Origin of the sequence: Neoroseomonas rubea (assembly GCF_016106015.1) — a bacterium.
Lineage (GTDB): Bacteria > Pseudomonadota > Alphaproteobacteria > Acetobacterales > Acetobacteraceae > Neoroseomonas > Neoroseomonas rubea.
Genome location: NZ_JACADQ010000006.1, coordinates 1 through 53,414, shown reverse-complemented (window position 1 = coordinate 53,414; position 53,414 = coordinate 1). Strand labels below are relative to the sequence as shown.

The window sequence follows — 53,414 nt, the reverse complement described above, 5'->3', positions numbered from 1 at the left end:
CGCCGCCGCATCCCGGGCTGGCGGGGCCGGAGGAAGCGCCTGCGCCCAGGGCGCCGCGCGCGCTGGTGCGGCTCGGCACGCTCGGATGGGCCGAGACGCCCGAGGGGTCGCGTGCCGCCTTCGAGGCCGCGGTCGCGCGCCTGGACCGCGCCGGCGTGCGCATCCTGGACGCGGCGACCGATCCGGAGGTCGCTGCCTTGGAGGCGCTGCTGGCCGGCATCGCCGATTGGGCGACCGACCTGCTCGCCTGGGAGGCACGCTGGCCGCTCGCCACCTATCGCGCGCATGGCGCGGAGATGGTCGGGGAGCGGATCCAGGACCTGTTGGCACGCGCGGCGACGATGGATGCCGCGCGCTACCGAGCGGCGCTTGCGGCGCGGGAGAGGCTGCGCGCGGCGGTCGCCGCACTCGCGCCGCGCGCGGATGGGTTCATCCTGCTCTGCTCGAGCGGACCGGCGATCGCCGACCATGCCTTCACCGGGTCGCGCAACTTCGCGATGCCCTGGACGCTGGTGGGCGGCCCGGCCTTCGCACTGCCCCTGCTGGCGGTCGACGAACTGCCGCTTGGCCTGCAACTTGCTGGCTTCATGGACCAGGACGCGGATGCCTGCGCCGTCGCGGGCTGGCTGCGCGACACGCTGCTGCCGGAGAAAGAAGAGAGATGACGAACCGCCGCCATATCATCGCAGCCCTTCCCGCCTTGCTGGCCGCGCCTGCGCTGCGTGCGCAGCCCGCCTTTCCGACGCGCACCATCCGCCTGCTGGTCGGCTTCGCGCCGGGCGGGACGACGGATGTGGCGGCACGACTGCTCGCGCCGCGTCTGCAGGCCGCGCTCGGCCAGTCGGTCGTGGTCGAGAACCGGCCGGGCGCGGGCGGCAACATCGCGACCGAGGCGGCCGTGCGTTCGCCGGCGGACGGGCACACGCTGCTGCTCGGCACGATCGGCGGCCTCGCCGTGAACCCGACGCTGTATGGCAACCTGCCCTTCGATCCGCAGAACGACCTGACCGCCATCACGCGCGTCGCGATGATCGTCAACGTGCTCGCCGTCCCGTCGGATCGGCCGTGGCGCAGCGTGGCGGAGGTGGTCACGGCATCGCGCGCCAATTCGCTGACCTTCGGCACCTCGGGCGTCGGCGGCGCGGGGCATCTGGCCGGAGAACAGTTCAACGCCATCGCTGGCGTGCGCAATACGCATGTGCCCTATCGGGGCGGCGGGCCGCTGATCGCGGACCTGATCACCGGCAAGATGGACATCGCCTTCACGCCCTTTTCCGGCGCGCGGCCGCATGCCGAATCCGGGCGCGTGCGCCTGCTGGCGGTGACGACGGCGGCGCGCAGCCCGCTCGCGCCCGAGCTGCCGCCCATGGCCGAGACGCCGGGCCTCACGGGCTTCGACATGGCGGACTGGTCGACGCTGATGGCACCGCGCGGACTGCCTGCGCCGATCGTCGCGACGCTGAACCGGGCGGCGACGGCCGCGCTGGCCGAGCCGGAGGTGGTCCAGGCGCTCGCCCAGCGCGGCATCCAGGCGACGCCGTCCTCGCCCGAGGACTGCGCCGCCTTCATCCGGAGCGAGGCGGCGAAGTGGGCGCCGGTGGTGCGCGCTTCCGGCGCGACACCGGATTGAGAGGGCCTATTCCTCGAAGATCGCGACCGCCCGCGTCCAGCCTGCCGAGCCCCGGTGCACCTTCACCGGGAAGCAGGAGATCATGAATCCGTCGGGCGGCAGGGCCTCGAGGTTGTTCAGCTTCTCCATGTGGCAATAGGCGGTTTCGCGCCCGGCGCGATGGCCTTCCCAGATCAGGCCGACATCGCCGGTCTCGGCGACCTTCTTCTTCGTCAGGGAGAAGGGCGCGTCCCATGACCAGCCATCGGTGCCGGTGACGCGCACGCCCTGGTCGATCAGCCAGAGCGTCGCCGCCTTTCCCATGCCGCAGCCGGTGTGGATGTAGTCATCCTGCCCGTAGCGGCTGCCCGCGCGCGTGTTCACCACCACGATCTCGAGCGGCTTCAGAACATGGCCGATGCGCTCGAGTTCCTTCTGCACGTCCTCGGGCGTCGCGACGTATCCATCGGGGAGGTGGCGGAAGTCGAGCTTCACGCCTGGCTGGAAGCACCAGTCGAGCGGCACCTCGTCGATCCGCCACGATGGTTCCCCGCCCGGCACGCTGCGCTCATTCATGCGGGAGAAGAAGTGGTAGGGCGCATCGAGATGCGTGCCGTTGTGGGTGCTGATCGTCACGCGCTCCACCGCGGCGTATTCGCCTTCCGGAAGCTGCGAGACGTCGATGCCGAACTCCTTGGCCATGCCCGGCGCGGTCATGTGGTGATCGAGATACTCGATCTGCGGCAGCATGTGCGGCGGGTCGCTCGCGATGCCTGCCATGAGGGGGGAGGAGATGTCGACGATGCGGCGCGGCATGGGGTTCACTCCGTGGGCCAGGCTGGTGCGGGGGCGATTACGGCGCGGCATTCGCCGAAGCCGATCGGGACGGCGCCCGGCGCTTCGGCGCGGGCGGTGAAGATGATCTCGTCGCCATCCTGGATCCAACGGCGCGTCTCGCCGTTGTGCAGGGCGACCGGGCCGGTCAGGCCGATCTCGGCGAGGCAGGCGCGCGCCGTGTCCTCGGGGCCGGAGACGGTGCCGCTGCCGAGCAGATCACCCGGCAGCAGGTTGCAGCCGTTGGAGGCGTGATGCGCGACCATCTGCGCCGCGGTCCAGTACATGCCCGCGAATTGCGCGTCGGTCAGGGTGACGGGGGCCGCACCCTCGGCGCGCATGCGCGGCGTGAGGATCGCGGCCTTCATGCGGACGGCGAGCGCGCCGCTGCTGCGGTTCCAGGCATTGTCGAGATAGGGCAGCGCCGGCGGCTCCTGCACCGGCGGCGGCACCTCGAAGGGTGCCAGCGCCTCGGCCGTCACGATCCAGGGGGAGACGGAGGTGGAGAGACTCTTCGCCAGGAAGGGGCCGAGCGGCGGCATCTCCCAGCGCTGGATGTCGCGCGCCGACCAGTCGTTGAGCAGCCCATAGCCGAAGATGCGGTCGGGGGCGCGCGCCATCGGCACCGGCGTGCCGAGCGCATTCTCGCCCGCGATCCAGATGGCGAGCTCGAGCTCGTAGTCGAGCGCCTCGGTCGGGCCGAAATGCATCGTGCCGTCCTGGCGCGGCCACTGTCCGTTCGGGCGCGCGACCGCCTCGCCCGAGACCCGGACCGAGGAGGCGCGCGAATGGTAGGCGACCGGCAGGTGCCGGAAGGCCTGCGGCAGGGGGTTCTTCGGGTCCCGCCGCACGCCGAGCCGTGCGCAATGGTCGTAGGAGGCCATGAAGTCGGAGAAATTCGCGACCGCGGCGGGCAGGCGCATGCGCGCCTGGTCCATCGGCACCAGGATGCGCTCGGCGACCGACTGCGCCGAGGCGCCGGCGGCGAGCAGCGCGGAGACCTGCCGCCGCAGCGCCGCGGATGCCGGCCGCCCGATCGCCATCAGCCGGTTCAGCGTCGGGGCACAGGCCGCCTCTGCGGCTTCCCCGGCGATAAGCCCGGCCTCGCGCGCCGCGCGCAGGTCCAGCACGGTATCGCCGATGGCGATGCCGCCCCGCGGCGTCTCCCCCGGGCGGTCGAAGATGCCGAAGGGCAGGTTCTGTATGGGAAAGTTGGTCCCTGGAGCATTGGCCGAGGCCACCCAACTGCGCAGCGCGGGATCATGTGTCGCGTCGCGACCGGCCATCGGCACTTCCTCCTGACATTGCGGCGATCATGCCCGCGCATCTGCCCGGCGCAAGGCCATGAGGCTGACACGCGCCCCCGCCGCGCCTATCTTCCGGCGAATCAAGAGGAGGGACCGCCATGCTCGACGCCGTCGCGAAAATGCCGCTGAAGGACCCCGACCTGTTCCGCCAGGCCAATTGCATCGGCGGCGCCTGGGTGCAGGCCGACAGCGGCAAGATCATCGCCGTGCGCAATCCCGCGACCGGCGAGGTGATTGGCAATGTCCCCGCCATGGGCCAGGCCGAGACGCGCCGCGCCATCGAGGCTGCGAACGCCGCATACCCCGCCTGGCGCGCGATGCTGGCGAAGGACCGTGCCGCGATCCTGCATCGCCTGGCGCGACTGATGCATGAGAATGCCGACGACCTCGCCGCCATCATGACGGCCGAGCAGGGCAAGCCGCTTGCGGAAGCGAAGGGGGAGGTCGTCTATTCGGCGAGCTTCATCGAATGGTTCGCCGATGAAGGCCGCCGCGTCTATGGCGAGACCATCCCGCAGAACGCAAAGGGACGGCGCATTCTGGTGACGAAGGAGCCGATTGGCGTCTTCGCCGCCATCACGCCCTGGAATTTTCCAAGTGCGATGATCACCCGCAAGGCGGGCCCCGGTTGGGCCGCGGGCTGCACGGGCGTGATTCGCCCCGCGTCGCAGACGCCCTTCAGCGCGATCGCCATCGCCGTTCTTGCCGAGCGTGCCGGCATGCCGGCCGGCGTCTGCAACGTCATCACCGGGCCGAGCGGGGAGACGGGCAAGGAACTGACGGCCAATCCGATCATCCGCAAGCTGTCCTTCACCGGTTCGACAGAGGTCGGGCGCGTGCTGCTCGCGCAATGCGCGGCGACCATCAAGAAAACCTCGATGGAACTGGGCGGCAACGCGCCCTTCATCGTCTTCGACGATGCCGATCTCGACGCCGCGGTGCAGGGCGCGATGGCGTCGAAGTACCGCAACACCGGCCAGACCTGCGTCTGCGCCAACCGCATCCTGGTGCAGGAGGGCGTCTACGACGCCTTCGCGCAGAAGCTGAAGGCGGCGGTCGAGGAACTGAAGGTCGGCCCGGGCATGGAGCCCGGCATGACACAGGGGCCGCTCATCAACGCCGATGCGGTGGCGAAGGTGGAGGAACACATCGCCGACGCGCTGGCGCATGGGGCGAGCATCGTCACCGGCGGCAAGCGCCACGCCCGCGGCGGCAATTTCTTCGAGCCGACGATCCTCGCCAACGTGCCGCGCGCCGCGAAGATCTTCGGGGAGGAGACCTTCGGGCCGGTCGCGCCGCTGTTCCGCTTCAAGACCGAGGAGGAGGCCATCCGCCTCGCGAACGATACGGAATTCGGCCTCGCCGCATACTTCTACGCGCGCGATGTCGGCCGCATCTTCCGCGTCGCGGAGGCGCTGGAATACGGCATCATCGGCATCAACGAGGGCATCATCTCGACCGCGGAGGCGCCGTTTGGCGGCTTCAAGCAGTCCGGCCTCGGCCGCGAAGGGTCGAGCCACGGCATCGAGGAATATCTCGAGATGAAGTATCTCGCCCTTGGTGGCATCGGTACCTGAGTCGAACCCGGGGGGCCGCGAGGCCCCCCGAAGCTTTGCGGAGCGTTCCATGGCCTACGACTTCGATCTTTTCGTCATTGGCGGCGGCTCGGGCGGCGTTCGCTGCGGGCGGATCGCCGCGGGGCATGGCGCGCGCGTGGCCGTCGCCGAGGAACGCTTCTGGGGCGGCACCTGCGTCAATGTCGGCTGCGTGCCGAAGAAGATCATGGTGAACGCCGCCGAATACGGCGCTTGGGCTTCGGAGGCCGCCGCCTTCGGCTGGGATATCGCGGCGCATGGCCATGACTGGGCGAAGCTGGCCGCGGCGCGGGATGCAGAGGTCGCGCGGCTGTCAGGCATCTATGGAAGGCTGCTCGCCGGCGCGGGCGTCACCTCCTTCGACGCGCGCGCGATCTTCGTGGATGCGCACACGCTCGATGTCGGCGGGAAGCGCGTCACGGCCGATCGGATCGTCATCGCGACGGGCGGCACGGCGATGCGCCTGCCGATCCCCGGGGCGGAACTCGGCCTCGTCTCCGACGATTTATTCACGCTGAAGGCGCTGCCGAAGCGCGCCATCGTCATTGGCGCAGGCTACATCGCCGTCGAATTCGCGACGATCCTGAATGGCCTCGGCGCGGAGGTGGACCTGCTCTACCGCGCCGCCCTGCCGCTGCGCGGCTTCGACGAGGATGTGCGCGCCGCGGCGGCGGAAGCGCTGGCGGCGAACGGCATCCGCCTCAACCCGGATGTGACGCCGACGCGTATCGCCAAGGTGGGTGAGGGGCTGATGGTCTCCCTCTCCAACGGCTTCATGAAGGAGGCGGACGCGGTCTTCTTCTGCACCGGGCGCGCGCCGAAAACCGCCGGCCTCGGGCTGGAGAAGGCCGGCGTCGCCATCACCGCCACGGGCGCGATCCCGGTGGACGAGGAACACCGCACCAGCCAGCCCCACATCCACGCCATCGGTGACGTGATCGACCAGGTGAATCTGACGCCGATGGCGACCGCGGTCGGGCATGCGCTGGCGGACACGCTGTACGGCAACAATCCCCGCCGCGCGTCGTATGAGAACGTGCCCACCGCAGTCTTCATGTCGCCGCCGATCGGCACGGTCGGGCTGACAGAGGCCGAGGCCGCGGCGCGCGGCCCGGTGGACATCTACGTCACGCGCTTCACGCCGATGCGCCACACGATCAGCCGTCGCGATGGCCGCAAGACGCTGATGAAGCTGGTGGTCTGCCAGCGCACGCAGAAGGTCCTCGGCGCGCATATGCTGGGCGAGGATGCGGCGGAGATCATGCAGGGCATCGGCATCGCCGTGGTGATGGGCGCGACCAAGCAGGATTTCGACCGCACCATCGGCATCCATCCGACGGCGGCGGAGGAGTTCGTGACGCTGCGCACGCGCACGCGCGTCGCCGGCGTCCAGGCCGCGGCGCAGTAGATGGCCCCGGCCGCGCGGCTGATCGTCCTGTTCGCCGCGGCGGGCCACTTCGCGCACCACGTGCTCACCGGGATTTTTCTCACGCTCGCCATCGTGCTCGAGCGGGTGTGGGAGAAGCCCTATGCCGAGATCATCACGCTCTGGACCCTGGGTGCGATGCTGATAGGCCTCGGCGCGCCGGCGGCGGGTTGGCTGGCGGACCGGTTCGGCCATGCGCGCATGATGGCGGTCTTCTACGTCGGCATCGGCGCGTCCTCGGTCGTGGCGGGGCTGGTCGCCGGCCCGTCCGGCATGGCTGCGGCACTGGCCGCCATCGGCCTGTTCGGCGCGCTCTATCATCCGGTCGGCATGGCCTGGGTCTCGATGGCCGCGCCGGTGGAGATCCGCGGGCGGGTGATGGGCTGGCTCGGCATCGCTGGATCCTTCGGCGTCGCCCTGGCGGCTGCGATTGCGGGCGGCCTCGTCTCCCTCGCCGGCTGGCGCGCAGCGCTGATCGTGCCCGGCGTGCTCACCGTCGCGGGCGGTGTGATGCTGGTCATGGCGATCCTGACCGGCCGCGTCGCGAGCGCCGCCCCCGCGCGCGCCGCCCAAGCGATGGGCGCGGAGCCCGACCGTCGCGCGCCACTCGGCGTGCTGGTCGTGCTCGCCGTGACCTTCACCCTGGGCTCCATCGTCTACCAGGCCTTCCAGACAGCATTGCCGAAATGGCTGAGCGACACGCTGGCGCTCGACGCGGGGGAGGCAGCGCAACTCGGCCTGGTTGTCGGCGCGACGCTGCTGCTCGGCAGTGTCGGGCAACTGGTCGGTGGCAGGCTGGCGGACCGGCTGCCGTTCAAGTGGCTCTATGTCGCGACCTTCGTGCTGAAGCTGGTGCCGCTCGCGCTCGCCGGGATGATCGGTGGGCCGGGCGCGGTGCTGGCCGCCGCGCTCATCGGCTTCACCTTCGACATGTCGGCGCCGGTCGAGAACCTGCTTCTTGCGCGCTATTCCTCAGGACGGCGGCGGGGCCTGGCCTTCGGGATGAAGTTCGCCATGGGCTTCGCTGCGGCGCCGATCGGGGTGAACCTGGTCGCCTGGACCTACGCGGAAGGGGCTTCGGGCGCGCCGACGCTGTTCGCGATCCTCGCCGCCCTGACGGCGGCGATGCTCGCCGCGGCGCTGCTGTTGCCGCGGGAGGAGGCGGCGCGGCCACGGGCATTCGCGCCGGCGGAGTGAGACCTAGGCCAGCCCGTTTGCCCGCGCCTCGAAGCCGCGGAACAGCGCGACCGCCTCGGCGTCGAAAAAGGGCATGATCTGACTGACGAAGACGCCCGCCGTGCCGCGCCCGAAATCGATCCAGCAATAGGTATTCGCGAGCCCCGCCCAGGCGAGCGAGCCCTTCGACCGCCCCTGCGGCGTCGTCGCGCGGTTGACGAGATGCGTCAGGCTCCAGCCGCAGGGCAGGCCGGGGAAGAAATCCACATCGTTCGTCGCCGCCGGAGCCGCCGAGACCATGGGCGTGACGGACAGCGGCGCGATCTGGTCCCGCGCCATCTCGGCGAGCGTCTCCGCCTTCAGGAAGCGGTCGCGGCCAAACCGCCCCCCGTTCAGCAGCATGCGCGCGAAGCGCAGATAGTCGCGCACCGTCGAATAGAGCCCGCCGCCACCCATCTCGAATTCCGGCGCCTGCACCACCTCGAAATCCGTCGGGGCGAGCGCGCCGTCCGGTGCGCGGCTGTGGACGGAGGCCAGCCGTGCACGCATCTCGTCACTCAACCGGAACGCCGTATCCGCCATGCCGAGCGGCGCGAACAGCGTGCGCTCCAGATGCGCGCCGAGCCGCTCGCCGCTCGCCGCCTCAACCATCTTCCCCGCCCAGTCGATGCCGATGCCGTAGGTCCAGGCCTCACCTGGGTCGAACAGCAGGGGCAGGGCCAGCGCGGCATTCCGGCACGTGGTGACGGAGGGCGTGCCAGTCACTTTTCGGAAGCGCCCGATGGCCGGGCTCCACATGTCGTAGGCGAAGCCGGAGGTGTGGGTCAGCAGGTGGCGCAGCGTGACCGGGCGCCTGGGCGGGCGGGTGCGCGGCGTCCCGTCCTCGGCGAAGCCTTCCAGGACCTGCACCTTCGCGAGGTCGGTCGCCACATCCGATGCCGGCGCATCGAGCGACAGGCGCCCCTGCTCGACCAGGCGCATCGCCGCCGTCGCGGTGACCGCCTTGGTCATGGAGGCGATCCAGGCGACGCTGTCCGCGGCCATCGGTTCCGGCGCGCCGAGGCGGCGCAGGCCGTAGCCGGCGGCGAAGCCCTCCTCCTCCCGCCCGCCGAGCGCGACCGCGACGCCGGGCACTTTCCCCGCCTGCACGGCCCCCTGCATCAGGATCCCGATCGCATCCGCCATGCCCATGCCGCGCCTCCCAGGCCCATTTGCCCCGCCAGCATCGCATGGCCCCGGCGCTTCCCCCATCCCCGGCGGGGCGGCTATGCTGGGGGATCTTCTTGGAGGAGAGTGCCAGACAATGATCGCGCGAGGCTGGAGCCCGGAGTCCTGGCGGGCGATGCCGATCCGGCAAGTGCCGGACTATCCCGACCAGGCGGCGCTTGCCGCGATGGAAGGGAAGATCGCGCGATTTCCCCCGCTGGTGTTTGCAGGCGAGGCCCGGCGCCTCCGGGCGGCGCTCGCGCGTGCCGGCGATGGCGAAGCCTTCGTGCTGCAGGGCGGGGATTGCGCGGAAAGCTTCTCCGACTTCACCGCCAACGTTATCCGCGACACCTTCCGGGTGCTTCTGCAGATGGCGGTGGTCCTGACCTTCGGCGGGCAGGTGCCCGTGGTGAAGCTTGGTCGCATGGCCGGGCAGTTTGCCAAGCCGAGGTCGTCCGACACCGAGACGCGCGACGGCGTCTCGCTCCCGTCGTATCGCGGGGACATCGTCAACGGGCCCGACTTCACCGCCGAGGCCCGTATCCCCGATCCGGCGCGCATGGAATTCGCCTACATGCAGTCCGCCGGCACGATGAACCTGCTGCGTGCCTTCGCGACCGGCGGCTACGCCGACCTGCACCATGTCCATCGGTGGAACCTCGGCTTCGTCGCCCGCAGCCCGCTGGCCGAGCGCTACGCGGACCTCGCGACGCGCATCGACCAGACGCTGAACTTCATGCAGGCCTGCGGAATGTCGGACCTGCCCCAGGTGCGCGAGACGGACTTCTACACGAGCCACGAAAGCCTGCTGCTGCCCTATGAGCAGGCGCTCACGCGCATCGATTCCACCACGGGCGACGCCTATGCCTGCTCGGCCCATTTCCTCTGGATCGGCGACCGCACGCGCCAGCCGGACGGGGCGCATGTGGAATTCCTCCGCGGCGTGAAGAACCCGATCGGCATGAAGGTCGGGCCGACGATGGAGGCGGGCGAACTGGTCCGCCTGACCGAGATCCTGAACCCGGCGAACGAGAAGGGGCGGCTGACGCTCATCTCCCGCATGGGGGCGGAAAAGGTGGAAGCGAAGCTGCCGGCGCTCGTCCGCGCCGTTCGCGACGCCGGGCGCAACGTCGTCTGGCTGTGCGACCCGATGCACGGCAACACCACCACCGTCGCCGGCTACAAGACGCGTGCCTTCGACGCGATCCTCGAGGAGGTGCGCCGCTTCTTCGACGTGCATGAGGCCGAGGGCACGGTCGCCGGTGGCGTCCATGTGGAGATGACGGGGCAGGAGGTGACGGAGTGCCTCGGCGGTGCGCACCGCCTGTCCGAGGCCGACCTCTCGGCCAACTACGCCACCACCTGCGACCCGCGGCTGAATGCCGAACAGTCGCTGGAACTGGCCTTCCTGATCGCCGAGGAACTGAAGGCGCGCAAGGCCGCCGCGCAGGCCGCGCCGGCCCAGGCTGCGCAGTGAACAAGCCACCCGCGCTCGGCGCCGGCTCGCTCGGCGCCGCGCTGACCATCGGCGTGCCGAAACGGGGCGGACCCGCTTCCGCTCCGTCTGATACGACGGATGCTGCCATCGCCGCGCGCACCGACAGCTACTTCAACCGCACCAAGGCGATCGTGGCCCGCTTCGGCGATACGCGCGTGACCTATGCGGTGTTTCTCCGGCGGCCGGTGGTCTCGGCGCCGCGCCTGATGCTCGACTGGCTGCGTGCCGTGGCCGCGGCGCGCGGCATGGAGATCAAGATCGAGGTGATGCACGAGGAAGGCCAATGGGTCGGTGCGGGCGATCCGCTGCTCTACCTCACCGGGTCCCTCGTCGCACTGTCGGACCTCGAGACGATCCTGCTGCAGAAGCTGGGCGCGGCCTGCGTTGCCGCGCACAATGCGTACCAGATGTGCCTGGAGCTTCCCCAGGTTGCGTTCCTCGCCATGGAAGCCCGGCACTGCGCCGGCGCCGAGATGCAGGAGATGATGGCCTACGCCGCCTCCGTCGGCAGCCGCGCAGCACAGCGGGAAGGGGCGAAGGGCTTCATCGGCAACGCGAATGACGCGACCGCGCACTGGTTCGGCCAGACATCCGGCTACGGCACGATGCCGCATGCCTTGATCGGCTACGCGGGCACTACGGTGCGCGCCGCGGAGATGTTCCACGAGACGTTCCCGGACCAAGCGCTGACCGTGCTGGTCGACTATTTCGGACGGGAGGTGACGGACGGGCTCGCGGTCGCGCGCCGCTTCCCTGACCTCGCCGCCGGGGGACAGCTCGCGATGCGGCTCGACACGCATGGCGGTCGCTTTCTCGAGGGGCTCGACCCCGCGGAATCCTACGCCGTGCTGGAACGTCACGCGCCCGGCGCGATCCGCCGCTATCGTAGCGAGACGGAGCTCCGCCATCTGGTCGGCACCGGCGTCTCCGCCGCCGCCGTCTGGAAAATGCGGGAGGCGCTCGACCAGGCTGGCTTCCCGAAGGTGCGCATCGTTGCCTCCTCCGGCTTCGGCGTCGGCAAATGCCGCGTCATGGCCGAGGCAAAGGCCCCGATCGACGTGGTCGGCACCGGATCCTTCATTCCGGACGCCTGGAACGAGACCTACGCCACTGCCGATATCGTCGAGTACGACGGCGTGCCGCGCGTGAAGGTGGGGCGGGAATTCCTGCTGCGGCACGGCGAGGCGCGGAAGAAGAACGGCGGCCACGGGTGAATGGCGCGGCTGCGGCGCGGGAACGCCGCATCGGCTGGGCCTGCGCCATGCTGCTGCTGGTCGTCTGGGCCAGCTTCCACCTTGTCTCCCGCCATGTGGCGCGCGATGCGCTGACGCCCTGGGACATCGCTGCGCTGCGCTATGGCGGGGCCTTCCTCTGCGTGCTGCCCTTCCTGGCGCTGCGCGGCCCGCCGCGGATCGCGCCGCGCCGCCTGCTGGCAGTGCTCGTCTTCGCGGGCTTCGGCTTCCCGGTGCTCGCCTATGCCGGCTTCGCCTTCGCGCCGGCGGCGCATGGCGCCACGATCATGGCCGCCGGCCTGCCGGCGGTGACGGCGCTGCTCGGTCTCGCGACCGGCGTTGCCCGGCTGGCGACGCGGCAGTGGCTCGGCATCCTCGGAATCGTGCTGGGTAGCCTCGCGCTCGCGTTGACGGGCGGCGGCGCCGCGCCCGGGGCGTGGCGCGGCGACCTGCTGTTCCTGGCCGCCGTCTCGTCCTGGGCGGTCTACACGCTGCTTGTGCAGCGCTGGGCTCTGCCGGCGCTCGACACGACGCTTGCGATCGGCCTGCTGGCGGCGCCGATCTACCTCCCGGTCTGGTGGCTCTTCCTGCCTTCGGGGCTCGCCGAGGCATCCTGGGGCGCGATCCTCGGCCAGGCGGCCTTTCAGGGCATCGGCGCGGCGGTGGTTGCGGGCATCCTCTACACCCGCTCGGTCGCCGCGCTGGGACCGACGATTACGACCATGATCGGCGCAGCCGTGCCTGGCATCGTCGCCGCGGCCGCCTGGCCCCTGCTGGGGGAGGCGCTGGCCCCGGCTGGGATCCTCGCCGTGCTCGCGGTTTCGGCCGGACTTGCGCTCGGCATGGGCGGCGCGCGTTGACCCCCACCCCCGGCATACCTAGGTTCCGCCCATCATGGCCGAAACGCTGAAGATCGCGCTTGCGCAGATCAACACCACCCATGTGGGTGCGCTGACCGCGAATGCGGACCGCATCCGCGCCGCGCGGGCGGAGGCGGCGCGCCTCGGCGCCGACCTGCTCGTCACGCCGGAGTTCTCGGTGGGCGGCTACCTGCCCGAGGATCTCGTCCGCAAGCCGGCCTATGTCCAAGCCTGCGCCGAGGTGATCGCCGCACTGGCCGCCGAGACGGCCGATGGCGGCCCCGGCATGATCGTGGGCGGTCCCTGGCAGGATGGGGAGAAACTGCACAACGCGGCGTTCCTGCTGGAAGGCGGGCGCATCGCCGCCCGTCGCGCCAAGCACGAGTTGCCGAATTACGGCGTGTTCGACGAGAAGCGCGTTTTCGATCCCGGTCCCGTGCCTGGCCCCATCGTCTTCCGCGGGTTTCGCATCGGCCTGATGGTCTGCGAAGATTGGTGGCTGCCGACCGTTGCCGAGACGCTCTGCGAGACCGGCGCCGAGATCCTGCTGTCGATCAACGGCTCGCCCTTCGAGGCCGACAAGCATGAACGGCAGCGCCTGCCGCTCGCGGTGACGCGCGTGGTCGAGACCGGCCTGCCCTTCGTTTTCCTGGGCCAGGTCGGCGGGCAGGACGAGATCGTCTTCGACGGCGCCTCCTTCGTGCTGAATCCGGATCGCTCCCTGACCCACCTGATGCCGAGCTTCGCCGAGGAAGTGCGGCTGACCGAATGGCACCGGGAAGGCGAAAGGCTGGTCTGCGCGCCGGGCGCGGTGGTGCCGCCGCCGGACAGGCTCGGGCAGGTCTACGCCGCGATGGTGCTGGGCCTTGCGGACTATGTCGGCAAGAACGGCTTCCCCGGCGTCGTGCTGGGGCTGTCGGGCGGGATCGATTCGGCACTGTCGGCCGCGGTCGCCGTCGATGCGCTGGGGTCGGACCGCGTCCGTGCCGTGATGATGCCATCGCCATACACCAGCGGCGAAAGCCTCGAGGATGCGGCGGAATGCGCCCGCCTTCTCGGCATCCGCTACGACACGATCGGGATCGGGCCCGCGATGGAGGCCTTCGGCGCCATGCTCGCGCCGGCCTTCGGCAACCGTCCGCCCGACATCACCGAGGAGAACATCCAGTCGCGCATCCGCGGCGTGACGCTGATGGCGCTGTCCAACAAGTTCGGCGAGATGCTGCTGACCACTGGCAACAAAAGCGAGATGTCGACCGGCTACGCGACCATTTATGGCGACATGGCCGGCGGCTATTCCGTGCTGAAGGATGTCTATAAGACGACCGTCTTCGCGCTTTGCCGCTGGCGCAACGTGAATGTGCCCGCCGGCGCGCGCGGACCCGCCGGAGCGGTTATGCCGGAGCGCGTCATCACCAAGCCGCCCTCGGCGGAACTGCGGCCGGACCAGAAGGACCAGGACAGCCTGCCGCCCTATGAAGTGCTGGACGCCATCCTGGAAGGGCTGGTGGAGGGCGAGAAGTCGGTCGATGCCCTGGTCGCCGAAGGCCATGACCGCGCGCTGGTGCTACGCGTGTGGCGATTGTTGGACCGTGCGGAGTACAAGCGGCGCCAGGCGCCACCAGGCGTGAAGATCACGGCCCGCGCCTTCGGCCGCGACCGCCGCTACCCGATCACCAACGGCTTCACGGCGCTGGTCCGATGAGCGAAGAATTCGAGGCCGAGGTCTTCCCGCGCGGGGAATACGGCGTGCAGATCATGGACCTGTCCGGCGCGAACGGCTCCGAGCCGGTCGAGACCGTCACCGGCTTTATCACCATCGAGCACGCCAACGCCTTCGCACGCCGCTATGTGCGCGATTCCGTCGAGCGTTGCCGCGCCCCGGGCATGGATGCGAAGGCCGTTCTCGATGCCTGGTTCGCATTCGGCGAGGATGCCGAGGTGCTCGGCGCCGGCAACGATGCCTGGGTCAGCCGCGCCGAGTTGAAGGACTTCGCAGACACGCCCGTGCGCGATGCCGAGGAACGGAACTGGCGCGTCCTCGATCCGCGCCGCGATGAGGATGATGACGACGACGAGGACGCGCCATGAGTACCTTCCAGGTGCTGTGCGGCGACTTCGCGCACTACCAGGATCCCGACGAGGAATGGAGTGTCGATGGTTTCCGCAGCGAGGAGGTCGCCGCCGAATACGCCCGCCGCTTCGTGCGCGACCAGGTGGAGCACCTGCGCGCGGAGTACGACGACCCCGAGGCGCTGCGCAGCGCCTTCATGATGTTCGGCGAATACGCGATCGCGCCCGGCTTCGAGTTGAAGTCCTGGCTCGACCACTGCATCGCCAACCCGGCCGCGCGCAAGGCCGACACCGACTACCAGGCGCTTGATCCGAACCGATGAAACTCCGCTTCGCGCCCTCGCCGACCGGCCTCCTGCATGTCGGCAATGCCCGCGTGGCGCTGGCCAACTGGCTGCATGCCCGGCGGCTTGGGGGTGAGTTCCTGCTGCGGCTGGACGACACCGACCTCGAACGCTCGAAGCCCGAATTCGCGGTGGCGATCGAGGAGGATCTGCGCTGGCTCGGGCTCGACTGGGACGGGCGCGTGGCGCAGTCCGAGCGGCTTGACCGCTACGCCGCGGCGGCAGAGCGGTTGAAGGCCTCCGGCCGCCTCTACCCGTGCTTCGAGACTGAGGACGAACTCGCCTTCAAGCGGGAGCGCCGGCGCCGTGAGGGCCGCCCGCCGGTCTATGACCGCGAAGCACTCCGCATGACGCAGGAGCAGATCGACCGCGCCATCGCCAATGGCAAGCAGCCCTACTGGCGGTTCCGTCTCTCCTCCCGCTCCGTTGGCTGGACGGACTTGATCCTCGGCGGACGCAACGTGAAGCTTCAGGCCATCTCCGACCCCGTCCTGATCCGCGCCGATGCCTCGCCGCTCTATACCTTCACCTCGGTGGTGGATGACCTTGAGATGGGGATCACGCATGTGATCCGTGGCGAGGACCATGTCACCAACACCGGCATCCAACTCGACCTCTATGAGGCGCTGGGCGGCGATCCCGCGCGGCTCGCCTTCGGTCATCTGCCGCTGCTGACGGATGAGACGGGCGGGGCGCTCTCCAAGCGCCTCAGCTCGGTCTCGCTGCGCCATCTGCGCAAGGATGGGATCGAGCCGGCTGCACTCGCAGGCTACCTGGCCGCGCTCGGCTCCTCGGCCGATCCTGTGCCGGGGATGCCGGCGGACCTCGCGCCAGGGTTCGACATCACCCGCTCCTCCCATGCCACGGCGCGGTTCGACACGCGGCAGTTGCTCGCGCTGAACAGGCGCGTGCTGCACGGCGCGGGCTTCGAGGCGGTGCGCGAGCGGTTGCCCGAGGGAGCGGACGAGGCCTTCTGGCTCGCCGTGCGCGGCAATCTCGACCTGCTGCGGGAGGCACGGCCCTGGCTCGACGTGGTGCGCGGCAGCATCGTGCCGCCGGTGCAGGAGGGGGAGTACGATTTCCTCAAGGCGGCGCTCGCCGCCCTGCCGCCCGAACCCTGGGACGCCACCACCTGGCCCGCCTGGACCGGCGCGCTTAAGGAGGGCACCGGGCGCAAGGGAAAGTCGCTGTTCCTGCCGCTGCGCCTCGCCCTGACGGCGGAGGAACATGGGCCCGACCTCGCCACGCTCCTGCCGCTGATCGGCCGGGACCGTGCGGCCTTCCGGCTGCGGCTTTCGGCTGGCGCTTGAACCGGCGCGCCGAAAGGCGCACAAGATAGTCCATGTCCGCATCCAGGCCCTGCGCGCTCGCGCTCTGTCGCTGAACCGCTCCTCCGGGGAAGCCCTTTCCCCGTTTGCCTGCCTGCTACCCCAGCCCGCCGGACCGCCATGACCGACCTTCTTCTCCACGACAGCGCGGCGCGCACGAAGCGCCGCTTCGTGCCGATCGATCCGACCCATGTGCGGATGTATGTCTGCGGACCGACGGTCTACGACCTCGCGCATCTCGGTAATGCCCGCCCTGTCGTGGTGTTCGACGTGCTCGCGCGCCTGCTGCGCCGGCTCTACCCCAAGGTGACGTACGTCCGGAACATCACGGACGTGGACGACAAGATCAACGCGCGGAGCCGCGAGAGCGGCGAGCCGATCGCCATTATCACCGCCCGCACCACCGCCGACTTCCACCGCGACATGGCAGCCCTCGGCGCCCTGCCGCCGGATGTCGAGCCTCGCGCGACGGGACACATCGCCGAGATGATCGCGTTGATCGAGCGGCTGATCGCGAATGGCCACGCCTATGCGGCCGACGGGCATGTGCTGTTCAGCGTGCCGTCCTTCGCCGAGTACGGGCGGCTTTCGGGCCGCAGCCCGGACGAACTGGTCGCCGGCGCGCGGGTCGATGTCGCGCCCTACAAGCGCGATGCCGGCGATTTCGTGCTTTGGAAGCCCTCCGACGCCGACACGCCGGGCTGGGACAGCCCCTGGGGCCGTGGCCGGCCCGGCTGGCATATCGAATGCTCCGCCATGTCCTGGAAGCATCTGGGGGAGGAATTCGACATCCATGGCGGCGGGCACGACCTTATCTTCCCGCACCATGAGAACGAGGTCGCGCAGTCCGTCTGCGCCTTCCCCGGCCATGCCTTCGCGCAGTACTGGATGCACAACGGCATGCTGCTCGTCGATGGCGAGAAGATGTCGAAGTCGCTCGGCAATTTCCGCACGGTGCGCGATATCCTGTCCGAGGGTGCCTGGGCGGGGGAGGCGTTCCGCCTGCTGCTGCTGCGCACCCACTACCGCGCCGCGCTCGACTTCACGATCGACGGGCTGCGGGAGGCGAAGGCCGAGCTCGACGACCACTACGCCATGCTCTCGCGCGCGCCGGCTACCCAGGGTGGCCCGCTCGCGGGGCAACTCGCCGAATGGGTGATCGCGCCGCTGCTCGATGACCTGAACACACCGCTCGCCCTCGGCCGCCTGCGGGATCTGCGGACGCTCGAGAATACGGTGACCGTCGGTGGATCGCCCGCCGTGGTGCTGGAACGAACCGGCCTGTCCGAACCACCGGCGCCGGGTGTCGCGGCGGCCGCGTTCCGGGAGGCGGCGTCGATCCTCGGCATTGGAGCCGGCGATCCGGCGGCCTGGCGGCAGGGTGGCGAGGATGCCACCATGATCGAAGCCGCCATTGCCGCCCGCCTGGCAGCGCGCGCGTCGAGGAATTTCGGCGAGGCCGACCGAATCCGCGATGAGTTGAAGACACAGGGCATCCTGCTGGAAGACGGGCCGGGCGGAACGACCTGGCGTCGTGCTTGACCTTGCCACGATGGGAAGCCGCAGCATCCCATCCGGACGCAACAAGCCGGGAGACTCCCCCATGACCCGTTTCGCGCTCGCCATCATCGCCGCGCTCATCGCGGTACCCGCTGCGGCTCAGCAGGGCCACCAAGGCCATGGCGCTCCCGCGCGCGGCGCGCAGGAGGCAGCCTCCACGCGCGAATTCCGCGCCGCGAACGACCGGATGCACCGCGACATGGCGATCCGCTTCACCGGCGACGCCGATCGCGACTTCGCCGCCGGCATGATCCCGCACCACCAGGGCGCGATCGACATGGCGCGCGTGGTGCTACGCCACGGCCGCGATCCCGAGATGCGCGCCTTGGCCGAGAACATCATCCGTGCCCAGGAAGCCGAGATCGCGCAGCTGCGCGCCTTCCTCGCGCGAAGCCAGCCGCGATGACCGGCGGGCGCAAGGACGGCAGGGCGCGGCTCACCGCGCCCGAGGGCGAGACGCCCGTCATCGTCCTGGTACGCCCGCAAATGGCGCGCAACATCGGCAGCACGGCGCGCGCCATGGCCAATGGCGGGCTGTTCCACCTGCGCCTGGTCGCACCGCGCGACGGCTGGCCGCAGGCCGATGCCTATCCCGCAGCCTCCGGTGCCGATGCGATCCTCGACCACGCGCAGGTCTTCGACAGCGTCGCGGCGGCGGTCGCCGATTGTCACCGCGTGATGGCCACATGCCCACGGCCACGCCACATCGTCATCCCGGTCCGCACCGCGCGCGCGGCGGCGGAGGATCTGCGCGACATCGCCGCGCGGGGGCTGCGCTCGGCCGTGCTGTTCGGACCCGAGCGCGCGGGGCTCGAGAATGATGACGCGGCCTGCGCCGATACGCTGGTGCGTTATCCGCTGAACCCCGAGCACATGTCGCTCAATCTCGCCCAGGCCGTGATGATCCTGGCCTATGAATGGTGGACCGCGGCCGAGACGACGCCGCCGCGCGTGCTGATGACCAACGAGACGCGCATCGCCACCAAGGGAGAACTGGAAGCCTTTCTCGGACGTCTGGTGGCGGAACTGGATGCCAGCGGCTTCCTCGACCATGCCGAAAAGCGTCCGGGCATGGTGCGCAACCTTCGCCACTGGTTCCAGCGCGGCGAGGTGACGGAGCAGGAACTCCGCACCCTGCACGGGGTGGTGACGGAACTCTCGCGCGGGCGGATGCGGCGCGGGCGGCCGGACGTGGCGCCGCCCTGGGGCTGAGGCTACCGCGCGCGCTCGATGCAGAAATCGACCACGTCGGCGAGCGCTCGTTTCTCGGCGCCGTCCGGAAAGCCCGCCAGCGCCGCCAGCGCTTGGTCGCCATAGGCCCTCGCGCGGTCGATCGTATCGGCAAGGCCGCGATGCCTGGTGATCAGCGCCTGGGCCTGGGCAAGGTCGCCTTCCGCCTGGTCGCGATCCTCGAGCGTGCGGCGCCAGAAGGCGCGTTCCGCATCATCGCCGCGCGCGAAGGCGAGCAGCACGGGAAGCGTGATCTTGCCCTCGCGGAAGTCGTCGCCGACCGTCTTGCCGAGTGCTTCCTGGTCCGCGCTGTAGTCGAGCGCATCGTCCACCAGCTGGAAGGCGACGCCGAGCGCCATGCCAAATTCCCGAAGCGCCGCCTGCGCGGCCGGAGGCTGGCCGGCCACGACGGCACCGACCTCGGTCGCCGCGGCGAAGAGCGCCGCGGTCTTGCCTTCGATCACCGCGAGATACTGCGCCTCGGTGGTCGTGGTGTCGTTCTGCGTCATCAACTGCAGCACTTCGCCTTCCGCGATCGTCGCGGAAGCCTCGGACAGGATGCGAAGCACCTCGAGCGACCCATCCGTCACCATCAGCTGGAAGGCGCGGGAGAACAGGAAATCGCCAACGAGCACCGAGGGCTTGTTGCCGAACAGGGCGTTCGCCGAGGCCTGGCCGCGGCGCAGCGCGCTCTCGTCGACGACATCGTCGTGCAGCAGCGTCGCGGTATGGATGAACTCGACGCAGGCGGCGAGGCCGACATGCCGGTCGCCGCGATAGCCGCACATGCGCGCGGCGGCGAGTGTCAGCAGCGGTCGCAGGCGCTTGCCGCCGGCTGCGACGATGTGCGCGGCGAGCTGTGGGATGAGCGCCACGTCGCTCTGCATCCGCTCGACAATCACACGGTTGCAGGCTTCTAGATCGTCGCGCAGCAGCGCGATCAATGTGGTCAGCGCGTCCTCGCCCCGCGCGGCCGGCGGGGCGACGCGTGGCGATGCTGTTGCGCTCACCCTTGCTCTGCTCCTGGTGTGGGCGGCACCATAGGCGCCGCCCGCCGGGGCGGCAAGCGGCGGAAAATCAAGGGAAATGGACTTGCGATGCGCGTTGTCGCTACCACGACGGATCCGGTCAGGCTGAGTTTCCTCCGCGCCCTGCTGGCCGATGCCGGCATCGAGACAATCGTGCTCGACGCGCACATCAGCGCCGTGGAAGGCGGTATCGGCGCCTTCCCGCGCCGCCTGGCCGTGGCGACCGATGACGAGGCGCGGGCGCGCGCCGTCCTTGCCGAGGCAGGCGAGGCACTGGCGTGATCGAGACCACCGAAGACCTGATGCTCGGCGGCCGCATCCGTCTGCGCCAGCCGCGGGATGGCTTTCGTGCGGGCCTTGACGCGGTGCTGCTCGCCGCCTTCGTGCCGGCGCGTCCCGGAGAGCGGATGATCGAGGCCGGCTGCGGAACCGGTGCTGCCTTCCTTTGCCTCGCGGCGCGTGTCCCAGATTTGGACGTCGCCGCCGTCGAGCGGGAGGCCAGCATGGCAGCGCTCGCACGGGAAAACGCGGCCGTGAATGGCGTCGCGGCGAGGGTGGAGGAAGGCGATGTCGCGGACGTGGCCCTGGCGCGCTCGCTTGGGCCGTTTCACCACGCCCTTGCGAATCCGCCATTCTGGCCTGGCGGCACGCCGCCGCCAGGCGCGATACGCCGTGCGGCGACCCATGAGTCCGAAGTGGGGCTCGGTGCCTGGGCCGTGTTCCTTGCGGCGGGACTCCGCTCGGGTGGCACGGCATCCATGATTCTGCCCGCGGCGCGCTTCGATGTCGGCGTCGCCGCGCTGCGCGGGGCGGGGTTGGGCGCCACGCTACTCTTGCCACTCGCTCCGCGAGAGGGAATGGAGGCGAAACGGGTTCTTATGCGCGCCCGCAAGGGGGCAAATGGATCGGCACGCATCCTGCCTCCCCTGGCCCTGCACCTTCCTGACGGGACCTTCACTATGGCCGTGGAGCAAGTGCTGCGAGGCGCCGCTTCGCTCGGGCCGGCCTGATGGTCGAGTGACGCCCGCGTCAGCCCCGGCCTACTGGTCCTTCACTTCCGGATGGCGGAGGAGCCAAAGGCGCTCATGCGCGGCGACGAGGCTCTCGAGATTCTTGCGTCGGTTGGAATCCGGAGCGGTCGGTCGACGTGTCAGCATCATTTCGAGGATGCGCAGCAGGTCCTCCGCCACCTCGAAGTCGCCCTGGTCGCAGGCATGGTGAAAGGCGATGAGGATCTTGTCCGACAGGCGGCGTGTATGCCGCGGCGCGGAGCCGCCACCACGGCCACCTTCGGCGCCCTGCGCGCCATCTGAATCCTCAAAAGACATAGCGCCTGCCCCTTCGTCGTTCCGCCGTCGCGCCCTTCGGGGGGCTTCGGACACACGGCAAAGGGAACATAGCCATTGCCGCCCGGTTGCGGAACCCCGCGTCTCATAAAGCGCGCAGTTGCGCAGCCACGGCGGCGGCAATCGCCTCGGGTGTGGTCTCGGGACGGAAGAGACTTCTCACGCGACCATCCGGGCCGACGAAATAGATGAAGGACGAGTGGTCCATCAGGTAGTCACCCAGGTCGCGGGGACGGACCTTGGCGTAGTACACGCGATAGGCGCGCGCGGCCTGCGCGATCTGCTCGGCCGTGCCGGTCAGGCCAACCATGCGTGGATGGAATCGGGACACATAGTCGGCAAGGGCCGCCTGGGTATCCCGCTCGGGATCGATCGTGACGAAGACCGGCGTCACGCGTTCCCCAGCCGGGCCCATCGCATCCAGCGCGGCGGCGATGGTGCCAAGTTCGGTCGGGCAAACATCCGGACAATATGTGTAGCCAAAGTACAACAGGACTGCGCGACCGGCGAAGTCGCGCTCGGTCACGGCGCGGCCGGTGTGGTCCGTCAACGTGAAGGGGCCGCCAAGTACCACGCCTTGCGCAAGTTGGATGCCGCCGGCGGACGGTGCCGGCATGTCCATGCCGGTCAGTACGGCAACGCGACGAAGAAAGGCGTCGGCAAGCGATTCGCCGGGCGCACGCCCGAACCAAGCGACAGCCCAGAGACCGGCGAGCAGGAGTGCGAGGGCAAGAGAGGCGAGACGAACGGCGCGGATCATGCGCGGCTGATAGGCACCGTGGCGCGGGGCGCGCAAGGGCGCCCCGCGTAACGCTCAGTGACGGACACCCTCGATCGCGCCTTCCGGCTGGGGCGAGGAGAACACGCTGTCGGCGAAGGCTTCTTCCCAGGTCCCTGCCGTGCTCGCCTTGGAATACTCAGTCGCGCGGTTCTCGAAAAAGTTCGTGTGCTCGACCGCGTTCAGCATTTCGTCGAGCCAGGGCAGAGGGTTCTTCTCGATGTTGTAGAGCGGGTCGAGGCCGAGCTGCTGCAGGCGACGGTCAGCGATGAAGCGGATGTACTTTTTCGTCGCCTCGGCATCGAGGCCCTGTACGCCACCGAGCTCGAAGGCGAGGTCGATGAAGGCGTCCTCATGGTCCACGATGGTGGCGCAGATGAGGTACAGGTCGCGCCGGAACTCCTCGGTCCAGATCTCCGGGTTCTCCTGCACGAAGGTCCGGAACAGGCGGATGACGGACAGGCAGTGCAGCGTCTCGTCGCGCACCGACCAGGAGACGATCTGTCCCATGCCCTTCATCTTGTTGAAGCGCGGGAAGTTCATGAGGATAGCGAAGGATGCAAAGAGCTGCAGGCCTTCCGTGAAGGCGCCGAAGGCGGCAAGCGTCTTGGCGATCTCGGTCTTCGATTCGACCGAGAAGGTCTGCATGTAGTCGTACTTGTCCTTCATCTCCTTGTACTTGAGGAAGGCCGTGTACTCGATTTCCGGCATGCCGATGGTGTCGAGCAGGTGTGAATAGGCCGCGATGTGTACTGTCTCGATGTTCGAGAAGGCGCTCAGCATCATGAGCACCTCCGTCGGCTTGAACACCTGAGAGTAGTGCTTCATGTAGCAGTTGTTCACCTCGACGTCGGCCTGGGTGAAGAAGCGGAAGATCTGCGTCAGCAGATTCCGCTCGGATTCCGTCAGGTTCTTCTGCCAGTCCTTCACGTCATCCGCGAGCGGAACTTCCTCCGGCAGCCAATGGATTCGCTGCTGGGTCAGCCAGGCATCATAGGCCCAGGGGTAGCGGAAGGGCTTGTAGACCGGGTTCGAGGTGAGCAGGTCGAACTTTACAGGCAGTTCGTCGGTCGCGATCCCATCGGCCATCTGAGCCATCCCCCGCTTGATGCAGTGACGCCGCTTCTACCAGAATTGGTGTCCTCGGCAATCGTTCACCGCAACATCTGGTGTGCGGCCGCGTAGCCGCAAGAGCGCCATCCCGACTCGCGCCCCACCATCAGTGAGACATCAGGACAGGGACGGTCATCTGCCGCAGCAGCGTGCGCGTGACCCCGCCGAGGACGAATTCGCGCAGCCGCGAATGACCATAGGCGCCGACCACGAGCAGATCCGCTGACATGTCCGAGGCATGGTTCAGCAATAGATCCGAATCCGGTATGTCCGGCGCGACGCGGTGCTCGACCGTCACGGCAAGCCCGTGGCGAGCCAGATGCAGCGCGATGTCGGCGCCCGGTTCCTCGCCATGGCCGGCGATACCCTTCTCGGGGTTGGCCGCCAGGATGCAGGTCGTCGTGGCCCCGGCGATCATGGGCAGCGCGTCGTTGACGGCGCGTGCCGCCTCCCGGCTCGCATTCCAGCCGACCAGAACGCGAGTCCCGACCGAGGCGTAGTGGCCGGCGTATGGCACCACCAGCACCGGTCGCCCGGCGCCGAACAGCACGTCGCCGACAAGGCCCGTGGTGCCCGGAGCGGCTGTCTCCGGGTCCTCCTGCCCGATGATGGCGAGGTCGGCGTAGCGCGCATGAAGCGCGATCTCCTCCCGCAGCATGCCTTCGGCCAGTCGCCACTCCCCGCTCACGCCTTCGCGTGTTGCGCGTTCGCGGAAGGTGGCCTCGATCCGGCGCGCATCCTCGAGCGCCGCGGCGCGCATCTCCTCCATCAGGCCCCCGAGCGCTGCCCCGCCGCCCGCATCGGCCATCGCGACCATCGGCAGGGCCATGTCCACCACGAATATGGCCGCGAGATGCGCGTCGTGCCGCCGTGCGAGGTCCACCGCAAGGTGAAGGCGCTGCGCCGATTGCGCGCTGGCGTCGAGGTGAACGAGCAGGTCCCGGTATGGCATCGCATCCTCCCGCGCCCGGCCCCGGGCCGTGGCGTCGGGGCGGGAGGATCCCGCGCAAAGCCAGGCGCGGCGTTGATCCGCCGCAAGCGAGACCGGCCCCGGGCGCTACTCGGCCCGGATGCCGAGGGCGCGGACCTCCGGCTCCCAGTAGTCGATCTCATCCCGCACATACTGTGCAAAGCGGGCGGGCGTGTAGCCGCGCATCGCTGGGGTGCCCATCTCCTCGAACCGGCCCGCGATGGCCGGGTCGGCCAGAGCCTGTTCGGTCGCTGCGGCCATTCGGGCGATGACCGCCTCCGGCGTGCCGGCCGGGGCGAAGAAGCCGTACCAGGAATATGCCTTGTAGTCGGGAATGCCTGCCTCGGCCGCGGTCGGCACGTCGGGCAGCAGGGAGGACCGGCGATCGGTCGCGACGAAGACGACGCGTGCCTGCCCCCCTTCATGCATCCCCTTGAGGAGCGAGGGGATGTCCGAACAAAACTGGATTTCCCCGGCAGTCAGGGCGGTGAAGACCTGCCCGCCGCCCCGGTAGGGGACGTGCACCGCCTGCGTGCGCGTGCGGATGCAGAAAGTGGCCGAGGCAATGTGCCCGGAAGTGCCGATGCCAGACGAGCCGTACTGGAAGCGCCCGGGTGCTGCGCGAAGGGCGGAGACGAACTCCGCCGCGGTGCGCGGTGAAAAATTGCGCGTCGTGATGGCGAGCGCGATCGGGACGAAGACCGTCGGCGCGATCGCCACCAGGTCGCGCCGCGCATCGAAGGGCACCGGCGCCGGGAGGCCGCGTGCCAGGGCGATCGGCGACAGGGTCGAGAGGACGAAGACCTCCCCGTTAGGCGGCTGCTTCGCGACGTAGTCGGTGCCGACGACGCCGCCCGCGCCCGGGCGATTCTCGATCACCACGGGCTGGCCCAGGATGTCGGCCAGCTTGGGCGCAAGAAGGCGGGTCGTGATGTCGGTGCCGCCGCCGGTCCCGAAGGGAACGACGATGCGCACCGGGCGGGTCGGCCAGGGCGTCTGGGCGAGCGCCGGGGCCGGCAGCAGGCCCGCGGCGAACAATGCACGGCGGGTCGGGCGAAGGGTCATCGGCGTGGCTCCGGACAGGTTGTGCCCAAGCGTGCCGCGGATCGAGCCTGTGGAAAAGTCTGGGCTTGCGGAGGGTCGAGGTGTACGGAGTGATGAACGAAACGAGAACTCATGATGGCCTGTTACGTCTCCCGGGTCCTTGGCAAGAGGTTCCTGCGGCACCCGATCTGGTAGTGACAACAGTGTTGCAAGACTACATCTTGTGGCGGAGCGGGGTTCCGCGCCTAAATGCGCTCGCGGGACGGGAGTCTCGTGGCCCGTGGGGGGGCCGTTCTACCGGGGGGGTTATCCGTGTTCGACGCTGTGCAGCTTGAGGGCCATGGGCAGGTCCGTGTCGATCGCTCGCGCGATGCGTTGCTGACCGATTTCGGTAAGGCAACTCTCGACGACCGTTATCTCCTGCCTGGCGAATCCTATCAGGATCTTTTTGCGCGGGTGGCGAGCGCCTATGGCGACGATGCGGCCCATGCGCAGCGGATCTACGACTACATATCGCGCCTGTGGTTCATGCCGGCGACGCCGGTCCTGTCCAATGGCGGCACGACGCGCGGCCTGCCGATCTCCTGCTTCCTGAACGAGGCATCCGACAGCCTCGACGGCATCGTCGGTCTCTGGAACGAAAACGTGTGGCTGGCGGCCAAGGGCGGCGGCATTGGCTCCTACTGGGGTAATCTCCGCGGCATCGGCGAGAAGGTCGGCCGGAACGGCAAGACCTCCGGCGTCATCCCCTTCATCCGGGTGATGGATAGCCTGACTCTGGCCATCAGCCAGGGCTCGCTCCGTCGCGGCTCGGCCGCCTGCTACCTGCCGGTGAACCATCCGGAGATCGAGGAATTCCTCGAGATGCGTCGCCCGACCGGCGGCGACCCCAACCGCAAGGCGCTCAACCTCCATCACGGCGTGCTTATCCCCGACGCCTTCATGCGTGCGGTCGAGGCCGACGAGGAATGGGCGCTGGTGTCCCCCAAGGACGGGGCCCTGATGAAGAAGGTCTCCGCCCGCAGCCTCTGGATCCGCATCCTGACGGCGCGGATCGAGACGGGCGAGCCGTACATCATCTATTCCGACCACGTGAACCGCGCCCGGCCGGAACACCACAAGCTCGCCGGGCTCGAGGTGAAGACCTCGAACCTCTGCTCCGAGATCACTCTGCCGACGGGCATCGACCAGCATGGGCAGGAGCGGACGGCGGTCTGCTGCCTCTCCTCGCTGAACTGCGAGACCTGGTTCGAGTGGCACAAGGAACCGCAGTTCATCCCGGATGTGATGCGGTTCCTCGACAACGTGCTGCAGTCCTTCATCGACACTGCGCCCGATTCCATGGCGCGGGCGAAGTACAGCGCGATGCGGGAACGCTCCGTCGGCCTCGGCGTGATGGGCTTCCACTCCTTCCTGCAGAAGATGAACGTGCCCTTCGAGTCCGTCGTCGCGAAGGTGTGGAACAAGAAGATGTTCAAGCACGTCCGCGAGCAGGCGGACGCCGCGTCCCGCATGCTGGCGGAAGAGCGTGGCCCTTGCCCCGACGCGGCCGAATACGGCTTCATGGAACGGTTCTCGAACAAGATCGCGATCGCGCCGACGGCCTCGATCAGCATCATCTGCGGCGGCGCCAGTCCCGGGATCGAACCGATCGCGGCGAATGTCTACAATCACAAGACGCTGTCCGGCTCCTTCATCGTGCGCAACCCGTACCTGCAGAAGGTGCTGGCAAAGCATGGGCGCGACGATGAGGAGACCTGGACGACGATCACCGTCACCAAGGGATCGGTCCAGCACCTGGATTTCCTGACCGAACACGAGAAGGCGATCTTCAAGACGGCCTTCGAACTCGACCAGCGCTGGGTGGTGGAGCATGCGGCCGACCGCACGCCCTACATCTGCCAGTCGCAGTCAGTGAACATCTTCCTGCCGGCGAACGTCCACAAGCGCGACCTGCACCAGATCCACATCACGGCGTGGAAGAAGGGCGTGAAGTCGCTCTACTACTGCCGCTCGCTGTCGATCCAGCGCGCCGACACGATCAGCGAGAAGGTCGTGGGCCAGGGCGACATCATGGCAGCGCATGTTCCGATGGAACGCGAGGCGACGCTGCCGCTTGCGGCGGCGCAGCCCGCAGGCAATTCGAACAATTACGAGGAGTGCCTCGCCTGCCAGTAGTTCGGCGCCAAGGGGCGTCGGCTACGGCGCAGGCCGAGGACTTGCGGATCGAGGCCCACCGGATCCCCGTCCGGTGGGCCTCTTATGTTTTTCGCAGCCGCACACGCATGCGGCGGAATATGGCGGCGCGTGGCGCGACGGCCTGCTCAACGTCTTTCGCGGCTGGGCACGGCCATTGCGAGGTCAAGCCGCGTTGGCCGTAGCAACAAAAGGCCGCCATCCTTCGCCGGCGCCAGATGATGGATCCAGGCCGTCGGCCTGGTTCCCATGACGGGCGATGATGCGGACAGGATCCGCAGCCCCCTGCTTTGACCGGCCCAGTCGACATGGCGGTGTCCGTGCAGCACGAGGATGCGTGGTGCCAGCCGGCGCAGCCGACGCAACACCCAGTGACCGTTGACGAGCGCGGTCCCGATCCGATCCGCGAGCGGCGTGCCGGGCCGTGGATACTCGACCACATGATGGTGCAGCACGACCAACCACCGCGCGCTCGGGTACGCCCCCATCGCCGCCTCGGCTGCGCGGAGCTGCGCCATGCCGACCATGCCGAGTGCGTTGGTGAAGGAGAAATGCGTCTCCGCATTCGAATCGAGCAGGACGACGCCCAGCCCGTCCGGCGCCGGCGGTGGCGCGATGAGCGGAAAGGTCATATCCCAGGCGGTGCGCGCTGCACGACCGGCGCGCCAGCCTCCCTGGTCCACGAACCGTGCCAGTGCGTCGCCGCGGCCATGTTCGGCGAGCCAGGCTGTGAGCGTCGGTCCGATCCGGCCGGCCCGCCGGTCGACCAGATGCACGCGGGTCCCTTGCAGTCGCGCCATCGCGGCGAGGAAGCGCATCCGGCGGAGCGCTCCGCCCGGCGCGACGGGAAGTTCCAGCCGCGCCGGGTTCGCCCGGTCGACGATGTTCACATCGTGGTTGCCGGGAATGACCAGCATCCGCTCCCGCAGTCCAGGATACGCCGCGATCCCGTCCTCGAAGGCGATGTACTCGGCGTTGCGGCCCGCATCCGTGATGTCGCCGGAGACGATGATGCGGTCTAGCCGTCGGGTCGCATCTTCTCGCGCAAGCGCAGCCAGCGTCCGATGCAGGAGGTCGTTACCGCGCGGTCCGGCACGCCCGCATTCGAGGCGGAAACCATGCGCATCGCCGACGACGTGCAGGTCCGACAGATGCGCGACACGCCAGGCCGACTCTCCACGCGGGGCTGCCTCCAGGTCCGCGGGCGTTCCCGCCAGCACCTCTGCGATGCTCCAGGCGGGAGCGCTGACAGTCAGATAGACGGCGACTGCCCAGATCCCGTTGCGGAGGGAGTCCCCGGCCGCGCGCAGCAGGCCCGAAGGGCTCGCATCCTCGATGATGAGCGTCGGCAAGGGGCCCACGCCCAAGGCAACGAGCGCCGCTAGCTGGCCGAGCAGCAGGCCCGACACCAGGCCCGCGTAGCGCCTCGCCCGCGTAAAGACACCGGTCGGCGCTACCCGCTCGGCGAGGAGCGCAACCATTTCGCGGACCGCCATGTAGAGGGGGAGGACAAGCGCGGCGTTCAACGCCCAGAAATTCCGCTCGGTTGCCCGGAAAAGGTCCTGGCCCCAGCGCCAGCCGAGCAGCGCGGCAAGAGCGAGGATGGCCAACAGTGTCAGCCACCGCTCTGCGCCCGACACCTGGTCCCAAGCGGTTCCGACGAACCAGAGCGCTGCCTTCGGCGCCACCCCGATGATTGCCGCCGGGACCACCAGCAGGAGTGTCGCGGCAATCGCCAGCTTCGGCAGGCTGATCTCAAGCAGGATGGAGGAGGCGTGGCCGAACAGCGAATGGTGCGCGGTGCTCGACGCGTCATCCTCCAGGTCGCCGTCGCGCGGGTCGACGAAGGACATATCGCCTCGGTTGGGTGGATCGGACGCAGTCTAGCGCCCGATCCGTGGCGGCGGAAAATCCGGAGTTGTGAATCCGTCACGCGATCAATCGCGGGCCTCGCCGCCCTCCGGCGAGGCCCGTCCTTGCGATCACCCAGCCTGCAGGGGAACTGCCACGAAGCGCCTGGCGCCATCGCGTTCAACCTGGAGGGCGATGGAGGCGTGCCCTGCCGCGCGCGCGGCGGTCACTGCCTCCACCACGTCGCGCGGGGCGCGTGCCTCCCGTTCACCGGCCCTGAGTACCGTATCGCCGGCCATTAGCCCGCGCGCTGCAGCCACGCTGCCCGGCTCGACCTGCACGATCGCGACGCCGCCGCCGTCCCGCGGCGCAAGGCGGAGGCCGATGGAAGGCTGGGCCACCGGCGCGCTCGGCTTGGCCGCCGCCTGACTTGCCGGGTGGGTGCCGAGCTCGACGCGGCGCTCGACCGCGGAGCCACCGCGCAGCACCGCCAGCGTCACGCCGCTGCCGGGGGCGCGCTCCGCGATGCCGGCGGCGAGGTCCCGCGGCGACTCTACGCCCCGGCCATCGACCGCCGTCACCACGTCGCCCGCCTCGATGCCGGCGCGCGCCGCAGGGCTGCCTGGTTCGACGCCCGCCACGAGGACGCCCTTCGCGTCCGCAAGGCGCAGCGCCTGCGCAAGGTCGCGGTCGAGTGGCTGGAGCGAGACGCCGAGCCAGCCGCGCCGGACGTTCCCATGGTCCCGCAACTGGGCAACGACCTGTTGGGCCATGCGGGCCGGCACAGCGAATCCGATGCCGATGTTTCCACCGGAGGGCGAGAAGATCGCCGTGTTGACGCCGACCACCTCGCCGGCGGCGTTGAAGAGCGGCCCACCTGAGTTGCCCGGGTTGATGGGCGCATCCGTTTGAATGAAGTCGTCATACGGGCCGGCGCCGATCTGCCGGCCGCGCGCGGAGACGATTCCCGCTGTCACCGTGCCGCCGAGCCCGAACGGATTGCCCATCGCCATCACCCATTCGCCGACGCGCGCGCGGTCGCTGTCGCCGAAGGCTAGGGCGGGCAGCGGCGCCCCGGCCTCGACCTTCAGCAGCGCGATGTCGGTCGCGCGGTCGCTGCCCACGACGCGCGCCTGCAGGTCGCGCCCGTCCGTGAGGACGACGCGGACCTCGGCAGCATCCCCTACCACATGCGCGTTGGTGACGATGAAGCCGGCCGGATCGATGACGAAGCCGGAACCCTGGCCGGCGCGGCGCGGGGCCTCGCCCGGGTCACGATCGCGGCGGAGCATCTCGCCGAAGGGTGTGCCGCGAAGCTCGGGCTGGCCTTCGGCACGCGGCGGGCGGGCGCGCTCGGCGCTCAGGACACGGACGACGGACGGACCGACGCGCTCCGCGACCTCAGCAAAGTCGGGGGCGGCGATGCGCGCGGCGACCGGCGCGGGCGTCGGCTGGGCCGTGCCCGGCAGGGCGGTCAGGGCAGTGGTGCCGAGCGCGAGGGCAAGGGCACCCGCGGCAAGCGCCGAGCGGCGTACGGTGGAGGGGGAAGGCATGTCGTTCTCCTGGAGCGTGGGGTTCGCCGCCCCGTCAGGCGACGGGGCATCCCGGTCAGAAAGCGCCAGCCGCCCTCGTCGGCCCCTGTCGAAGCCCTTACCGATCCGTATGTTGATAAGGCCGGGTGCCGCTTGAGAGTGGGGTCCGGCGTGTTCGCCGCGCAGCCGCCACAGCAGCCCTGTGCGCTGTGCCCCCCGGCTTCCGTGGGTGTCGGGGCAAAGACCAGCCAGGAGGGGTCCCGTGCGTATCCTGCTCGTGGAGGACGACGCCGAAACCGCGGCCTATGTCGCGCGCGGACTCGAGGAGGCGGGCCACGTCGTCGACCATGCGGCGGACGGCCAGGACGGCCTGTTCCTGGCCACAGGTGGCGGCCATGACGTGATGGTGGTGGATCGCATGCTGCCGAAGCTCGACGGTCTTTCCATGGTCCGGGCCGCGCGCGCGGCAGGCGTCACGGCGCCCGTCCTCTTCCTGACCGCGCGTGCGGGTGTCGGCGACAGGGTGGAAGGTCTCGAGGCCGGCGGCGACGATTACCTCGCCAAGCCATTCGCTTTCGCCGAGCTTGTCGCGCGCATCAATGCGCTCGCGCGTCGGCCGCCGCTGCAGCAGGAGGTGACGCTGCTCCGTGTTGGCGATCTGGAAATGGACCTGATCCGTCGCAGTGTCTCGCGTGCCGGGCGTAGGATCGACCTGCAGCCACGCGAATTCCGCCTGCTGGAATTCCTGATGCGGCGGGCCGGTCACGTGGTCACTCGCACCATGCTGCTCGAGGGCGTTTGGGACTTCCACTTCGACCCCAAGACCAGCGTCGTCGAGACCCATGTCAGCCGGCTGCGCGCCAAGGTGGACAAGGGCTTCGATGGCGAATTGATCCACACTGTCCGCGGCGCCGGCTACGTCATACGCGCCGATGGCTGAGGCTTCGTCCCGCTGGGCCTTCGCGCGGACCACCGCCTTCCGCGTGACGCTCCTGCATCTGATGCTGACCCTCGCAGGCACTGCGCTGGCGGGCGGCGTCGCGTGGTGGCTCACCGCGGGCTTCGCCGGCCGGCAGGCGGTGCAGGAGGTCGAGCGTGGCATGGGCGTGCTGCTCCAGTCCGGTGCACTGTCCGGCGCGCGGGGCATCGCGCTTTCCATCGAGGCACGGCTGGCCGCGGATCTGACCGGCACCGAGCACTACCTCCTGGCCGCGCCGGACGGGCAGCGTGTCGCGGGAAATCTCGCCTCCATGCCGCGCCAGGCCGGGTGGCATGAGGTTCGGGTCCGCCAGACCGAAGGGACGGAGGTGCCCGTGCTCCTGCTGGTCGCGCCTTTACCGGGCGGCGGAGCCCTGGTGGTCGGGCGCGATCTTTCCGCTGTGCGCGCGCTGGAACAGCGCCTCCTTTCCGGTGCCTTATGGGTGGGCCTTGCCGTCCTCGTCCTCGGCCTCGCCGGGGGCCTCGTGATCGGGCGCGGCGTTGCGAAGCGTGCGGCACGCATGGAAGCGGCCCTCGCCGAGATCCAGGCGGGCGCCCTCGAACGGCGCCTTCTCGTCGGCGGCGCCGGCGACGAGTTCGACAGGCTTGCGCTGCGCATCAACGCGACGCTTGATCGTCTTCAGGCGCTGATGACCGCCTTGCGCGAGGTGACGGATGACATCGCGCACGACCTGCGAACGCCCCTCACGCGACTGCGGCAGCGGCTCGAGGCCGTGGCGCTGGATCCGAAGCCGGAGGCGATCGCGGCGGCGGAGAAGGAAGTCGACGCCTTGCTCGACATGTTCGCCGCGCTGCTGCGCATCGCGCAGGTGGAATCGGGGGCGCGGCGCGCCGGCTTCACGCGGGTCGACCTTTCGGCAGTCGCGCAGTCCGTGGCCGAGGTCTACGCATCTGCAGCAGAGGAGCGCAGTCAGGTGCTGGAGTCCGACATCGCGCCCGGCGTGACGATGAACGGCGACCCGGCGCTGCTGACGCAGATGCTGGCGAACCTTCTGGAGAACGCGATCCGCCATGGCCGCTTGGGGGGGCGCGTTCGGCTGGTGCTCGGCCCGGCGGAGGCATGCGTCAGCGACGACGGCCCCGGCATCCCGGCATCCGAGCGCGAGGCGGTGTTCCGCCGGTTCCATCGGCTCGACGCCGCGCGTTCGACACCCGGCAGCGGGCTCGGGCTCGCACTCGTGCGGGCCGTCGCGGGCCTTCACGGCATCCGTATATCTCTGGAGGATGCGGCGCCTGGCCTTCTCGTTCGCTTGGCGCTTCCTTCGGCGGTCAAGGCCGATGGCGCGGCGCTTGCGGGCGGGTCGCGCCGCCCCTAATCGATCTCGGACAGGAACGGGAGGCAATGATGGACCACGCGATGCACAGCGCAGGCACGATCACGCATGCCGAACGGCTCGATCGCCTGGCCGAGGTGGCGGTCAAGGTCGGGCTTGGCCTGGCTCCGGGGCAGGAACTGGTGATGACCGCCTCGGTGGACGCGCTCGACCTATCGCGCCGCATCACCGAGCACGCGTATCGGGCCGGGGCGCGGCTCGTCACGACACTGCTCTCCGATGATCGGGCCACGCTGGCGCGTTACCGCCTTGCGCCTGAGGAGAGTTTCGACACCGCGCCAGGCTGGCTGTTCGACGGCATGGCAGCAGCGTTTCGGGGCGGTGCCGCGCGGTTGGCGATCGTCGGTGAGGACCCATCGCTGCTCGCGGGTCAGGACCCCGACAAGATTGCCCGCGCCAATCGCGCCCGGTCGCAGGCCTATCGACCGGCGCTAGACCTGATTTCCACCTCCACCATCAACTGGGCGCTGGTCGCGGCGGCGACACCGGCCTGGGCCAGGGCCGTCTTCCCCGACACGACGGACGAGGTGGCGATGGCACGTCTGTGGGATGCGATCTTCGCGGCCTCGCGCATCGATGCGGCCGACCCCGTCGCGGCATGGGCGGCGCATAATCGCGGCCTCATGACGCGGCGGAACATGCTGAACGAGCGGCGCTACGCCGCGCTGCATTTTCGTGGGCCCGGCACCGATCTGCGCGTCGGGCTCGCGGATGGCCATGCGTGGATGGGCGGGCTGACCACGGCGAAGAACGGGTTGACCGGCAATCCCAACATCCCGACCGAGGAAGTCTTCACCACACCCCACGCGGCAAGGACCGAGGGGGTTGTCGCAGCGACCAAACCGCTGGCCTACCAAGGTACCCTGATCCGTGACATCAGGGTCCGCTTCGAGGACGGTGTGATCGTCGATGCGGAGGCCAGTGCTGGGGGCGAGGTGCTTCGGCGGATGATCGGCACGGATGAAGGCGCGCGGCGTCTCGGTGAAGTCGCGCTCGTGCCCGACTCCAACCCGATCTCCCGGAGCGGCGTGCTGTTCCTGAACACGCTGTTCGATGAGAATGCCGCGAGCCACATCGCGCTCGGCCAGGCCTATTCCAAATGCTTCCTCGACAAGGATTTGTCGGATGAAGCGCTTGCCGCCCGCGGCGCCAACCGCAGCCTGATCCATGTCGACTGGATGATCGGGTCAGCCGAGACGGATGTGGATGGCATTGCCGCGGACGGGACCGCCGAACCCCTCATGCGCCGGGGTGAATGGGTGCGCTAGACGCAGCAGTGTCCGGGCGCGACAGTTCGGTCCATGCATGGATCCGTGTCTCGGCGCCTTGACGCCGCAATCGCCGCGCTGCCGCGTGCCTATCCCGGTCCCGGCGGCGCTGTCGCCGTCCTGCGGCAGGGGGAGGTCCTGGTGCGCCATGCCTGGGGCTGGGCCAATGCCGAACGGCGCATGCCATTCACGCCGCGTACGTTGTTCCGGATGTGCTCCATCACCAAGCAGTTCACCTGTGCGGCGCTGCTCGACGCCGTGCCTGATCCTTCCGACCTTGATGACGCGCTGAGGGCTCGCCTGCCGCTGCTTGAGGGGCCCGTGCCGGGTGTCCTGCATCTGTGCCACAACCAGTCGGGGCTCAGGGATTATTGGGCCGTCGCCATGCTGCACGGTTCGCCGGTGGAGGCGCCCTTCGGCACGGATGAGGCGCAGGCCGTCGTGTCCGGCACGCGCACCCTGCATTTCGCGCCAGGTACACGCTATTCCTACGCGAACCAGAACTTCCGTCTGCTGTCCGACCTGCTCGAGGATCGCGAAGGCGAAGCCTTCGCCGACATCCTGCGACGCCGCATCTTTGCGCGATGCGGCATGGAGACCGCTTTTGTCGCAGCCGATACCCGCGCCCTGCCGGACGGGACGGAAGGCTATGAGGGAAGCCAGGCGAGCGGCTTCCGCGCCGCCGAGAACCGCATCCTCTGGACAGGCGATGCCGGGCTCGGCGCTTCACTCGATGACATGGTCGCCTGGGAGCGGCACATCGATGCGACGCGCGACGACCCGCAGGCGCTGCCGGCCAGGCTCGCGGGACCCGTCGCCTTCGCGGATGGCGCGCCGGCGAGCTACGGCTTCGGCCTGTCCCGCGGCACGGAATTCGGGCGAGCCGTCTTCGGCCATGGCGGCGCGCTGCGGGGCTGGCGCAGCCATCGGCTGTACGTGCCGGCGGAGCGGGTCTCGATCGTCGTGATGTTCAATCACCTGTCCGATGCTCACGCCGCGGCGGTCGACCTGCTCGCCGCCGTGCTGGACGCGTCACGTTCGGTGCCGGTCGCCGATCTGCCGGTGCCGCCGTGGCTCGGGACCTGGCGAGAGCCCGAGACCGGGCTGTCCGTGCGCATCGATGCTGCTGGCTCAGGGCGTGTCCGCCTGCGCTTCGGCCATGTCGCGGAACGGCTCGACATCCGGCGCGACGGCTCGGCTGGCAATGGCCGCACGCTTCTCCGCGCCGACGCGGGCGGCCTGCGCATGGAGCGTCCGCAGGAGAATCAGGCCAGCACGCTCGTTCCATGGTCGGGCGAAGCGCGACCGGACATCGCCGGTCGCTATCGCTGCGCGGAACTCGGCGCGGAACTCGAGATCGCCGACGCCGGCGGTCAGATCTACGGCGCCTTCCAGGGCATTCTCGGACGAGGGCGCATGGAGCTTCTTGAGCCGATCGGACAGGATCTTTGGACGCTGCCATGTCCGCGGGCCTTGGACCACACGCCTCCGGGAGATTGGACGCTTGCCATACTGCGCACGACGGATGGGAGGGTCGCGGATGTCGAGGTGGGCTGCTGGCTCGCGCGACGCCTGACCTATGCGAAGGTCGGCGCGTGATGCGTGACCTTGCTGCCATGGTTGCAGCGCTTGAGGCTGTCGCCGCCGCCGGAGCGATGGCGGGTCAACCCGATGCGATCTTCCACGCGATGGAAGTGGCGACGCGCGCCACGATCGGCCATCGCCTGTTCACCGTGATGCGGCACGATCCCATCGCGGGCCGAAACCGCCGCATCTTCACGAGCGATCCCGTCGCCTATCCGGTGTCCGGCCATAAGCCCGTGGACTGGGCCCACCCCTGGGCGCAGCGAGTCCTGCGGCATGGCGAACCCTGGATCGGGCAGACTTCGGCCGACATCGCCTGGGCCTATCCGGACCATGAGCGGATAGCGGCCATGGGGCTTGGCAGCGCGATGAACCTTCCGGTGCGCTGGAATGGCGTCGTCCTGGGGACCGTCAACCTACTGGATGCCGAAGGTCATTTCGCGGAGGAGAGCGCCATCCGCGGCATGGTTTTCGCTGCTCTTGCGGTGCCGGCCCTGCTCGCTATCGATGAAGCCTGATCCGCCGGAGATGGACATGACCCGCATCGCTCGCCGTCACCTACTCGCCGCGCCCTCCTTGCTGGCTGCCGCCCCGGCCCACGCACAGGCTGCCTTCACGCGTCCGGTGCGCCTCATCGTTCCCTGGGCGCCGGGTGGCACGACGGACATCCTCGCCCGCATCGTCGCCGAACCGCTCGCGGCCGCGCTCGGCCAGCCGGTGTTGGTGGAGAACCGATCGGGTGCGAGCGGCAATGTCGGGTCCGATCTCGTCGCCAAGGCGATGCCGGATGGGCACACGCTGCTGTTTGGGTCTATGTCGACGCATGCGATGAACCACGCCCTGATGCGCACCATGCCGTTCGACGGGGTCGCCGACTTCACGCCGTTGGCGATGCTCGGCTTCGCCGTGAACACCATGGTGATCCATCCATCCGTGCCGGCCCGGAGCGTGCCCGAGTTCATCGCCCATGCCCGTGCGAACCCCGAGAAGGTGGCTTATGCCTCGGCTGGTCCAGGCTCGACCAACCATCTCTGCGCCGCGCTGTTCGAGAGCATGACCGGCATCCGCATGGTCCATGTCCCGTATCGCGGCGGGCAGCCGGCCGTGACGGACACGGTCGCCGGCCAGACCCAGCTACTGTTCAGCGCCGCGACGCAGACCATGCCGCATGTCGATGGCGGTCGCCTGCGCCTGATCGGCGTGACGGAAGCCGCGCGCTGGAGCCGCCAACCATCCATTCCGACGGTCGGCGAGACCGTGCCCGGCTACGAGATGGCCGTCTGGTACGGCGCCTTTGGCCCGAAGGGCATGGACCCGACGCTCCAGCAGCGACTGAATGCCGATCTCAACCGCATCATGGAGCTTCCTGCGGTCAAGGAGCGGCTTGCCGGAATGGGCGTGGAGATCGCCGTTGAGAACACGGACGCGTTCCGTCGCCGCTTGGTCGCCGATGCGGAGAAATGGGGCGCGCTGATCCGGCGCCTGGGCATCGAGGCGTCCTGATCCCGTCTGGACGCTACCGGTCCGGCGCTCCATCCTCCGCCGCCTGATACGGGGGATACGCCGATGGACACGCCGCTGAAGGTCGAGATCGAGGAGGGCATCGCCCTCCTCACCATGAATCGTGCCGAGTCGCGCAACCCACTTGATCCGGAGATGCAGGACGCGCTGCTCGATACACTGTCGGAACTCGATGCCGGCCAGGAGGTGCGCGTCGCCATCCTGACCGGCGCGGGCACTGCATTCTGCGCCGGCGGAAATGTGCGCCGGATGGGCGAGGCGGCGAGCGGTCCAAAGGAACGGACGCCGGCCCAGGCGCGCGGGTATTATCGCTGGGGCATCCAGCGCATTCCGCGCCTGCTCGAGCAGCTCGAAATGCCGGTGATCGCGGCGGTCAACGGCCCAGCGATGGGCGCCGGGCTCGATCTGACCTGCATGTGCGACCTGCGCATCGCGGCCGAGAGCGCGCGCTTCGCCGAGTCCTTCGTGAAGCTCGGCATCATCCCGGGCGACGGTGGCGCCTGGCTGCTGCCGCGCATCGTCGGCTTTGCCCGCGCGTCGGAAATGGCGTTGACGGGCGATTCCCTCACCGCACAGGAGGCACTCGCTGCGGGGCTTGTCTCCCGCGTCGTGCCCGATGCCGAGTTGATCCCGGCGGCGAGGGCGCTCGCCGCCCGCATTGCCGCCAATCCGCCGCAGGCCGTGCGCATGGCGCGGCGCCTGCTGCGGGAGGCATGGAACAACCGGCTCGACACGGTGCTCGAGATGTCGTCCGCCATGCAGGCCGTGGCACACACCACGGATGATCACAAGGAAGCGCTCGCGGCGATGCGGGAGAAGCGCAAGCCGACCTACAAGGGCGCCTGACATGGCCTTCGCGCCCGGCCTGCTCGCAGGGCGACGCGCGCTGGTGACCGGCGGCGGCACCGGGCTCGGTCGCAGCATCGGCAAGCGCTTCCTCGACCTCGGCGCGTCGCTCGCGATCTGCGGCCGGCGTGCGGCAGTGCTTGATACGACCGCGGACGCGTTCCGCGCTGAAGTCCCGGGAGCGCAGGTCACGACCCATCCTTGCGACATCCGGGATGCTGTCGCCGTCGAGGCGATGCTGGACGATGTCTGGCGTGACGGTGCGGCGGACATCCTCGTCAACAATGCGGCGGCCAATTTCCTGGCGCAGACGCATCGACTCTCGTCGCGCGCGGTCGATGCGGTGCTCGGAACCACGCTGCACGGCGCGGCGTATTGCACGATCGGCTGCGGTCGACGGTGGATCGATGCCGGCACGCCCGGTGTCGTATTGTCGATGCTGACGCTTTCCGCGCTGCAGGGCGGTGCCTTCACCGCGCCTTCCGCCATGGCGAAGGCTGGATTGCTCGCAATGACGCAGAGCCTCGCTGTCGAATGGGGGCCACACGGCATCCGGCTGGTGGCGATCGCGCCCGGCACCTTTCCGACCGAGGCTGCCGTCGCGCGCCTGCGTCCGGGCGGCGTCGAGCATGGCGGCGTGCCGCTGCGGCGCGCGGGGCGGCACGACGAACTCACCGACCTCGCCGCCTTTCTCGTCTCAGACCATGCCGGCTACATCACTGGCGAATGTGTCGTCGCGGATGGCGGGCGGCGGCTGCTTGGCGGTGCGCGCGCGGGCGCGCAGGAGCTGCTGGACTGGACTGACGAGCAATGGGCCGCGCAGCGTGCGCGCACGCCGGCGCGCTGAGGAGGGCATGGCGATGGCCTTCGCTGAGATCACCTATGACGTCACCGACGCGATCGCGACCGTCACGTTGAACCGACCTGAGAAGCGCAACGCCTGGTCGCCGGAAACCGAGGCGGAGGTCCGCGACGCCTTCGGCCTCGCCGCCGCCGACGCGTCCGCGCGGGTCATTATCCTGACCGGGGCAGGTGGTACTTTCTGCGTCGGCGCCGACGTGACCGGAATCGCGGGACGCAGACCCGATCGGCCGCGCTTCGCCGGTGTCACGCCACCGCCAGGGGATCCGCCGCCCGTCGAGGATCTGTCGCGCCGTTACTCCTACATCCTGAACATCGGCAAACCGGTGATCGCGGCGATCAATGGCGCGGTGGCGGGCGTCGGGCTTGCGGTGACGCTGTACTGCGACCTGCGCTTCATGGCCGCGGGCACGCGGCTGGCCTGTGCCTTCCCGCGCCGGGGATTGATCGCGGAACATGGTTCCGCCTGGCTGCTGCCGCGTCTCGTCGGGCCCATGAATGCGGCCGATCTCCTCCTGTCCGGCAGGACGGTGACGGCGGAGGAGGCGGCGTCGATGGGCCTGGTGCGCGTGCTGCCAGCCGAGCGATTCATGCCCGCTGTTCGGGCCTATGCCGCGGACATCGCGGACAACTGCTCGCCGCGGTCGCTCCGCATCATCCGCCGCCAGCTCGCGCTTGCCCCCCTTCAGACGCTGTCGGAGGCGATCGAGATGGCCGAGCAGGAGCAGGCGGCGACGATCGGCACCGAGGACCGGCGCGAAGGCGCGACAGCGTTCTTGGAGAAGCGCCGACCCAACTTCACCGGCCGCTGAAGCGCGGACCAAGCCCGCCAGCAGCGCGGGCCGCTTCGCGTTCCGCCTCGTCCATGCCCAGGATGCCGCCGAGGATCTCGGCCTCATGCTGGTTGAGGAACGGGCTCGCCTCAAAGGGTGGTGGTAGCGCGTCCTCGATCCGCAACGGCGTCGCGGGCAGTACGACGCGGCCGACCTCCGGATGATCGACCCAGCGCAACATGCCGCGTTCGTGCATGCCCGGATCGTTCAGCACTTCCTCGAGCGTCCGGACGGGTGCTGCCGGGACGCCGTGCTCGCGCGTCAGGGTTTCGAGCTCCGCGCGCGTGTGTGCAGAGGTCCAGGCGGTGACGAGCCGATCCACCTCGGCCATGTGGGTCACGCGGTCCGGGTTGCTGCGGAAGCGGGCGTCGCCGATGAGCGCCTCCTGATCCATGGCGCGCAGCAGCCTGTCCCAATGGCCTTCGGTGACGACGATGATGGCGATCCAGCCGTCGGAGGCCGGATAGACGTTGTAGGGCGCCATGGCGAGGCCAGCGTGGCTATTGCCCGTGCGCGGCGGGACATCCTTGAGCATGCCGCCGAAATGCATGCCAAGCGCCGAGGCGAGCGTCGAATAGGCAGCGTCCTGCATCGCCACTTCGACGAAGGCCCCCTTGCCGCTGCGTTCCCGCGCGAACAGCGCCGTCATGATCGCGCCGTAGAGATGCGTGCCGCCGAGGAAGTCGCAGACAGTCGGGCCGGCCTTGGTGGGCGGGCCGTCCGGATAGCCAGTGGTGTGCATGATCCCGACCGCAGCCTGGACGGTGAGGTCCATCGCCAGACGATCCTTGTCCGGCCCCGTTTGGCCGTAGCCGGATCCCGCCGCGTAGATCAGTCGCGGATTGCGCGCGCGCAGCCCGTCATGGCCGAGCCCGAGCCGGTCCATCACGCCAGGCGAAAAATTCTCGATCACCACGTCGGCGCGGTCGACCAGCCTCAGGAATACGTCGCGACCGGCCGGGGTCTTGAGGTCGAGCGAGAGACCTTTCTTGTTCGAATTGAGCATCGCCATCGGCACCGATCCGCCCGCAACCATGGCGCGGCGACGCAGCGGCTCCCCGGTCGGCGGCTCGACCTTGATGACGGTCGCACCCGCCATGGCCATCAGAAAGCCGGCATAGGGCGCCTGGTAGATGTGCCCGAGGTCGAGGACGAGGATGCCCTCGAGCGGCCGGGCCATGGCGCTAGACCTTCCCGCCCAGGATGCGTCGGCCGATGGCGCTCCGGTGCACCTCGGACGGACCTTCATAGACGCGCATCAGGCGGACTTGCTGGTGCATCAGCTGCAGCGGCAGTTCCTTCGTGACGCCCATCGCACCCCAGGTCTGCATGGCGTTGTCCAGCACGGTCTGCGCCATTTCCGTCGCCCGCACCTTCAGGATAGAGGCTTCCATGCGGACATCCGCGCCCGCGTCGAGCTTCGCGGCGAGGTCCTGGACCATCAGCCGGCAGGCATGCATCTCCATCGCCGCATCGGCCGCGAACCATTGGATCGCCTGCCGGTCGGCAAGGCGCACGCCCCAGGTCACGCGGTTCTGCGCCTGCTCGGTCATCATCTCGAGCGCCCGGCGCGCCATGCCGACGCAGCGTGCACCCATCTGCATGCGGCGTACGTTCAGCCGCAGCTGCATCGGCGCATAGCCTCGGCCGAGCTCGCCGAGCACGTTCTCGTGCGGCACGCGACACTCCTCGAAGACCAGCTCATAGGTCCGCCGGCCGCCGAGCATCGGGATTTCGCGCTCGATGACGAAGCCGGGCGTGCCCTTCTCGACGATGAAGGCTGTGATGCCGTCCTGGCGCTTACCGTCCCCGGTGCGCGCCATGAGGATGATGAAGTCGGCGCGCGGGACGTTGGATACCCAGATCTTGCGCCCGTTGATGACCCAGTCGTCGCCGTCGCGGACCGCGCGCGTCGTCATCCCAGCGGGGTCGCCGCCAGCGCCGGGCTCGCTGATCGCCATCGCGGACCGCTGCTCGCCGCGCGCGTAGGGGTCGAGATACTTCGCCCTCTGCATCGGGCTTGCCACCGAGAGCATCATGTGGAGGTTCGGGCTGTCAGGCGGGATGGTGAAGGGGACGCAGGCCCGCGCCATCTCCTCCTCCGCCACGGCCAGGGAAATCAGCGGCAGGTTCGCGCCGCCGAACTCCTCGGGCACGTCCAGGCCCCAGAGGCCGAGCTCCCGGCAGCGTGCCAGCAGCTTCGCTTCCTCTTCCTCGCTCAGCTTGAAGCCACCGCCCGCTGCTTCCCGCTTCAGCACGGCAGGCTCGAGCGGCATGAGGTCGCGTTCCACGAACTTCGCCACCAGGTCCTGCAGCATGCGGGTTTCCTCGCTGGTGGCGAGGGGCTGGTTGTGGTCCATGATGCGATCCTCCGGTCTGGCGGATACCCACCACCCGTGGCGGGCGGCGTCAAGCAGGTCCGGCGTCAGCGCATGTAGCGCCAGCGGAACCGGTCACCCTGGGCCTCGACGCGGCCCACGGACGGGTCCGGGAAGTGGATCGGCAGCACCCGCGTGTCCGTGTCCGCCACCGCACCGAAGAAGCGGCGACGGCTGGTTTCGGCTTCGGCCGGATCCCAACAGAAAACCGTTGACCAGTCAGGCTGGTGCACCTGCAGCGCGTGATGCATCAGGTCGCCGGTGATGACCGCGTGCTGGCCGCCGCTGCGGATATGCACGCAGCAATGGCAGGGCGAATGCCCAGGGGTCGGCTCCAGGGTGATGCGGTCGTCGAGCTGGAAGTCGTTGTCAACCAGCAGCGCCTGGCCTGCCGCGACGACAGGTTCGCAGTTGAAGCGGAAGACGTTGCCGCCGCCCCCGGGGCGCTCGACCGCGGCCTTGGTCGTCTCCTCCCAGGCTGCGTATTCGCGCTTGTGGAAGACGTACTTCGCGCGCGGGAAGGTCGGTACCCAGCGCCCGTCCCGCAGCACCGTGTTCCAGCCGGAATGGTCGATGTGGAGATGGGTACAGAGGACGTAGTCGATGTCCTCGAAGGCGAGCCCCTCCGCCTTCAGACCATCCAGCCAGGGCTGCTTTGGGAAATCCATCGGTGCGGGATAGCCCTTGTCCTCGCCCGTGCAGGTATCGACCAGGATGGTGTGGTGCGGCGTGCGCACGACATAGGTCTGATATGTGATCACCATCTTGCCGGAGGTGGCGTCGAAGGTCTCGGGTTCCACCTCCTTCAGCCGCTCGGCCAAGAGGCCGGGCGACGCCGCGGCCTTGGGGAACATCGCCTCGGGAGCGCGCCAGGGGCCGTCGCGCTCGATGATGCTGGTGATGGTGACGTCGCCGATGGTGAGCTTGCGCATGTCTTGTCCGTTCAGGTCGGGATGGTCATTCGGGGCGGATGCCGGCGGCGGCTGCGACGCGCTGCCAGGTCGGCACGTCCTCCGCGAGGCGTGCGGTAAGGATGCCGGGCGCGCTCATCAACGGCTCCGCGCCCAGCCGCTCGAAGCGTGACCGGAAATCCGGATCGGTTCGCAGCGCGGCGAGTTCTGCCGACACGCGATCGAGGATTGGCGTCGGCAGCCCTTTGGGCGCGGCGATGGCGAACCAGTTCGGGGCGATGTAGCCTGGGACGGTCTCCATGGCGGCGGGTACGTCGGGCAATGCCGGGATGCGCTGCGCGGTTGTGATGGCGAGGATGCGCGCGCGGCCCTCCCGCGCATGAGACAGCGTTTCCACGGTGCTGGCGAAGACGAGGTCGATATCCCTCGAATAGAGCGCGTTCATTGCCTGTGCCGCGCCGCGATAGGGAACGTGCACGATGTCGATCTGCGCGGTCGCCGCCAGCATCGCGCCAGAGAGGTGGTTCGAGGATCCGATTCCCGACGTTCCGTAGGTGACAGTGCCGGGCCTCGCGCGTGCTTCCTCGACCAACGCCTGAAGCGACGCAAAGCGGTGGTCGGCGCGGACAACGATCGTCGTCGCGATCTCGGCCACCAGCGAAACGGGCGTGAGGTCGCTTCGCGGATCGAAGCCGAGATTGGCGTAGATCGCCGGCAGAATCGCCAGGGAGGAGGAGGTGAGCACGAAGGCATAGCCGTCGGGCGGCGACTGGACGACACTGCGCAGCCCGATCGACCCGCCCGCACCTGTGCGGTTCTCGATGACGAAAGGCTGGCCGAGCCTGTCCCGAAGCCGTTCGCCGATGAGCCGGCCTACCGTGTCGATCGGTCCACCGGCGGCGAAGGGAATGACGAGGCGGATCGGACGGTTCGGCCAGGGATCCTGGGCGCGTGCGATCCGAGGCGCGATGCTCGCGAGGCCAAGCGCGGCAAGATCGCGGCGGCGCATGTCACTCCCTCCAGGACGGATCGATGGCGTCGATCCGCCGCAGCAGCCCTTGCCATTCAAGCGGGCCGTAGCGGCGGGACGCGCCTGGTGCGTACATTGCACATGACTTCGTAACCACTTCGGGGCTCGGCATCTCGAGTTCGGTGTTGCAGGCCATGGCCTGCAGTTGCGCTTGGCAGGCGCGCTCCAGGCCCCACATCGCAATGAAGGCCTCGGCCATGCTTTCGCCGACGGTCAGCAGGCCGTGGTTGCGTAGGATGCAGTAGTTCAGGCCGCCGAGGGAGGTTGCCAGCGCGTCCCGCTCCGCCGGGTCTCGTTCGGGGCCGCGGAAGTCGTGGTAGGCGATGCGCCCGTAGAAGCGGGTCGCCGTCTGCGTCAGCGGCAACAGTCCACACTTCAGTGCGCTGACGGCCATGCCCGCGATGGTGTGGGTGTGCATCGCCGCCATCACGTCGGTGCGGGCACGATATAGCGCGCTGTGGATCGTGAAGCCGGCCGGATGCAGCCCGTAGGGCAGGTCGGGGCGATAGACGATCTCGCCCTCCATGCTCACCTTGAGCAGGGAGGAAGCGGTGATCTCCCCGAAGAAGAGTCCGTTCGGGTTGATCAGGAAGTGGTTGGGGCTGTCGGGTATGCGCGCGCTGATGTGCGTGTAGATCATGTCCGACATGCCGAAATGCTCGCAGAGCCGGTAACAGGCCGCCAGGTCAAGCCGCGCCTGCCATTCCGCCTCGCTCACCGAGCCACGGATCGGGGCGATCCTCAGCGGTCCGATGGTGGTCATGGGTCCCTCCGCGCCGCCCTTCGCACCGGCGGCTTACCGGGAACGATCCGACGGACGCCTGCGATGCGCAAGCCTCGCTCAGCGGGCACGGGCTTCGCGGCGGGCGATCCAAGTCGTCGCGGCGAAGATGACCGCCGCGCCGGCGAAGGTCGTTGTCGCGGGCACTTCGGCAAAGACGACCCATCCGAGGAAGGAGGCCCACACCATGTCAATGAACTTGACCGGCTGCGTCGCGGACATGTCGGCCAGCCGGAAGGCCTCGGTCAGGCACCAGTGCCCTGCGCTGCCGAGCAGTCCGGTCAGCAGGAACCAGCCCCACTGCGCTGCCGTCGGGGAGGTCCAGCCCGCAAGCGCGAATGGCAGCGTGAAGACGGACACCGTGATGGCCTGCCACGCGACGATCACTTCCGGCCGGTCGCGCCGCGTCAGTGCCTTCGTGATCAGGAAGGACGCTGCGAAGAGCGGCGCGGAGGCGAGCATCACGAGCGTCCACGTGCCGCCAGCGGTCCCGGTGAATTGCGGCGCGACCACGATGCCGACCCCGACGAATCCGATGCCCGCGGCGACCCAGCGTGCCCGGACCATCGGCTCGCCTAGGAACAGGACGGCGCCTGCCATGATGAAGATCGGCCCCGTGAAGCCGATTGCTGTCATGTCTGCCAGCGGGACATGCGGCAGGGCCCAGAACCACATCAGCAGGCCGGCGGTGTGTACCAAGCCTCGCCATCCCTGCCCCTTGAGGTCGTGGGGCCGCCATGCGGCGAGTCCCGTCCGAACCATGAGTGGCAACAGGACGACAAATCCAGCGAGGTAGCGGAGGAACTGTGTCTGAAACGGATCAAGATCCTGCGCGAGGCTCCGGGCGATGGTGTTCAGCACGCAGAAGAGAAGTCCTGCCAGGGCCATATAGCCCATGCCGCGCAATGTGGCCGTTCGCGTTGGGCGCGGTTCGTGTGGCGTCACGCGTCGGCGCCGTCACGTTTCAGGATGTGTGACAGGGCGGCATTGAACGCCTCGGCGGCCTCGTATGCGACCCAGTGCCCGGCGCCAGGGATGGTCGCGGTCTGCGCGCCGACGCGCATCTCGCGTACCAGGTCAATGCGTAGCCCCACATGCGGGCGGGCTATGGCATCCTCCTCCCCATATATCGCAGCGAGTGGCGCCCGGCTTCTCAGGATGGCCTGGCGCAGCGAGTCGGTTCCTGCCCAGCCTCGGCTCTTGAACCGTGCGCGCCGCGTATGGAGGTCCTGCATCGCGAGTGCGACCTCGTCTATCCTCGACGCATCGGCGAACATGAGGGCGGCGAGATTGTGCCTGTTCGCCGCCTCGCGCTCCGCGCCTTCGAGGTTGCGGACCTTGACGAGTTCCGTTGGGCTGCGTGCGAAACCAAGCGCGCCGGCTCCGACGATGGTCAGCGAGGCGCAGCGACCGACATCGATCGCCGCGAGGTGTCCCGCGCAGAGTGCGCCGAAGGAGAAGCCGACAAGATCATATCCCCCCTCCGGGAGCAGTCGGGTGAGCCCGTCCCGTAGGATCAGGGCAATGCCGTCAGGGGTGGCCGGCATCGTCGGCAAATCGCTGTCGCCGAGACCCGGCAGGTCGGGACAAATGACCCGGCGGTTTTCGGCGAAGAACGGGATATTCCTGGCCCAATGCCGCCAGGACCCCGACCCGCCGTGGAACATTACGAGCGGGCGGCCGATGCCCCATGCGCGCCAGATCATGGCGCCGTCACCGCAGGCGGATTCCGCGACGAGGGCCTCCGTGGCGACCGCACGCAAGTCCGGATGGGGTTCTTCGCGCGCCTCGTTCGCGCGCCAACGGCCGTCGATCATCCTGTCCGGAACTCCCCTGCCATCCCGGATCATCCTAGTCACTGCGCAGGGACGGTCCACCCGCCCAGACTGAACGTGTCAGGCCGCGCCAGCTGTCTGCAGCGGCACCGCTGCGGCGACGCTCTCCACGCCCAGGCGCTGTTCCAGTGCCGGGAGTGTCGCTCGCGCGATGGAGATCACTTCCGCCTGGAGGTCGGCAGAGGGGTCTCCGCCACTCGCTGCGCGTTGCAGCGCAAGAGCGCAATCGGCGAGGCGTGTCGCGCCGAGCGTCCGTGCCGCGCCGACCAGACGATGCGCCGCGTGCTGGACATGGCCCGCATCTGCCTTCTCGGCCGGCGATGCATTGGTCAGGAGCGACAGGGCGCGCCGCACCTCCCCGACGAATTCGGCTAGAATGCCATGCGCCGCATGCCCGAGTTCGCGCTCGAGCACGTCGAGCGCGGTGCCGTCGAGGTAGGGGGGCGCGACTTCGGGCATAGGCGGATCCTCAGCGGTGCGCCGTGCCGGCAGGCGGCGAAGAAGACCAAGCAGCGCAGCCCGGTCGAGCGGCTTAGAGAGATGTGCATCCATGCCGGCGCGCCGTGTCGTCTCGACCTGCTCCGGCAGGGCCGATGCGGTCAACGCGATAATGGGAACGTCGCGGGCGGGCGGTTCGAGGGCGCGAATGCGGCGGGTCGTCTCGAATCCGTCCATTCCGGGCATTTGAAGGTCCATTAGGACGGCATCGAAAACGCCCCGGGCGAGAGCCGAGATCGCGCCGGCGCCGTCCGGCGCGGTTTCCACCTCGTGTCCAGCGCTTTCCAGCATGGCCTGGGCGATCTGGCGGTTCGCGGCGACGTCATCGACGACGAGCAGGCGCAGCGGGTCGCCTTCCTGCGCATCCTGCGTCGCGTAAGGCGGGCGAGCATTGTCTTCCGGCAGTGGGAGGGACGTCTCGTGTAGCGGGATCTCAATCCAGAACAGCGCTCCGCCCGCAGCCGGTGCGTCGCAGCCAATCTGACCGCCCATCAATGCGACAAGCCGAGCTGAGATCGCGAGGCCGAGACCGGTGCCCTGGGCTTCCGCCGAGGCCTGCGGAGTCAGTTGGACGAAATCCTCGAACAGAAGGTGGCGCTTGTCTACCGGAACGCCGGGACCGGTGTCCTGCACCTCGATGCGCAGCAGTTTCTCCTCCGGCCGCCTTACGCGCAGGTCCACCCGGCCGCCCGGTGGCGTAAACTTGACCGCGTTGGAGAGGAGGTTCAGCAGCAGTTGGCGCAACCGCGTGGGATCAAGTTCGGCTGCGTCCGGCAGGGCGGGATCGAAATCCTGGTGGAAGGAGAGTGCCTTGCGTGCCACCTCCGGTGCCAGGAGGGTCGCACAGCCATCGAGCAGCGGCTGGAGTGCCACAGGCCTCGGCGCGAGGTCGAGGCGGCCGGCCTCGATCTTCGACAGGTCGAGTAGGCCGTTCACAAGGTCGAGCAGATGTCGGCCGGCTTCGTGCAACGTCTTGACCTGCTCGCGTTGCTCCGGTTGCAGCCTGGGATCCTGCAGGAGCACCTGCGCGAAGCCGAGCACGCCGTTGAGCGGCGTCCGCAGTTCATGCGACACTCTGGCAAGGAAGCGGCTTTTCGCCTCCCCTGCTGCAGCGGCCGAGTCGCGAGCCGCGGCTAGGTCTTGCATCGCCCGCTTGAGCGCGGTGATGTCGGTCCGGATCCCGACTGTGCCGCCATCGGGCGTGCGCCGCTCCGTGATTAGAACCCAACGCCCGTCCGGAAGCAGCCGCTCCATCGGTGGCTGGTTGCCGAGGTGGAAGGCCTTGCTCTCCGTGACGAAGGCTTCGATGTCGTCGCCGGCCTGTGGATACTGCCCGCGCTTTGCTCCTTCCCGCATGATGTCTTCAAAGCGGGCCCCGGCCTGGATGAAGGGCGCGCTGATCTTGTAGAAGTCGCGGTAGCGACTGTTGCAAGCAGTCAGACGGTCGTCGGCGTCGAACATGACGAAGCCGTCGGACATCGATTCCAGCGCGTTCTCCAGCGTCAGGCGGGCGCGGGCGCGCTCGGCCTCCGCCTTGTCGCGCTGGCGCAGGATCACCATGAGCGCGAGCGCAACACCGATGATGACGATACCGAGAATGCTGGAAACGGCGAACGCACGGACCCTGTCGCGGTACCAACTTGCCAGGGCAGCGTCGACCTCGAAGGTCGTTGTGATGAACAGGGTCGGGTACAGAGTGGGCCTGACTGACGCGAATACGGAGCGACCGGAAAAGCGGCTTGTCGTGAGGATCGCGCGCTGACTGGTCGCCAATTGCCGTGCCGGCGGCTCAAGTCGTTGGCCTATGCGCGTTTCGTCATGAGGAACCGATGTAAGGAGTACGCCGTCGTCCCGCTCGAGCGTCGTGCGCACGCCGTCTGGTTCGCCTGCGGCTGAGAGCAATGCACGAACAGAGGGCACCGGCACCTCTGCAACGGCAAGCACGGGCCCGACGCCGACGACTGTCACGTTGCGCGCGAAGAAAAGCGTCCACTCGCCGGTCGACGGGTTCTGCACTGGACCCCCGATCGAGACGCCGCCCCCACGCTCCGCGAGCTCCGAGAAGCCGGTCTCGACCGGCAAAGGAAGTCGGCGGCGCCGTGACACCGGCAAGGCGGTTGCGACTGGAAGTCCGTTGGGGCCGAGCAGCAGGATATCGCGGTAGGTGAAGTTCTGGTTGTTGAATTGCCGCAGGACGCGGTTCAGGACGGCGATGTCCATGCGACCGTCCTGCGCGAAGTGAGCGAGCAGCGCGGGCAGACCGGCCAGCATTGCGTCCACCTGGACGAAGGCGCGGTTGATGGACGCTTCCGTCGCCAGGCCGATGCGTTCGACGGTCTCCTCCGCCGCGCGGATCTGCGCTTCCCTGGCCCGGCCGATGATCATCAAGGTGGCCGCGGTCTGCGCAAGCAGAAGGACCATGGCCGCAATGAAAATCGAGCGACGAAGGAAGACCGTATTCTGCATCGTCAGTCGGGTCGGGCGGTGACGCCAAGTTCTGGCGCGAGACGCATGTTCCAGGCGTCGACGCAGGGCTCCCCACAGCGCCGAACCCATCCGGGCAGGACCGTCTCCGTCAACAGGCGAAGGCGGCGCTGCTGGTCGGCCGCGGTCACAGGGACAACCGTCATTGTACCCCTCCGCCCGGTTGCGCAGGCGGGCTGGCCCGAATTGCAGGCGATGCCCTCGCCGGTCTCAACTTCAGCCGCTTCCCAGATCTGACGCTCGAGCCCGGCGAGTTCCTGTCGGATCATCGCCCGCGCCCAATCCGGCAACGCATTCCAGGCCGCGCGGTTCGCCCCGAAGACCGACAGCCCCCATGTGACGGCCATGCCATGCATGTGCGTCGTGATCTCATGCAGCCCTATCGCATTCGCCGAGAGCGTCCCCGTTACCGCGCATTCGACGACGCCCGAGCGCATGGCGGCAAGGGTCTCACCGAACGGTATCACGACAGGCGTGGCGCCGAGTGCCGCAAACATCTCGGATTGCCCGACCGAGGATGTCCGGATCCTGCGGCCTGCAAGGTCCGATAGCCCCGCGAAGGCATTCCGGCAGAATAGGACCTGAGCGGGGTATGTATAGACGGCCAATAATTCGACATCGTAGCGATCGGCCAGCACGGCCTCCAGATGCGGGCGGTAGAGCGAGACCGTCCGCCTGAGTGCCGCCATGTCGGGGTTCACCGTCGGCAGGTCGACCGCGTTGAATTCGGGCTCGTCGGCGCTGACGACCGCGAGCAACGCCGTCCCGAACGGCACGACGCCAAGGCGCATGAGCGCGAGCATCTCCTGCGCGCGGATGCCGCTACGATCGAAAGGGGCGATCTCGGCTTGGATCCGATTGCCGGACACCTCAGGCAGCCGCCGGCGCCAGAACGGTTCCTCATACCGGACGTACTGGCTCACATCAGCGAGCCCGCCGACAATCTTGATACGGATGGGCGCCTCGGCGGTGGGCTGTGCCTCAACGCCCGCGCTACCCAGCAATCCGATCGCGCAAATCGCCCATATCGCCAGGTGCCTCAAGGCCCCTCCAACCACTGCTGCCTCCTGCGGGTATTTGTGAAGGCGACTTGCTACCTTTACGCGAACTATCTCACGCTCACCATTAAGAAACGTCATCTGGCCCGACCCGGCCGAGGGGGGCCATCTGCCGATGGGACGCAACTGAAATGACGATGCCTCCTTGCCGAACCGCGATCGCCAGCCACCGCGGCGGAGCCTTCCTCTGGCCCGAGAATGGCTTGGCCGCTTTCCGCGCCACCGCTGGCCTCGCACTCGAACAGGCCGAGTGCGACGTCCACGCCTCATCGGACGGGGAGGCAGTGGTCATTCACGACGCGACACTCGAGCGGACCACGGAGGGGCGCGGTCGTGTCGTCGCGAGGACCGCCGATGAACTCCGCCGACTGCGGCTGCGGGGCGGCGGCGGCGAGACTGTGCCGATGCTGGCCGACATGCTGGTGACGCTGGTCGGCTCCAAGGTCGCCCCGCGCGTCGAGATCAAGGATGATGGCCAGGGGCGTCCCTATCCGGGGCTCGTGAACCGGGTGCTGGCCGAACTGGATCGGGCGGGCATCCGCCGGCAGGCCTGGGTTATCGGATTCGACGCGCCGACGATGGCTGAAGCTGTGGCGCTCGGCGGCCTGGGGGGCGTCGCTTGGCTGCTGGAATCAGCGACGTTCCGGGCGCTTGGCGTACGCGGTACGATCGCCGTCGCGACGTCCTACGGCTTTCCCGAGATCGGTGTGCATGAATCAGTGCTCGACGCCGAGACCTGCGCCACCTTGCGATCGGCGGGGCTTGGCATATCCGTCTGGGGCGCAAATCACGCGCCGTCGATCCAGCGCATGCTCGATCTCGGCATCGACCTCCTCGCAACGGACGATCCGCCGCTCGCGATTGCGCTCCGCGGCTGAGGACCTGCGCATCCAGGTTGCAACCGCGGGCGGCCTCCACCTCACCTGACGTCGAGAAGAAGAGGGGCGCGCAAATTGGGTGTCGAGACGGCTGTTCTCGAGGCCGACCGCGTCAGCCTGAGCTTTGGCGGCGTTCGTGCGCTGAGCGACGTGTCCTTCGCTGTTCGGCGCGGCGAGATCTTTTCGATCATCGGTCCGAACGGCGCAGGCAAGACTTCCATGGTCAACTGCGTCTCTGGACGCTACCGGCCGACGGAAGGACGAATCCTGTTCGAGGGCCGCGACGTCACGCCGCTGCGCCCCAATCGGCGTGCCGCGCTTGGCATCGGCCGCACCTTCCAGAACCTCGCTCTCTTTGGCCACATGACAGTGCTCGACAACATCTTGGTTGGGCGACACCACCTGCTGCGCACGGGCTTTCTGCGCGGGATGGCCTATTGGTTCGGTGGCGCGCAGCGTGAGGAACTCGCGCATCGGCGCGAAATCGAGGAGATCGTTGATTTCCTAAAGATTCAGCACGTGCGCAAGGCGATCGCAGGAACCCTCTCCTGCGGCTTGCGCAAGCGAGTGGACCTGGCGCGCGCCGTGGCCGATCAGCATCTCCGCCTGCCGCAGCTTCGCGACGATCTCCTCAGGCGTGTGCGCCATCTTCCGCCCCATCGCCACGCCTCCCATCGCTTGGTCCTGACCTGGTCCTGACCCTCGAAACTGGTCCAGCGGGAGGGCAAGTTTTTGGGCACTGTGAACCCCTGAGGAGGGGGTGGTGCCATGAAGCAAAAACGATCCACGGATGAGCAGATCGCCTTTGCCTTGAGGCAGGCGGAGAGCGGCACGGCGGTGGCCGAGATCTGCCGCAAGCTCGGCGTGTCCGAGCCGACGTTCTACCTGTATGGACTGCTCCCCTTGCGCAAGCGTCCTGTGGGCTGGGTGTGACGGCCAGTTTGCGTACCTGTATCCGGCGTCTCGAGGTTGCCCCCGGCGCCCGAATGGCAAATCCGCACGCGCGGGCCTCAACCGATGGCCGGCCTATGGTTGGCCGCGATAGAAGCCAAGCTCTCCACGCGTCGGCTTGATGACCTGTTGCCCATTCCCTCGTGACGCTCGCAACGCTGGTGGCAAGGACCTATGCGGCTGCTGGCCGCTGGTACTCCTCACCCTTCGCCAGGAGCGACCAGATGA

The 53,414-nt window shown here is 68.8% G+C and carries 48 protein-coding genes and 2 pseudogenes; 30 read left to right on the top strand and 20 right to left on the bottom strand.

Annotation, left to right across the window (positions count from 1 at the left end):
* Together HW577_RS01850 and HW577_RS01845 are read left to right on the top strand one after the other, a co-directional pair.
* A pseudogene (locus HW577_RS01850) lies at positions 1 to 665 on the top strand (amidase family protein); the annotation flags it as partial.
* The gene (locus tag HW577_RS01845) at positions 662 to 1,630 is read left to right on the top strand and encodes a Bug family tripartite tricarboxylate transporter substrate binding protein (RefSeq protein ID WP_198374344.1); all 969 of its coding nucleotides are present in this window, start codon (positions 662 to 664) and stop codon (positions 1,628 to 1,630) included. The pseudogene HW577_RS01850 and the gene HW577_RS01845, both read left to right, overlap by 4 nt.
* Positions 1,631 to 1,636: 6 nt before the next feature.
* On the opposite strand, the gene HW577_RS01840 is transcribed toward HW577_RS01845, so the two are convergent.
* Together HW577_RS01840 and fahA are read right to left on the bottom strand one after the other, a co-directional pair.
* Positions 1,637 to 2,425 carry a cyclase family protein gene (locus tag HW577_RS01840; RefSeq protein WP_198374343.1) on the bottom strand — a complete coding sequence of 263 codons (789 nt, stop codon included), beginning with the start codon at positions 2,423 to 2,425 and terminating at the stop codon, positions 1,637 to 1,639.
* A gap of 5 nt (positions 2,426 to 2,430) precedes the next feature.
* Positions 2,431 to 3,729, bottom strand: coding sequence for a fumarylacetoacetase (gene fahA / locus HW577_RS01835; RefSeq protein WP_198374342.1), 1,299 nt, complete (start codon positions 3,727 to 3,729; stop codon positions 2,431 to 2,433).
* Positions 3,730 to 3,848: 119 nt separating this feature from the next.
* On the opposite strand from fahA, the gene HW577_RS01830 reads away from it, so the two are divergent.
* From HW577_RS01830 to HW577_RS01820, 3 genes are read left to right on the top strand one after another with little or no spacing between them, the layout of a single operon-like run.
* A complete protein-coding gene (locus HW577_RS01830) occupies positions 3,849 to 5,327 on the top strand; it encodes an NAD-dependent succinate-semialdehyde dehydrogenase (RefSeq protein ID WP_269769490.1) in 1,479 nt (492 codons plus the stop codon).
* A 49-nt stretch (positions 5,328 to 5,376) separates the two neighbouring features.
* Entirely contained in the window at positions 5,377 to 6,753 is a 1,377-nt protein-coding gene (gene gorA / locus HW577_RS01825) for a glutathione-disulfide reductase (RefSeq protein ID WP_198374341.1), read from the top strand.
* Entirely contained in the window at positions 6,754 to 7,968 is a 1,215-nt protein-coding gene (locus tag HW577_RS01820; RefSeq protein WP_198374340.1) for an MFS transporter, read from the top strand.
* A 3-nt stretch (positions 7,969 to 7,971) separates the two neighbouring features.
* Here HW577_RS01820 and HW577_RS01815 read toward each other — a convergent pair whose 3' ends face one another.
* Positions 7,972 to 9,138 (bottom strand): serine hydrolase domain-containing protein, encoded by a 1,167-nt coding sequence (locus HW577_RS01815; protein WP_198374339.1) that lies wholly within the window; start codon positions 9,136 to 9,138, stop codon positions 7,972 to 7,974.
* Positions 9,139 to 9,250: 112 nt separating this feature from the next.
* Here HW577_RS01815 and HW577_RS01810 point away from each other — a divergent pair, with 112 nt between their 5' ends.
* The 10 genes from HW577_RS01810 to HW577_RS01765 all read left to right on the top strand — a co-directional run bounded on the left by HW577_RS01810 (position 9,251) and on the right by HW577_RS01765 (position 19,260).
* A complete protein-coding gene (locus tag HW577_RS01810) occupies positions 9,251 to 10,630 on the top strand; it encodes a class II 3-deoxy-7-phosphoheptulonate synthase (RefSeq protein WP_198374338.1) in 1,380 nt (459 codons plus the stop codon).
* A gap of 53 nt (positions 10,631 to 10,683) precedes the next feature.
* The gene (locus tag HW577_RS01805; RefSeq protein WP_198374350.1) at positions 10,684 to 11,865 is read left to right on the top strand and encodes a beta/alpha barrel domain-containing protein; all 1,182 of its coding nucleotides are present in this window, start codon (positions 10,684 to 10,686) and stop codon (positions 11,863 to 11,865) included.
* On the top strand, positions 11,862 to 12,743 hold the full coding sequence (locus HW577_RS01800) for a DMT family transporter (protein WP_198374337.1): 882 nt from the start codon (positions 11,862 to 11,864) through the stop codon (positions 12,741 to 12,743). Before HW577_RS01805 ends, HW577_RS01800 begins: the two co-directional genes overlap by 4 nt.
* A gap of 34 nt (positions 12,744 to 12,777) precedes the next feature.
* Entirely contained in the window at positions 12,778 to 14,448 is a 1,671-nt protein-coding gene (locus tag HW577_RS01795) for an NAD+ synthase (protein ID WP_198374336.1), read from the top strand.
* A complete protein-coding gene (locus HW577_RS01790; protein ID WP_198374335.1) occupies positions 14,445 to 14,834 on the top strand; it encodes a hypothetical protein in 390 nt (129 codons plus the stop codon). The genes HW577_RS01795 and HW577_RS01790 overlap by 4 nt, the downstream gene beginning before the upstream one ends.
* On the top strand, positions 14,831 to 15,139 hold the full coding sequence (locus HW577_RS01785; protein WP_198374334.1) for a hypothetical protein: 309 nt from the start codon (positions 14,831 to 14,833) through the stop codon (positions 15,137 to 15,139). The genes HW577_RS01790 and HW577_RS01785 overlap by 4 nt, the downstream gene beginning before the upstream one ends.
* Positions 15,136 to 16,470: a glutamate--tRNA ligase gene (gene gltX, locus HW577_RS01780; RefSeq protein WP_198374333.1), complete on the top strand. Its 1,335-nt coding sequence runs from the start codon at positions 15,136 to 15,138 to the stop codon at positions 16,468 to 16,470. The genes HW577_RS01785 and gltX overlap by 4 nt, the downstream gene beginning before the upstream one ends.
* Before the next feature lie 138 nt (positions 16,471 to 16,608).
* On the top strand, positions 16,609 to 18,030 hold the full coding sequence (cysS, locus tag HW577_RS01775) for a cysteine--tRNA ligase (protein ID WP_198374332.1): 1,422 nt from the start codon (positions 16,609 to 16,611) through the stop codon (positions 18,028 to 18,030).
* A 61-nt stretch (positions 18,031 to 18,091) separates the two neighbouring features.
* Positions 18,092 to 18,454, top strand: coding sequence for a CopM family metallochaperone (copM, locus tag HW577_RS01770; RefSeq protein WP_198374331.1), 363 nt, complete (start codon positions 18,092 to 18,094; stop codon positions 18,452 to 18,454).
* Positions 18,451 to 19,260, top strand: coding sequence for an RNA methyltransferase (locus HW577_RS01765; protein ID WP_198374330.1), 810 nt, complete (start codon positions 18,451 to 18,453; stop codon positions 19,258 to 19,260). The genes copM and HW577_RS01765 overlap by 4 nt, the downstream gene beginning before the upstream one ends.
* Before the next feature lie 2 nt (positions 19,261 to 19,262).
* On the opposite strand, the gene HW577_RS01760 is transcribed toward HW577_RS01765, so the two are convergent.
* On the bottom strand, positions 19,263 to 20,288 hold the full coding sequence (locus tag HW577_RS01760; RefSeq protein WP_408639515.1) for a polyprenyl synthetase family protein: 1,026 nt from the start codon (positions 20,286 to 20,288) through the stop codon (positions 19,263 to 19,265).
* Between the two features lie 87 nt (positions 20,289 to 20,375).
* Between HW577_RS01760 and HW577_RS01755 the strand changes: the two genes are divergently transcribed.
* The gene (locus HW577_RS01755; RefSeq protein ID WP_198374329.1) at positions 20,376 to 20,588 is read left to right on the top strand and encodes a putative signal transducing protein; all 213 of its coding nucleotides are present in this window, start codon (positions 20,376 to 20,378) and stop codon (positions 20,586 to 20,588) included.
* The gene (locus tag HW577_RS01750; RefSeq protein ID WP_332837323.1) at positions 20,585 to 21,316 is read left to right on the top strand and encodes a tRNA1(Val) (adenine(37)-N6)-methyltransferase; all 732 of its coding nucleotides are present in this window, start codon (positions 20,585 to 20,587) and stop codon (positions 21,314 to 21,316) included. Before HW577_RS01755 ends, HW577_RS01750 begins: the two co-directional genes overlap by 4 nt.
* A 30-nt stretch (positions 21,317 to 21,346) precedes the next feature.
* On the opposite strand, the gene HW577_RS01745 is transcribed toward HW577_RS01750, so the two are convergent.
* The 5 genes from HW577_RS01745 to HW577_RS01725 form a co-directional block, all read right to left on the bottom strand.
* Positions 21,347 to 21,634: a hypothetical protein gene (locus tag HW577_RS01745; protein WP_198374328.1), complete on the bottom strand. Its 288-nt coding sequence runs from the start codon at positions 21,632 to 21,634 to the stop codon at positions 21,347 to 21,349.
* A 103-nt stretch (positions 21,635 to 21,737) separates the two neighbouring features.
* On the bottom strand, positions 21,738 to 22,412 hold the full coding sequence (locus HW577_RS01740; RefSeq protein ID WP_198374327.1) for an SCO family protein: 675 nt from the start codon (positions 22,410 to 22,412) through the stop codon (positions 21,738 to 21,740).
* Between the two features lie 54 nt (positions 22,413 to 22,466).
* Positions 22,467 to 23,519 carry a ribonucleotide-diphosphate reductase subunit beta gene (locus HW577_RS01735; RefSeq protein WP_198374326.1) on the bottom strand — a complete coding sequence of 351 codons (1,053 nt, stop codon included), beginning with the start codon at positions 23,517 to 23,519 and terminating at the stop codon, positions 22,467 to 22,469.
* Between the two features lie 130 nt (positions 23,520 to 23,649).
* Positions 23,650 to 24,495: a universal stress protein gene (locus HW577_RS01730; protein WP_198374325.1), complete on the bottom strand. Its 846-nt coding sequence runs from the start codon at positions 24,493 to 24,495 to the stop codon at positions 23,650 to 23,652.
* Between the two features lie 105 nt (positions 24,496 to 24,600).
* Positions 24,601 to 25,578, bottom strand: a complete 978-nt coding sequence (locus tag HW577_RS01725) for a Bug family tripartite tricarboxylate transporter substrate binding protein (RefSeq protein WP_198374324.1) — start codon at positions 25,576 to 25,578, stop codon at positions 24,601 to 24,603.
* Positions 25,579 to 25,869: 291 nt separating this feature from the next.
* Here HW577_RS01725 and HW577_RS01720 point away from each other — a divergent pair, with 291 nt between their 5' ends.
* A complete protein-coding gene (locus HW577_RS01720; RefSeq protein ID WP_198374323.1) occupies positions 25,870 to 27,735 on the top strand; it encodes a ribonucleoside-diphosphate reductase subunit alpha in 1,866 nt (621 codons plus the stop codon).
* A 146-nt stretch (positions 27,736 to 27,881) separates the two neighbouring features.
* On the opposite strand, the gene HW577_RS01715 is transcribed toward HW577_RS01720, so the two are convergent.
* A complete protein-coding gene (locus HW577_RS01715; protein ID WP_198374322.1) occupies positions 27,882 to 29,606 on the bottom strand; it encodes a metallophosphoesterase family protein in 1,725 nt (574 codons plus the stop codon).
* A gap of 129 nt (positions 29,607 to 29,735) precedes the next feature.
* Positions 29,736 to 31,157 (bottom strand): Do family serine endopeptidase, encoded by a 1,422-nt coding sequence (locus tag HW577_RS01710; protein WP_198374321.1) that lies wholly within the window; start codon positions 31,155 to 31,157, stop codon positions 29,736 to 29,738.
* A gap of 241 nt (positions 31,158 to 31,398) precedes the next feature.
* Between HW577_RS01710 and HW577_RS01705 the strand changes: the two genes are divergently transcribed.
* The 9 genes from HW577_RS01705 (at position 31,399) to HW577_RS01665 (ending at position 40,361) form a co-directional block, all read left to right on the top strand.
* Positions 31,399 to 32,076, top strand: coding sequence for a winged helix-turn-helix domain-containing protein (locus HW577_RS01705; RefSeq protein ID WP_198374320.1), 678 nt, complete (start codon positions 31,399 to 31,401; stop codon positions 32,074 to 32,076).
* Entirely contained in the window at positions 32,069 to 33,451 is a 1,383-nt protein-coding gene (locus HW577_RS01700) for a sensor histidine kinase (protein WP_198374319.1), read from the top strand. Before HW577_RS01705 ends, HW577_RS01700 begins: the two co-directional genes overlap by 8 nt.
* A 41-nt stretch (positions 33,452 to 33,492) precedes the next feature.
* Positions 33,493 to 34,737: an aminopeptidase gene (locus HW577_RS01695; protein WP_198374347.1), complete on the top strand. Its 1,245-nt coding sequence runs from the start codon at positions 33,493 to 33,495 to the stop codon at positions 34,735 to 34,737.
* A 45-nt stretch (positions 34,738 to 34,782) separates the two neighbouring features.
* Positions 34,783 to 36,336 carry a D-aminopeptidase gene (locus HW577_RS01690; RefSeq protein WP_332837322.1) on the top strand — a complete coding sequence of 518 codons (1,554 nt, stop codon included), beginning with the start codon at positions 34,783 to 34,785 and terminating at the stop codon, positions 36,334 to 36,336.
* Positions 36,337 to 36,431: 95 nt separating this feature from the next.
* Positions 36,432 to 36,839: a GAF domain-containing protein gene (locus tag HW577_RS01685; protein ID WP_198374317.1), complete on the top strand. Its 408-nt coding sequence runs from the start codon at positions 36,432 to 36,434 to the stop codon at positions 36,837 to 36,839.
* A 16-nt stretch (positions 36,840 to 36,855) separates the two neighbouring features.
* Entirely contained in the window at positions 36,856 to 37,824 is a 969-nt protein-coding gene (locus HW577_RS01680; protein ID WP_198374316.1) for a Bug family tripartite tricarboxylate transporter substrate binding protein, read from the top strand.
* Between the two features lie 63 nt (positions 37,825 to 37,887).
* Positions 37,888 to 38,688: a crotonase/enoyl-CoA hydratase family protein gene (locus tag HW577_RS01675; protein ID WP_198374315.1), complete on the top strand. Its 801-nt coding sequence runs from the start codon at positions 37,888 to 37,890 to the stop codon at positions 38,686 to 38,688.
* Between the two features lies 1 nt (position 38,689).
* A complete protein-coding gene (locus tag HW577_RS01670) occupies positions 38,690 to 39,535 on the top strand; it encodes an SDR family oxidoreductase (RefSeq protein WP_198374314.1) in 846 nt (281 codons plus the stop codon).
* 13 nt (positions 39,536 to 39,548) lie between these two features.
* Entirely contained in the window at positions 39,549 to 40,361 is an 813-nt protein-coding gene (locus tag HW577_RS01665; RefSeq protein WP_198374313.1) for an enoyl-CoA hydratase-related protein, read from the top strand.
* On the opposite strand, the gene HW577_RS01660 is transcribed toward HW577_RS01665, so the two are convergent.
* The 9 genes from HW577_RS01660 to HW577_RS01620 all read right to left on the bottom strand — a co-directional run bounded on the left by HW577_RS01660 (position 40,348) and on the right by HW577_RS01620 (position 51,342).
* Positions 40,348 to 41,562: a CaiB/BaiF CoA transferase family protein gene (locus HW577_RS01660; RefSeq protein WP_232474609.1), complete on the bottom strand. Its 1,215-nt coding sequence runs from the start codon at positions 41,560 to 41,562 to the stop codon at positions 40,348 to 40,350. The two genes, HW577_RS01665 and HW577_RS01660, sit on opposite strands and share 14 nt — an antisense overlap.
* Before the next feature lie 4 nt (positions 41,563 to 41,566).
* Positions 41,567 to 42,742 (bottom strand): acyl-CoA dehydrogenase family protein, encoded by a 1,176-nt coding sequence (locus tag HW577_RS01655; RefSeq protein ID WP_198374311.1) that lies wholly within the window; start codon positions 42,740 to 42,742, stop codon positions 41,567 to 41,569.
* 65 nt (positions 42,743 to 42,807) lie between these two features.
* Complete coding sequence (locus HW577_RS01650) at positions 42,808 to 43,692, bottom strand: MBL fold metallo-hydrolase (protein ID WP_198374310.1); 885 nt, start codon at positions 43,690 to 43,692, stop codon at positions 42,808 to 42,810.
* Positions 43,693 to 43,717: 25 nt separating this feature from the next.
* Positions 43,718 to 44,680, bottom strand: coding sequence for a Bug family tripartite tricarboxylate transporter substrate binding protein (locus HW577_RS01645; RefSeq protein ID WP_198374309.1), 963 nt, complete (start codon positions 44,678 to 44,680; stop codon positions 43,718 to 43,720).
* Position 44,681: 1 nt separating this feature from the next.
* Positions 44,682 to 45,464, bottom strand: a complete 783-nt coding sequence (locus HW577_RS01640; protein ID WP_198374308.1) for a class II aldolase/adducin family protein — start codon at positions 45,462 to 45,464, stop codon at positions 44,682 to 44,684.
* A 78-nt stretch (positions 45,465 to 45,542) separates the two neighbouring features.
* Positions 45,543 to 46,379 carry a DMT family transporter gene (locus HW577_RS01635; RefSeq protein WP_198374346.1) on the bottom strand — a complete coding sequence of 279 codons (837 nt, stop codon included), beginning with the start codon at positions 46,377 to 46,379 and terminating at the stop codon, positions 45,543 to 45,545.
* Positions 46,380 to 46,423: 44 nt separating this feature from the next.
* Positions 46,424 to 47,299: an alpha/beta fold hydrolase gene (locus tag HW577_RS01630; RefSeq protein ID WP_198374307.1), complete on the bottom strand. Its 876-nt coding sequence runs from the start codon at positions 47,297 to 47,299 to the stop codon at positions 46,424 to 46,426.
* A gap of 78 nt (positions 47,300 to 47,377) precedes the next feature.
* Positions 47,378 to 50,281, bottom strand: coding sequence for an ATP-binding protein (locus HW577_RS01625; RefSeq protein WP_198374306.1), 2,904 nt, complete (start codon positions 50,279 to 50,281; stop codon positions 47,378 to 47,380).
* Positions 50,282 to 50,283: 2 nt separating this feature from the next.
* Positions 50,284 to 51,342: a TRAP transporter substrate-binding protein gene (locus HW577_RS01620; protein WP_232474608.1), complete on the bottom strand. Its 1,059-nt coding sequence runs from the start codon at positions 51,340 to 51,342 to the stop codon at positions 50,284 to 50,286.
* Positions 51,343 to 51,488: 146 nt separating this feature from the next.
* Here HW577_RS01620 and HW577_RS01615 point away from each other — a divergent pair, with 146 nt between their 5' ends.
* The 3 genes and pseudogenes from HW577_RS01615 to HW577_RS01605 all read left to right on the top strand — a co-directional run.
* Positions 51,489 to 52,235 (top strand): glycerophosphodiester phosphodiesterase, encoded by a 747-nt coding sequence (locus HW577_RS01615; RefSeq protein WP_332837319.1) that lies wholly within the window; start codon positions 51,489 to 51,491, stop codon positions 52,233 to 52,235.
* A 75-nt stretch (positions 52,236 to 52,310) separates the two neighbouring features.
* The gene (locus tag HW577_RS01610) at positions 52,311 to 52,934 is read left to right on the top strand and encodes an ABC transporter ATP-binding protein (RefSeq protein WP_198374304.1); all 624 of its coding nucleotides are present in this window, start codon (positions 52,311 to 52,313) and stop codon (positions 52,932 to 52,934) included.
* A gap of 69 nt (positions 52,935 to 53,003) precedes the next feature.
* Positions 53,004 to 53,120: pseudogene (locus HW577_RS01605) on the top strand (transposase); the annotation flags it as partial.
* Between the last annotated feature and the right edge of the window lie 294 nt (positions 53,121 to 53,414).

Excerpts from the sequence above, each read along its gene's own strand:
- HW577_RS01630 (WP_198374307.1), bottom strand. The coding sequence starts at position 47,299 with ATGATCGACGGCCGTTGGCGCGCGAACGAGGCGCGCGAAGAACCCCAT.
- HW577_RS01615 (WP_332837319.1), top strand. The coding sequence starts at position 51,489 with ATGACGATGCCTCCTTGCCGAACCGCGATCGCCAGCCACCGCGGCGGA.
- HW577_RS01710 (WP_198374321.1), bottom strand. The coding sequence starts at position 31,157 with ATGCCTTCCCCCTCCACCGTACGCCGCTCGGCGCTTGCCGCGGGTGCC.
- HW577_RS01625 (WP_198374306.1), bottom strand. The coding sequence starts at position 50,281 with ATGCAGAATACGGTCTTCCTTCGTCGCTCGATTTTCATTGCGGCCATG.
- HW577_RS01790 (WP_198374335.1), top strand. The coding sequence starts at position 14,445 with ATGAGCGAAGAATTCGAGGCCGAGGTCTTCCCGCGCGGGGAATACGGC.
- HW577_RS01830 (WP_269769490.1), top strand. The coding sequence starts at position 3,849 with ATGCTCGACGCCGTCGCGAAAATGCCGCTGAAGGACCCCGACCTGTTC.
- HW577_RS01700 (WP_198374319.1), top strand. The coding sequence starts at position 32,069 with ATGGCTGAGGCTTCGTCCCGCTGGGCCTTCGCGCGGACCACCGCCTTC.
- HW577_RS01815 (WP_198374339.1), bottom strand. The coding sequence starts at position 9,138 with ATGGGCATGGCGGATGCGATCGGGATCCTGATGCAGGGGGCCGTGCAG.
- HW577_RS01680 (WP_198374316.1), top strand. The coding sequence starts at position 36,856 with ATGACCCGCATCGCTCGCCGTCACCTACTCGCCGCGCCCTCCTTGCTG.
- gorA (WP_198374341.1), top strand. The coding sequence starts at position 5,377 with ATGGCCTACGACTTCGATCTTTTCGTCATTGGCGGCGGCTCGGGCGGC.
- cysS (WP_198374332.1), top strand. The coding sequence starts at position 16,609 with ATGACCGACCTTCTTCTCCACGACAGCGCGGCGCGCACGAAGCGCCGC.
- HW577_RS01645 (WP_198374309.1), bottom strand. The coding sequence starts at position 44,680 with ATGCGCCGCCGCGATCTTGCCGCGCTTGGCCTCGCGAGCATCGCGCCT.
- HW577_RS01650 (WP_198374310.1), bottom strand. The coding sequence starts at position 43,692 with ATGCGCAAGCTCACCATCGGCGACGTCACCATCACCAGCATCATCGAG.
- HW577_RS01715 (WP_198374322.1), bottom strand. The coding sequence starts at position 29,606 with ATGTCCTTCGTCGACCCGCGCGACGGCGACCTGGAGGATGACGCGTCG.
- HW577_RS01810 (WP_198374338.1), top strand. The coding sequence starts at position 9,251 with ATGATCGCGCGAGGCTGGAGCCCGGAGTCCTGGCGGGCGATGCCGATC.
- HW577_RS01765 (WP_198374330.1), top strand. The coding sequence starts at position 18,451 with ATGACCGGCGGGCGCAAGGACGGCAGGGCGCGGCTCACCGCGCCCGAG.
- HW577_RS01820 (WP_198374340.1), top strand. The coding sequence starts at position 6,754 with ATGGCCCCGGCCGCGCGGCTGATCGTCCTGTTCGCCGCGGCGGGCCAC.
- HW577_RS01640 (WP_198374308.1), bottom strand. The coding sequence starts at position 45,464 with ATGACCACCATCGGACCGCTGAGGATCGCCCCGATCCGTGGCTCGGTG.
- gltX (WP_198374333.1), top strand. The coding sequence starts at position 15,136 with ATGAAACTCCGCTTCGCGCCCTCGCCGACCGGCCTCCTGCATGTCGGC.
- HW577_RS01655 (WP_198374311.1), bottom strand. The coding sequence starts at position 42,742 with ATGGACCACAACCAGCCCCTCGCCACCAGCGAGGAAACCCGCATGCTG.
- HW577_RS01670 (WP_198374314.1), top strand. The coding sequence starts at position 38,690 with ATGGCCTTCGCGCCCGGCCTGCTCGCAGGGCGACGCGCGCTGGTGACC.
- HW577_RS01740 (WP_198374327.1), bottom strand. The coding sequence starts at position 22,412 with ATGATCCGCGCCGTTCGTCTCGCCTCTCTTGCCCTCGCACTCCTGCTC.
- HW577_RS01745 (WP_198374328.1), bottom strand. The coding sequence starts at position 21,634 with ATGTCTTTTGAGGATTCAGATGGCGCGCAGGGCGCCGAAGGTGGCCGT.
- HW577_RS01755 (WP_198374329.1), top strand. The coding sequence starts at position 20,376 with ATGCGCGTTGTCGCTACCACGACGGATCCGGTCAGGCTGAGTTTCCTC.
- HW577_RS01725 (WP_198374324.1), bottom strand. The coding sequence starts at position 25,578 with ATGACCCTTCGCCCGACCCGCCGTGCATTGTTCGCCGCGGGCCTGCTG.
- HW577_RS01695 (WP_198374347.1), top strand. The coding sequence starts at position 33,493 with ATGCACAGCGCAGGCACGATCACGCATGCCGAACGGCTCGATCGCCTG.
- copM (WP_198374331.1), top strand. The coding sequence starts at position 18,092 with ATGACCCGTTTCGCGCTCGCCATCATCGCCGCGCTCATCGCGGTACCC.
- HW577_RS01635 (WP_198374346.1), bottom strand. The coding sequence starts at position 46,379 with ATGGGCTATATGGCCCTGGCAGGACTTCTCTTCTGCGTGCTGAACACC.
- HW577_RS01840 (WP_198374343.1), bottom strand. The coding sequence starts at position 2,425 with ATGCCGCGCCGCATCGTCGACATCTCCTCCCCCCTCATGGCAGGCATC.
- HW577_RS01675 (WP_198374315.1), top strand. The coding sequence starts at position 37,888 with ATGGACACGCCGCTGAAGGTCGAGATCGAGGAGGGCATCGCCCTCCTC.
- HW577_RS01660 (WP_232474609.1), bottom strand. The coding sequence starts at position 41,562 with ATGGCCCGGCCGCTCGAGGGCATCCTCGTCCTCGACCTCGGGCACATC.
- fahA (WP_198374342.1), bottom strand. The coding sequence starts at position 3,729 with ATGGCCGGTCGCGACGCGACACATGATCCCGCGCTGCGCAGTTGGGTG.
- HW577_RS01730 (WP_198374325.1), bottom strand. The coding sequence starts at position 24,495 with ATGCCATACCGGGACCTGCTCGTTCACCTCGACGCCAGCGCGCAATCG.
- HW577_RS01735 (WP_198374326.1), bottom strand. The coding sequence starts at position 23,519 with ATGGCCGATGGGATCGCGACCGACGAACTGCCTGTAAAGTTCGACCTG.
- HW577_RS01785 (WP_198374334.1), top strand. The coding sequence starts at position 14,831 with ATGAGTACCTTCCAGGTGCTGTGCGGCGACTTCGCGCACTACCAGGAT.
- HW577_RS01795 (WP_198374336.1), top strand. The coding sequence starts at position 12,778 with ATGGCCGAAACGCTGAAGATCGCGCTTGCGCAGATCAACACCACCCAT.
- HW577_RS01845 (WP_198374344.1), top strand. The coding sequence starts at position 662 with ATGACGAACCGCCGCCATATCATCGCAGCCCTTCCCGCCTTGCTGGCC.
- HW577_RS01665 (WP_198374313.1), top strand. The coding sequence starts at position 39,549 with ATGGCCTTCGCTGAGATCACCTATGACGTCACCGACGCGATCGCGACC.